At 63.3% G+C, this 57,053-nt stretch carries 51 protein-coding genes and 1 pseudogene (2 of these 52 cut by a window edge); 32 read left to right on the top strand and 20 right to left on the bottom strand.

All coding sequences use genetic code 11. The features are described from left to right. The 6 genes from glyA to GJV18_RS06600 all read left to right on the top strand — a co-directional run. Positions 1–383, top strand: partial view of a serine hydroxymethyltransferase gene (gene glyA / locus GJV18_RS06620; protein ID WP_160343910.1) — the final stretch only. It extends 871 nt beyond the left edge of the window; 383 of the gene's 1,254 nt are visible here — the last part of the coding sequence; the start codon falls outside the window, past its left edge; its stop codon occupies positions 381–383. 95 nt (positions 384–478) lie between these two features. After that, entirely contained in the window at positions 479–1,855 is a 1,377-nt protein-coding gene (locus tag GJV18_RS06615) for an L-serine ammonia-lyase (RefSeq protein ID WP_160343909.1), read from the top strand. 70 nt (positions 1,856–1,925) lie between these two features. Then, entirely contained in the window at positions 1,926–3,050 is a 1,125-nt protein-coding gene (gene gcvT / locus GJV18_RS06610) for a glycine cleavage system aminomethyltransferase GcvT (RefSeq protein ID WP_160343908.1), read from the top strand. 193 nt (positions 3,051–3,243) lie between these two features. Next, on the top strand, positions 3,244–3,630 hold the full coding sequence (locus GJV18_RS18625) for a transporter substrate-binding domain-containing protein (RefSeq protein ID WP_233280077.1): 387 nt from the start codon (positions 3,244–3,246) through the stop codon (positions 3,628–3,630). Continuing rightward, positions 3,615–4,001, top strand: a complete 387-nt coding sequence (locus GJV18_RS18620) for a type 2 periplasmic-binding domain-containing protein (protein WP_233280076.1) — start codon at positions 3,615–3,617, stop codon at positions 3,999–4,001. The genes GJV18_RS18625 and GJV18_RS18620 overlap by 16 nt, the downstream gene beginning before the upstream one ends. A 178-nt stretch (positions 4,002–4,179) precedes the next feature. Then, positions 4,180–4,386 (top strand): hypothetical protein, encoded by a 207-nt coding sequence (locus GJV18_RS06600; RefSeq protein WP_160343907.1) that lies wholly within the window; start codon positions 4,180–4,182, stop codon positions 4,384–4,386. An 18-nt stretch (positions 4,387–4,404) separates the two neighbouring features. Here the strand turns inward: GJV18_RS06600 and GJV18_RS06595 are convergent, their stop codons facing one another. Continuing rightward, a complete protein-coding gene (locus GJV18_RS06595) occupies positions 4,405–5,889 on the bottom strand; it encodes a helicase HerA-like domain-containing protein (protein ID WP_160343906.1) in 1,485 nt (494 codons plus the stop codon). 129 nt (positions 5,890–6,018) lie between these two features. On the opposite strand from GJV18_RS06595, the pseudogene GJV18_RS18855 reads away from it, so the two are divergent. Beyond that, positions 6,019–7,038 (top strand): annotated as a pseudogene (locus tag GJV18_RS18855) (HAMP domain-containing protein); the annotation flags it as partial. 93 nt (positions 7,039–7,131) lie between these two features. Further along, a complete protein-coding gene (locus GJV18_RS18850) occupies positions 7,132–7,896 on the top strand; it encodes a methyl-accepting chemotaxis protein (protein WP_407692352.1) in 765 nt (254 codons plus the stop codon). Between the two features lie 41 nt (positions 7,897–7,937). Here the strand turns inward: GJV18_RS18850 and GJV18_RS06585 are convergent, their stop codons facing one another. From GJV18_RS06585 to purU, 3 genes are read right to left on the bottom strand one after another with little or no spacing between them, the layout of a single operon-like run. Beyond that, the gene (locus tag GJV18_RS06585) at positions 7,938–8,144 is read right to left on the bottom strand and encodes a hypothetical protein (RefSeq protein ID WP_160343904.1); all 207 of its coding nucleotides are present in this window, start codon (positions 8,142–8,144) and stop codon (positions 7,938–7,940) included. A gap of 12 nt (positions 8,145–8,156) precedes the next feature. Then, positions 8,157–8,582: a CBS domain-containing protein gene (locus GJV18_RS06580; RefSeq protein WP_160343903.1), complete on the bottom strand. Its 426-nt coding sequence runs from the start codon at positions 8,580–8,582 to the stop codon at positions 8,157–8,159. A 46-nt stretch (positions 8,583–8,628) separates the two neighbouring features. Beyond that, positions 8,629–9,480, bottom strand: a complete 852-nt coding sequence (gene purU, locus GJV18_RS06575) for a formyltetrahydrofolate deformylase (protein WP_160343902.1) — start codon at positions 9,478–9,480, stop codon at positions 8,629–8,631. Positions 9,481–9,758: 278 nt separating this feature from the next. On the opposite strand from purU, the gene mvaT reads away from it, so the two are divergent. Then, entirely contained in the window at positions 9,759–10,136 is a 378-nt protein-coding gene (mvaT, locus tag GJV18_RS06570) for a histone-like nucleoid-structuring protein MvaT (protein ID WP_160343901.1), read from the top strand. Positions 10,137–10,287: 151 nt separating this feature from the next. On the opposite strand, the gene sbcB is transcribed toward mvaT, so the two are convergent. Further along, positions 10,288–11,718, bottom strand: a complete 1,431-nt coding sequence (sbcB, locus tag GJV18_RS06565; protein ID WP_160343900.1) for an exodeoxyribonuclease I — start codon at positions 11,716–11,718, stop codon at positions 10,288–10,290. Between the two features lie 146 nt (positions 11,719–11,864). Between sbcB and GJV18_RS06560 the strand changes: the two genes are divergently transcribed. From GJV18_RS06560 to GJV18_RS06530, 7 genes are all read left to right on the top strand, one after another. Beyond that, positions 11,865–12,623, top strand: a complete 759-nt coding sequence (locus tag GJV18_RS06560; protein ID WP_160343899.1) for a DUF975 family protein — start codon at positions 11,865–11,867, stop codon at positions 12,621–12,623. Between the two features lie 85 nt (positions 12,624–12,708). Further along, entirely contained in the window at positions 12,709–13,422 is a 714-nt protein-coding gene (locus GJV18_RS06555; RefSeq protein ID WP_160343898.1) for an RDD family protein, read from the top strand. After that, complete coding sequence (locus GJV18_RS06550; protein ID WP_160343897.1) at positions 13,419–14,399, top strand: stage II sporulation protein M; 981 nt, start codon at positions 13,419–13,421, stop codon at positions 14,397–14,399. The genes GJV18_RS06555 and GJV18_RS06550 overlap by 4 nt, the downstream gene beginning before the upstream one ends. After that, positions 14,386–15,960 carry a DUF4129 domain-containing protein gene (locus GJV18_RS06545; protein ID WP_160343896.1) on the top strand — a complete coding sequence of 525 codons (1,575 nt, stop codon included), beginning with the start codon at positions 14,386–14,388 and terminating at the stop codon, positions 15,958–15,960. The genes GJV18_RS06550 and GJV18_RS06545 overlap by 14 nt, the downstream gene beginning before the upstream one ends. Next, positions 15,957–17,168, top strand: coding sequence for a DUF4350 domain-containing protein (locus GJV18_RS06540; RefSeq protein WP_160343895.1), 1,212 nt, complete (start codon positions 15,957–15,959; stop codon positions 17,166–17,168). The genes GJV18_RS06545 and GJV18_RS06540 overlap by 4 nt, the downstream gene beginning before the upstream one ends. Further along, positions 17,165–18,292 (top strand): AAA family ATPase, encoded by a 1,128-nt coding sequence (locus GJV18_RS06535; RefSeq protein ID WP_160343894.1) that lies wholly within the window; start codon positions 17,165–17,167, stop codon positions 18,290–18,292. Before GJV18_RS06540 ends, GJV18_RS06535 begins: the two co-directional genes overlap by 4 nt. Before the next feature lie 25 nt (positions 18,293–18,317). Next, complete coding sequence (locus tag GJV18_RS06530) at positions 18,318–19,649, top strand: DUF58 domain-containing protein (protein ID WP_160343893.1); 1,332 nt, start codon at positions 18,318–18,320, stop codon at positions 19,647–19,649. Positions 19,650–19,846: 197 nt separating this feature from the next. Here GJV18_RS06530 and GJV18_RS06525 read toward each other — a convergent pair whose 3' ends face one another. From GJV18_RS06525 to GJV18_RS06515, 3 genes are all read right to left on the bottom strand, one after another. Continuing rightward, positions 19,847–20,584: a nitroreductase family protein gene (locus tag GJV18_RS06525; protein WP_160343892.1), complete on the bottom strand. Its 738-nt coding sequence runs from the start codon at positions 20,582–20,584 to the stop codon at positions 19,847–19,849. A 97-nt stretch (positions 20,585–20,681) separates the two neighbouring features. Continuing rightward, the gene (locus GJV18_RS06520) at positions 20,682–21,164 is read right to left on the bottom strand and encodes a glutathione peroxidase (protein WP_160343891.1); all 483 of its coding nucleotides are present in this window, start codon (positions 21,162–21,164) and stop codon (positions 20,682–20,684) included. Between the two features lie 142 nt (positions 21,165–21,306). Further along, positions 21,307–21,792: an FKBP-type peptidyl-prolyl cis-trans isomerase gene (locus tag GJV18_RS06515; protein WP_160343890.1), complete on the bottom strand. Its 486-nt coding sequence runs from the start codon at positions 21,790–21,792 to the stop codon at positions 21,307–21,309. On the opposite strand from GJV18_RS06515, the gene GJV18_RS06510 reads away from it, so the two are divergent. The 4 genes from GJV18_RS06510 (at position 21,761) to GJV18_RS06495 (ending at position 26,496) form a co-directional block, all read left to right on the top strand. Beyond that, positions 21,761–22,096 (top strand): DUF3565 domain-containing protein, encoded by a 336-nt coding sequence (locus tag GJV18_RS06510; RefSeq protein WP_160343889.1) that lies wholly within the window; start codon positions 21,761–21,763, stop codon positions 22,094–22,096. The genes GJV18_RS06515 and GJV18_RS06510 overlap by 32 nt on opposite strands. Further along, positions 22,097–23,284 carry an acetate kinase gene (locus GJV18_RS06505; protein WP_160343888.1) on the top strand — a complete coding sequence of 396 codons (1,188 nt, stop codon included), beginning with the start codon at positions 22,097–22,099 and terminating at the stop codon, positions 23,282–23,284. Positions 23,285–23,312: 28 nt separating this feature from the next. Next, a complete protein-coding gene (pta, locus tag GJV18_RS06500) occupies positions 23,313–25,406 on the top strand; it encodes a phosphate acetyltransferase (RefSeq protein ID WP_160343887.1) in 2,094 nt (697 codons plus the stop codon). Positions 25,407–25,596: 190 nt separating this feature from the next. Beyond that, the gene (locus GJV18_RS06495) at positions 25,597–26,496 is read left to right on the top strand and encodes an acyltransferase (RefSeq protein WP_160343886.1); all 900 of its coding nucleotides are present in this window, start codon (positions 25,597–25,599) and stop codon (positions 26,494–26,496) included. A gap of 51 nt (positions 26,497–26,547) precedes the next feature. Here GJV18_RS06495 and GJV18_RS06490 read toward each other — a convergent pair whose 3' ends face one another. The 6 genes from GJV18_RS06490 to GJV18_RS06465 form a co-directional block, all read right to left on the bottom strand. Continuing rightward, the gene (locus GJV18_RS06490) at positions 26,548–28,701 is read right to left on the bottom strand and encodes a putative bifunctional diguanylate cyclase/phosphodiesterase (protein WP_160343885.1); all 2,154 of its coding nucleotides are present in this window, start codon (positions 28,699–28,701) and stop codon (positions 26,548–26,550) included. 110 nt (positions 28,702–28,811) lie between these two features. After that, positions 28,812–32,528 (bottom strand): response regulator, encoded by a 3,717-nt coding sequence (locus GJV18_RS06485; protein WP_160343884.1) that lies wholly within the window; start codon positions 32,526–32,528, stop codon positions 28,812–28,814. Positions 32,529–32,669: 141 nt separating this feature from the next. Then, a complete protein-coding gene (locus tag GJV18_RS06480) occupies positions 32,670–33,332 on the bottom strand; it encodes an OmpA family protein (protein ID WP_160343883.1) in 663 nt (220 codons plus the stop codon). An 80-nt stretch (positions 33,333–33,412) separates the two neighbouring features. Next, complete coding sequence (locus tag GJV18_RS06475) at positions 33,413–34,057, bottom strand: MBL fold metallo-hydrolase (protein ID WP_160343882.1); 645 nt, start codon at positions 34,055–34,057, stop codon at positions 33,413–33,415. A 634-nt stretch (positions 34,058–34,691) separates the two neighbouring features. Further along, positions 34,692–35,060, bottom strand: a complete 369-nt coding sequence (locus tag GJV18_RS06470; protein WP_160343881.1) for a DUF5064 family protein — start codon at positions 35,058–35,060, stop codon at positions 34,692–34,694. A 64-nt stretch (positions 35,061–35,124) separates the two neighbouring features. Then, positions 35,125–35,442, bottom strand: a complete 318-nt coding sequence (locus GJV18_RS06465) for a DUF2288 domain-containing protein (protein ID WP_160343880.1) — start codon at positions 35,440–35,442, stop codon at positions 35,125–35,127. Between the two features lie 298 nt (positions 35,443–35,740). Here GJV18_RS06465 and GJV18_RS06460 point away from each other — a divergent pair, with 298 nt between their 5' ends. From GJV18_RS06460 to GJV18_RS06440, 5 genes are all read left to right on the top strand, one after another. Further along, positions 35,741–36,865, top strand: a complete 1,125-nt coding sequence (locus GJV18_RS06460; RefSeq protein ID WP_160343879.1) for a branched-chain amino acid ABC transporter substrate-binding protein — start codon at positions 35,741–35,743, stop codon at positions 36,863–36,865. 78 nt (positions 36,866–36,943) lie between these two features. Then, on the top strand, positions 36,944–37,870 hold the full coding sequence (gene livH / locus GJV18_RS06455) for a high-affinity branched-chain amino acid ABC transporter permease LivH (protein WP_160343878.1): 927 nt from the start codon (positions 36,944–36,946) through the stop codon (positions 37,868–37,870). After that, positions 37,867–39,126 (top strand): high-affinity branched-chain amino acid ABC transporter permease LivM, encoded by a 1,260-nt coding sequence (gene livM / locus GJV18_RS06450; protein WP_160343877.1) that lies wholly within the window; start codon positions 37,867–37,869, stop codon positions 39,124–39,126. The genes livH and livM overlap by 4 nt, the downstream gene beginning before the upstream one ends. Continuing rightward, positions 39,123–39,890, top strand: a complete 768-nt coding sequence (livG, locus tag GJV18_RS06445; protein WP_160343876.1) for a high-affinity branched-chain amino acid ABC transporter ATP-binding protein LivG — start codon at positions 39,123–39,125, stop codon at positions 39,888–39,890. Before livM ends, livG begins: the two co-directional genes overlap by 4 nt. A 3-nt stretch (positions 39,891–39,893) precedes the next feature. Then, a complete protein-coding gene (locus GJV18_RS06440) occupies positions 39,894–40,595 on the top strand; it encodes an ABC transporter ATP-binding protein (protein WP_160343875.1) in 702 nt (233 codons plus the stop codon). 253 nt (positions 40,596–40,848) lie between these two features. Here the strand turns inward: GJV18_RS06440 and GJV18_RS06435 are convergent, their stop codons facing one another. Continuing rightward, complete coding sequence (locus GJV18_RS06435) at positions 40,849–42,051, bottom strand: patatin-like phospholipase family protein (protein ID WP_160343874.1); 1,203 nt, start codon at positions 42,049–42,051, stop codon at positions 40,849–40,851. A 114-nt stretch (positions 42,052–42,165) separates the two neighbouring features. Then, entirely contained in the window at positions 42,166–43,089 is a 924-nt protein-coding gene (locus tag GJV18_RS06430) for a lipid A biosynthesis lauroyl acyltransferase (RefSeq protein ID WP_160343873.1), read from the bottom strand. A 143-nt stretch (positions 43,090–43,232) separates the two neighbouring features. Here GJV18_RS06430 and minC point away from each other — a divergent pair, with 143 nt between their 5' ends. The 4 genes from minC to GJV18_RS06410 all read left to right on the top strand — a co-directional run bounded on the left by minC (position 43,233) and on the right by GJV18_RS06410 (position 45,945). Then, the gene (gene minC / locus GJV18_RS06425) at positions 43,233–43,964 is read left to right on the top strand and encodes a septum site-determining protein MinC (RefSeq protein WP_160343872.1); all 732 of its coding nucleotides are present in this window, start codon (positions 43,233–43,235) and stop codon (positions 43,962–43,964) included. 100 nt (positions 43,965–44,064) lie between these two features. Further along, positions 44,065–44,877 carry a septum site-determining protein MinD gene (minD, locus tag GJV18_RS06420; protein WP_160343871.1) on the top strand — a complete coding sequence of 271 codons (813 nt, stop codon included), beginning with the start codon at positions 44,065–44,067 and terminating at the stop codon, positions 44,875–44,877. After that, the gene (gene minE, locus GJV18_RS06415; protein ID WP_160343870.1) at positions 44,877–45,131 is read left to right on the top strand and encodes a cell division topological specificity factor MinE; all 255 of its coding nucleotides are present in this window, start codon (positions 44,877–44,879) and stop codon (positions 45,129–45,131) included. Before minD ends, minE begins: the two co-directional genes overlap by 1 nt. Next, positions 45,064–45,945, top strand: a complete 882-nt coding sequence (locus GJV18_RS06410; protein WP_325065244.1) for an RluA family pseudouridine synthase — start codon at positions 45,064–45,066, stop codon at positions 45,943–45,945. Before minE ends, GJV18_RS06410 begins: the two co-directional genes overlap by 68 nt. A gap of 128 nt (positions 45,946–46,073) precedes the next feature. Here the strand turns inward: GJV18_RS06410 and GJV18_RS06405 are convergent, their stop codons facing one another. Beyond that, the gene (locus GJV18_RS06405) at positions 46,074–47,678 is read right to left on the bottom strand and encodes an ATP-binding protein (protein WP_160343868.1); all 1,605 of its coding nucleotides are present in this window, start codon (positions 47,676–47,678) and stop codon (positions 46,074–46,076) included. Then, positions 47,678–48,397, bottom strand: coding sequence for a winged helix-turn-helix domain-containing protein (locus GJV18_RS06400; RefSeq protein ID WP_160343867.1), 720 nt, complete (start codon positions 48,395–48,397; stop codon positions 47,678–47,680). Before GJV18_RS06400 ends, GJV18_RS06405 begins: the two co-directional genes overlap by 1 nt. A 715-nt stretch (positions 48,398–49,112) precedes the next feature. On the opposite strand from GJV18_RS06400, the gene GJV18_RS06395 reads away from it, so the two are divergent. Further along, on the top strand, positions 49,113–52,019 hold the full coding sequence (locus GJV18_RS06395; protein WP_160343866.1) for a ribonucleoside-diphosphate reductase subunit alpha: 2,907 nt from the start codon (positions 49,113–49,115) through the stop codon (positions 52,017–52,019). A 452-nt stretch (positions 52,020–52,471) separates the two neighbouring features. Next, positions 52,472–53,725 carry a ribonucleotide-diphosphate reductase subunit beta gene (locus GJV18_RS06390; RefSeq protein WP_160343865.1) on the top strand — a complete coding sequence of 418 codons (1,254 nt, stop codon included), beginning with the start codon at positions 52,472–52,474 and terminating at the stop codon, positions 53,723–53,725. Positions 53,726–54,032: 307 nt separating this feature from the next. Here GJV18_RS06390 and GJV18_RS06385 read toward each other — a convergent pair whose 3' ends face one another. Then, complete coding sequence (locus GJV18_RS06385) at positions 54,033–55,052, bottom strand: AraC family transcriptional regulator (protein WP_160343864.1); 1,020 nt, start codon at positions 55,050–55,052, stop codon at positions 54,033–54,035. A gap of 292 nt (positions 55,053–55,344) precedes the next feature. Here GJV18_RS06385 and GJV18_RS06380 point away from each other — a divergent pair, with 292 nt between their 5' ends. Then, positions 55,345–56,187 carry a metal-dependent hydrolase gene (locus GJV18_RS06380; protein ID WP_160343863.1) on the top strand — a complete coding sequence of 281 codons (843 nt, stop codon included), beginning with the start codon at positions 55,345–55,347 and terminating at the stop codon, positions 56,185–56,187. A 47-nt stretch (positions 56,188–56,234) separates the two neighbouring features. On the opposite strand, the gene GJV18_RS06375 is transcribed toward GJV18_RS06380, so the two are convergent. Further along, positions 56,235–57,053, bottom strand: the 3' portion of a protein-coding gene (locus GJV18_RS06375) for a cyanophycinase (protein WP_178113417.1). It continues 441 nt past the right edge of the window; the window shows 819 of its 1,260 coding nt (coding positions 442–1,260); the start codon falls outside the window, past its right edge — the gene reads right to left on this strand; the stop codon is at positions 56,235–56,237.

The following is a 57,053-nucleotide window of genomic DNA, read 5'->3' as shown; positions in this document are numbered from 1 at the left end:
TCGACAACGCCCGGGCCATGGCCGAGGTCTTTGTCGCTCGCGGCTATGACGTGGTCTCCGGCGGTACCGACAACCACCTGATGCTGATCAGCCTGGTCAAGCAGGGCCTGACCGGCAAGGCCGCCGACGCCGCCCTGGGCGCAGCGCATATCACGGTGAACAAGAACGCCGTGCCCAATGACCCGCAGTCGCCCTTTGTCACCTCCGGCATCCGTATCGGCACCCCGGCCGTCACCACCCGCGGCTTCAAGCAGGGCGAGTGCCGCACCCTGGCCGGCTGGATCTGCGACATCCTCGATGAGCTGAACAACCCGGCCGTGATCGAGCGTGTTCGCGGTCAGGTGGCCGATCTATGTGCCACCTTCCCGGTCTACGCTGTCTAAAACGGCTGCACATATTGCCCAGACCGGCACGGCTATCCGCCGTGCCGCACAGAGGCTGCCCCACAAGGGCGGCCGCACCAGACACCGGAGACAGCATGTCACTTAGCGTTTTTGATCTCTTCAAGATCGGTATCGGCCCCTCCAGCTCGCACACGGTGGGCCCCATGCTGGCCGCCCTGCGCTTTGCCGACGGCCTGCGCCGCGATGATCTACTGGCCGCCACCGATTCACTGAAGGTTGAGCTGTACGGCTCGCTCGGTGCCACCGGCAAGGGCCACGGCAGCGACACCGCCGTGCTGCTGGGCCTGGAGGGTGAACAGCCGGACCTGGTCGACACCACGTCGGTACCGGCGCGCCTGGAACAGATCCGCAGCAGCGGCCAGCTCAATCTGCTCGGCGAAAAGACCATCCGTTTCGTCGAGAAGCAGCATCTGGCCCTGATCCGCAAGCCCCTGACCTTTCACCCCAACGGCATGATCTTCCGCGCCTTCGACGCCGCCGGCTTGCAGATCCGTTCGCGCGAGTACTACTCAGTGGGTGGCGGCTTTGTGGTGGATGAACAGGCCGCAGGCGCCGACCGCATTGTAGAAGACCAGACCCCCCTGACCTACCCCTTCAAGACCGCCAAGCAGCTGCTGGCGCATTGCGCCGAGCACAAGCTGTCGATCAGCCAGCTGATGCTGAGCAACGAGGCCGCCTGGCGCCCAGAAGCCGAAACCCGCGCCGGCCTGCTGCGCATCTGGCAGGTGATGCAGGACTGCGTCGAAGCCGGCTGCCAGAATGAAGGCATCATGCCCGGCGGGCTCAAGGTCAAGCGCCGCGCCGCCAGCCTGCATCGCCAGCTCAGCCGCCACCCCGAAGCCAGCCTGCGCGACCCGCTGACGGTGATGGACTGGGTCAACCTCTATGCCCTGGCGGTCAACGAGGAAAATGCCAGCGGCGGCCGGGTGGTCACCGCACCCACCAACGGCGCGGCCGGTATCGTGCCGGCGGTACTGCACTACTACAGCCGCTTCGTCCCCGGTGCAACCGAGGATGGCGTGGTGCGTTTTCTGCTCACTGCCGCCGCCATCGGCATCCTGTACAAGGAAAACGCCTCTATCTCCGGCGCCGAAGTCGGCTGCCAGGGCGAGGTGGGCGTGGCCTGTTCCATGGCCGCCGGCGCCCTGTGCGAGGTCATGGGTGGCAGCGTGCAACAGGTGGAAAACGCCGCCGAAATCGGCATGGAACACAACCTTGGCCTGACCTGCGACCCCATCGGCGGCCTGGTGCAGGTGCCCTGCATCGAGCGCAATGCCATGGGCTCGGTCAAGGCCATCAACGCCGCACGCATGGCCCTGCGTGGCGACGGCCAGCACTTCGTATCCCTGGACAAGGTGATCCGCACCATGCGCCAGACCGGCGCCGATATGAACAACAAGTACAAGGAAACCGCTCGTGGCGGCCTGGCCGTCAATATCATCGAGTGCTGATTTGTAGGGTGCGCCATGCGCACCATCGCTTCTCAACCGGTGCGCACGGCGCACCCTACAGGAAACCGCAATGACCACTGAAACCCTGGCAAAAACCCCGCTGCATGCCCTGCATATCGAACTGGGCGCCCGTATGGTGCCGTTCGCCGGCTATGACATGCCGGTGCAGTATCCCCTGGGCGTGATGAAGGAGCATCTGCACACCCGCGACGCCGCCGGCCTGTTCGATGTCTCGCACATGGGCCAGATCGTCCTGCGTGGCGAACACGCCGCCCGCGCCCTGGAAACCCTGGTACCGGTGGACATCATCGACCTGCCGGTGGGCATGCAGCGCTACGCCATGTTCACCGATGACAACGGCGGCATTCTCGATGACCTGATGGTGGCCAACCTGGGCAACGACACCCTGTTCCTGGTGGTCAACGCCGCCTGCAAGGACCAGGACCTGGCCCACCTGCAAAAACATATTGGCAGCCAGTGCGAGATCGAAAGCCTGTTCGAAGCCCGCGCACTGTTGGCGTTGCAAGGCCCGAAAGCCGTCGACGTGCTGGCGCGCCTGGCCCCGGAAGTCGCCAAGATGACCTTTATGCAGTTCGCCCCCGTGCGTCTGCTGGGTGTGGACTGCTTCGTCAGCCGCTCCGGCTACACCGGCGAGGACGGCTTCGAGATCTCGGTGCCGGCCGAGCACGCCGAAACCCTGGCCCGCAGCCTGCTGGCCGAGCCGGAAGTCGAGGCCATTGGCCTGGGTGCCCGCGATTCCCTGCGCCTGGAGGCCGGCCTGTGCCTGTACGGCCATGACATGAGCACCGCCACCACACCGATCGAAGCCAGCCTGCTCTGGGCCATTTCCAAGGCCCGCCGCCTGGACGGCCTGCGCGCCGGCAACTTCCCCGGGGCCGGGCGCATCTTCGAACAGCAACGCGATGGCGTTGCCAGCAAGCGTGTCGGCCTGCTGCCCCAGGAGCGCGTGCCGGTACGTGAGGGTGCGGAAATCGTCGACGCCGACGGCACTGTGATCGGCACGGTGTGCAGCGGCGGCTTTGGCCCGACCCTGGGCGCGCCGGTGGCCATGGGTTATGTACAGAGCGCCTTCGTCGCAGTCGACACCCCGGTATGGGCCATGGTGCGCGGCAAGCGCGTGGCCATGAAAGTGGCCAAGACCCCCTTTGTGCCGCAGCGTTACTACCGCGGCTAAGCCCCGCAGCCGGAGCGCGTACAAGGCGCGCTCCGGCAATGCCACCAAGACCATCACAGCTGACAATTGCACCCGTGCCGTGGCACTTATGCCGCTGGCGCATTACTGATCGTCCTGTTACTAATAGCGGCAACTGGCCATAAGCTGACATCTAGGCCAGCTTCTTGCCGATAGCAGTCTTAGGGAATGAGTGATGCTGATCCGTAGTCTCTGGCTGGCCCTGTGCCTGTCGCTGGCATTGCCTGATGCGCGGGCCGAGACGCTGCACTTTGTCACCGAAGAATTCCCGCCTTTTACCTTCTCCCGCGGTGCCCATGTCGGCGGCGCCATCACCGAAGTGGCTCAGGCCGTCTGCGCCCACCTCAGTTACGACTGCAGCTTTGCAGTGTTTCCGTGGCGGCGTTCATTGCAACTGGCCGAAGACGGCTTGGTGGATGGCATTTTCACCGTTATCGACTCACCGGCCCGGCAGCAGGCTTTCCATATCACCCCCATGATCGTGACCTCGCGCTATGACGTGTACAGCCTGCGCGGCAATGAATTCGACTATCGCCAGCCCAGCGCATGCACGGCAAGGTGATTGGCGTGTATGGCCCCTCCGGCACCTCCTTCGTGCTCGGCGAACTGCTCAAGGGAGTGAAGGATGTGCAGATCCAGATGACCACCAACAATGAGCGCCTGATGCTGATGCTCAACGCTGGGCGCTTCGGTCGCGATGGCCTGGTGGTGCTCAACAGCGACGTGGCGCGCCACCTGACCACCCACAACGCCTCCTATCGGGTGCGCCGTGCGGGGCATCTGGCGGAGATTTCCTATGGCATCGGTTTCTCGCGCAAGAAGGTCAGCCAAGCGCAATTTGCAGCCTTCGCCCAGGGCCTGCGGCAACTGACCGAACAGGGCAGGATTGCCGCCATCCTGCAAACCCATGGCCTTAAACCGGCCGAGCACTAGCCCAGGCGCCGCAAAGCGAGACAGCACAGGCGCAAACGTTCTAGTATTGCCTCCGGCCGACCACGGCCCAGAAGAACAGGCGCCCCAGCGCCACACGGGATAGACCGGAACAGCGAGGCCAACGACGGTGTGCCTTGCGTTGTCACCCGACCACCATTGAAGACCCAAGGGTAACTCTGTGACGAAAGATGAACTGCGCGCCGAACTCGAGCGCCAGGCGCAACGTTACAAGGATGTATACGGCGGGGAAGTGATCACCTACGCCGCTCAACCGGACCCCGAGCGCAAGCCATGGCGCAAGAAAGCCAACCTGCTGGACCAGGCCTTTAGCCAGGAACTTGAGCGCATCGCCAAAGACCTGGGGAGCAAGGTCAGCCTGGACTGACCTCAGCCTGGCGCAGGATTAGCGCCCCTTGCCACCCAGCAACGAGCCGAGCAAGCCGCGCACCAGCTGCCGCCCCAACTGATTGGCAGCCTGGCGCACGGCACTCTTGATGACCTGCCCAGCCAGGCCGCCAAGCATATCGCCTGCGGCGCTGGCCATGCCCCCTGCCCCCTTGCTTGGCGGTTGTTGTGCCTGCTGCTGGGTAACGGCCTGTGCCGCCCGGGCATTGAGCAGCTCATAGGCTGATTCGCGATCGATGGCCTTGTCATAGCGACCGCGCAGTGGCGATTGTTGAATCAAGGCGACACGCTCGGCCTCACTCAGCGGGCCGATGCGCGACTGCGGCGGGGCAATGGCCACGCGCTGCACCATGGCCGGCGTGCCCTTGTCCTCCAGGGTTCCGACCAGCGCCTCGCCAATGCCCAGCTCGGTCAGGGTGGCCAGGCTGTCGATGGCCGGATTGGGCCGAAAGCCATCGGCGACCGCGCGCAGGGCCTTCTGCTCGCGCGCGGTAAAGGCGCGCAGGCCGTGCTGGATACGCAACCCCAACTGGGCCAGCACCGCATCCGGCAGGTCACTGGGCGACTGGGTGACGAAATACACCCCCACGCCTTTCGAGCGGATCAGCCTTACGACCTGTTCCAGTCGTTCCTGCAGAGCCTTGGGCGTGTCATTGAAGAGCAAATGCGCCTCATCGAAGAACAGCGCCAGGATCGGCTTGTCGGCATCGCCGCGCTCGGGCAACTGCTCGAACAGCTCGGCCAGCAGCCAGAGCAGGAAGGTGGCATAGACCTTGGGCGCCTCATGCACCAGGCGGGTGGCGTCGAGCAGATGGATACGCCCACGACCGTCGGCGGCCGGGTGCAGCAAGTCCTCCAGCTGCAAGGCCGGCTCGCCGAAGAAAGCCTCGATGCCTTGCTGCTCCAGCACCGCCAGCTTGCGCAGCAAGGCCTGGGACGACTGGCTGGTAAACAGCGCGCTGTCCTGGCCAAGCACCTCGGGATGACTCTTGAGGTGGGCCAGCAGGGCTTTCAGATCCTTCACATCGAGCAGCAACAGGCCTTCACGATCCGCCACCTTGAATGCGGCATAGAGCGCCGCCTGCTGGCTGTCGGTCAATTCCATTAGCGCCCCCAGCAACAGCGGCCCCATCTCGCTCAGGGTGGTGCGCAGCGGATGGCCGCTCTGCCCATGGATATCCCACAGCGTCAGTGGATAGGCCTGGGGCTGGTGCGCCAGCCAGGGCATGCTGGCAATACGCTCGGCCACCTTGCCCTGGGGCGTGCCGACCGCACCGAGGCCGCACAGATCACCCTTGACGTCGGCGGCGAATACCGCCACGCCGGCATCGCTGAAGCTCTCGATCAGGCGCTGCAGGGTCACCGTCTTGCCAGTGCCGGTCGCCCCCGCGATCAGGCCATGGCGATTGCCCAGACGCAGGGCCTGGGCCACGGCTGAACCCTGGGGATCGGCCCCAAGAATGAACTGCTGCGTTGCTAGCATCTTGCCTTCCCTCTGGTTAAAGCTTTACTGCAATTATGCCGACATACTCATCAAGCTCGACACACCGAGCGCCATGCCTGCCAACCCTGGCACAAGACTGGGGTCAGACCTTACCGGACGCAAGAAGCCATGCTCAATAATCTGAAGTTCAGCCACAAGATCCTCCTCGCCGCTTCTGCGGTGGTGGTCGCCGCCTTTGCCCTGTTCACCCTGTACAACGATTACCTGCAGCGCAATGCCATTCGCGCCGATCTGGAAAGCTATCTGCACGAAATGGGCGATGTCACCGCCAGCAACATCCAGAACTGGCTGTCGGGGCGCATCCTGCTGGTGGAAAGCGCGACCCAATCCATCACCCGCAACCCGGAAAGCGATCAGGTGGTGGGGCTGCTGGAACAGAAGGCCCTGCTCTCGACTTTCGATTACAGCTACCTGGGCAGCAGCGACGGCAGCTTCACCATGCGTCCGGCGGACGACATGCCGGAAGGCTACGACCCGCGTACACGCCCCTGGTACAAGGATGCCGTGGCCGCCGGCGGCACGACCCTGACCGAGCCCTATGTCGATGCGGCCACCGGTAACCTGATCATCACCATTGCCACCCCAGCCGGCAGCGCCGGTGTGGTAGGTGGCGACCTGAGCCTCAACACCCTGGTAGAGATCATCAACTCCCTGGATTTCGGCGGCATCGGCTATGCCTTTCTGGTTAGCGCCGACGGCAAGATCCTGGTGCACCCGGATCGCGAACTGGTGATGAAGAGCCTCGCCGAAGCCTTTCCGCAGAACACGCCGCGTATCGGCAGTGAGTTCAGTGAAGTCGACGTCGCCGGCGACACACGCATTTTCACCTTTGCTCCAGTCGAAGGCCTGCCCTCGGTCAACTGGCATGTGGGCCTGTCGGTGGACAAGGCCAAGGCATACAAAATGCTCAGCGACTTCCGTGCCTCGGCCCTGGTCGCCATCATCATCGCGGTGGTACTGATCGTCCTGCTGCTGAGCATGCTGATCGCCGTGCTGATGAAGCCGCTGCGGGTGATGGGCAAGGCCATGGAAGATATTGCCCAGGGTGAAGGGGACCTGACCAAGCGCCTGACCATCCAGTCCAACGACGAATTCGGCCAGCTGGCCAGTGCCTTCAACCGCTTCGTCGAGCGTATCCATGGCTCGATCCGCGAAGTGTCTTCAGCCACCAGCCAGGTCAACGAAGTGGCCAAGCTGGTTCTGGGGGCCTCCAACTCCTCCATGCTCAACTCCGACGAACAGGCCAGCCGCACCAACAGCGTGGCCGCCGCCATCAATCAGCTGGGCGCCGCCGCCCAGGAGATCGCCCGCAACGCCGCCGACGCCTCGACCCAGGCTTCCGATGCCCGCGGGCAGGCCGAGGATGGCCGCCAGGTGGTGGAAAAGACCATTGCCGCGATGAACGAGCTGTCCAGCAAGATCAGCGCCTCGTGCAGCAATATCGAGGTACTGAACAGCAAGACGGTGAACATCGGGCAGATCCTTGAGGTGATCAAGAGCATTTCCCAGCAGACCAACCTGCTGGCCCTCAACGCGGCCATCGAAGCCGCCCGCGCCGGTGAAGCCGGCCGGGGTTTCGCCGTGGTCGCCGACGAGGTGCGCAACCTGGCTCACCGCACCCAGGAGTCGGCTCAGGAAATCGAGAAGATGATCGAAGAGCTGCAGGTCGGCTCCAATGAAGCGGTCAGCACCATGACCGAAAGCCAGCGTTACAGCGAAGACAGTGTGGTGATCGCCAACCAGGCTGGCGAACGGCTCAGCAGTGTGACTCAGCGCATCGGCGAAATCGACGGCATGAACCAGTCGGTGGCCACTGCCACCGAAGAGCAGACCTCGGTGATCGAGGCGTTGAACATGGATATCACCGAGATCAACACCCTCAACCAGGAAGGTGTGGAAAACCTCAACGCCACCCTGCGCGCCTGCGCCGACCTGGAGGCCCAGGCCATGCGCCTCAAGCAGCTGGTAGACAGCTTCCGCATCTAAACGCGGATCAAGCAAAAGGGGCGCCGCGGCGCCCCTTTTGCTTATTGACCTTCGGTTTTATCGATGGGTGGCGATGCAGCTTCGATCGCTGCGTCTTGCTCAGCCTGCAAACGTTTCCACAGGGCCGCCGCATCGGCAAACTCAGTGCCATGCTCAGGCCCCATGGCCTCGGGGTCGAAGCGGCGGGTGCAGCCCTCTCCGAGCGTGGGCGTCGGCTTGGCTGCACCACGCGCCAGTGGGTCACTCATGGCAGTCAGCGCTCAACTCAGTACCAGCTGGCCTTCATCATGCTGGGCAAACTCCTTGACCGCACGCAGCACATCGCTGCGACTGATCTGCCCGACCAGACGACCATCCTCCACCACCGGCAGACGGCGACGGCGGCCACGCAGGAACTTCTCGGACACCTCGATGATATCGGCCTCAGGCGAAATCACTTCCACCTCGGTGGTCATATAGGCACTGACATCGCCCCCGGCGGACTCGTAGTAGGCTCCGGAAAGAATCCCGCGCAGGCAGTCGCCCTCCGACAGCAGCCCGACCAGATGACCCTGGGCATCGACCACCGGCGCACCGGAAATGCGATGTTCCAGCAAGCGGTTGATGGCGGTGAACAGATTCATTTCCGGCTTGAAGGTCACCAGATTGCGGGTCATGTAAGCACGCACTTTGATCGACTTGAGCATCAGCAGACTCCTTAAGTCTTGCACCAGATCGATGCACGCAAGCAGATCAGTCGAACACCACCGTCTTGTTATCGTGCACCAGTACCCTGTCTTCTAAGTGATAGCGTAATCCACGGGACAACACCATCTTTTCCACGTCTTTGCCCAGGCGCACCATTTCCTCGACACTGTCGCGGTGACTGACACGCACTACATCCTGTTCGATGATCGGCCCCGCATCCAGCTCCTGGGTCACATAGTGCGAGGTTGCGCCTATCAGTTTGACCCCGCGCAGGGAGGCCTGGTGATAAGGCTTGGCGCCGACGAAGGACGGCAGGAAGCTGTGATGGATATTGATCACCCGCTGGGCATATTCCTCACAGAGTGGTGCCGGGAGAATCTGCATATATCGCGCCAGCACTATGGCATCGGCCCGATGTTCACGTACCAGGCGCGCCACTTCATCGAAGGCAGCCTGTTTGTCCTGAGGGTTTACCGGCACATGGAAATAGGGGATGCCGTGCCACTCGACCATGCTGCGCAGGTCGTCATGGTTGGAGATGACGCAGGGAATGTCGCAATCCAGTTCGTCGCTGTGCCAGCGGTGCAGCAAGTCGGCCAGGCAGTGGGACTCGCGACTGGCCATCAGCACCACGCGTTTTTTCACCGCAGAATCGGTGACCCGCCACTCCATGGAAAACTCCCGGGCGATGGGCGCGAAGGCTTGGCGAAAACCTTCCAGATCAAACGGCAGGGAGTCGGCACGGATTTCATGGCGCATAAAGAACCAGCCACTCTGATTATCCGAGTGGTGACTCGCCTCGGTAATCCAGCCGTTGTAGGTGGCCAGAAAGTTACTGACCTTGGCCACGATACCGACCCGATCCGGGCAGGCAATAACCAGTCGAAACGTACGCATGCAAAACCCCGACGCTCATATAAAGCTGGGCATTCTAGCCATAGCGGGGGAAAACTTCAGCAGCTGTCTAGGGCACTCCCCGGGTATGGGCCAGATATGCATCCGGGCCATGTAATTAAACATTGGCGTGTCTGTGCAGCCTTTACATATTTATCGACCGACAACCTTATACATACTTCCGGGCAAAAACTTCTCATCGCAGGTTTACTTAGTATTAGTGCCTGACTATTATCAGCTCACTTAATCCGTACATTCACGCTTGATTCAAGGTAAACACCATGTCGCTGATCAACGAATACCGCGCCACCGAAGAAGCCATCAAGGAACTGCAAGAGCGCCTGAAAAATCTCTCGCAGGATGACAAGCTGAAGAAAGAACTGGAATTCGAAGGCAAACTGCGCGCCCTGATGGCGGAATATCAGAAGTCCCTGCGCGATATCATTGCCATGATTGACCCGGACGCCAAGAATGCCAAAGCCACTCGCGCCGCCGCCAAACCGGCCGGCAGCAAGCGTGCTCGCAAAGTTAAGCAGTACAAGAACCCCAATACCGGCGAAGTGATTGAAACCAAGGGCGGCAATCACAAGACCCTGAAAGAGTGGAAAGCCAAGTGGGGCGGCGACGTGGTAGAAGGTTGGGCAACCCTGCTGGGCTAATTATCCGCCTGCGCCAAGCCTGAATAAAAAAACGCCAGCCATGCTGGCGTTTTTTATGGCCATTGCACAGCAATCAGATGGGCTGGCGCTGCGCCCCACATAGGCAGGCCATCACAACAGCCCATGGCCCACTCTAGTTGCGCCGCGGATATCAAAGCCCATAACGCAGACGCAATTGCCCCGCATGCTCGCGCCAGGCCTGCAGCAGGGTCTGTTGCGTCGGCGCCAACCCGGGCAACACGTCAGCCATGGACTGGTCAAACTGTGCCAGGGTCAGCGGGGCGCCCCACTCGGACTCAGTCAGGCGCTGCTTGCAGAACAATTGCCAGCGCAGCTGCTCTTCAGCATTTAACGACTGAGGATAATTACGCGCCCGATAACGGAACAACAGTTCCGGCAAACGCTGATCATCGAATGGCCAACTGCCTTGGGCCAGCTCCGTTATCTCGGCACGCCGCACTTGTTCGCACAGACGGCGATCACGATCGCCAATAAATCCGTCATACAACTGCTGCTCAGGATCGACACCGGGCGCAAAACTTTCCTCGGCGTACAGCTGCTGCAGTTTGTCCTGCCACTGATTTTGCGCCAGACGCAACTGATTGGCGCGAGATTGATACAGCGGCATATCCAAGTTCAGCCGCTGATTATCGGCCTCGCGCAATACACTCAACGGCGCCACTACCGGACAGCGATTGATATGCAGCAATTTCAGCGGCACAGGCAGTTCGCCCTGGGTCAATTGCTCGCGGCGCGTGTATAAACGTCGCTGCAAGGTCGCGGCATCTTCCTCAAGCAGAGACGTTATATCGCTGTGCAGATCGCAGACAATCAGGGCATTGCGATTACGCGGATGCCAGGCCAGGGGCAGCACCACACCCAGATAATGCCGCACGCCGGCAAAACGCCCGGATATATGTACCAGCGGCTGTAATAAACGAACCTGATCCAATACCCGTTGCTTACTGCGCAGCTGATAGAGGTAGTCATAGAGTTTCGGCTGTTTGCTGCGCAGCAGCCGCGCCAGGGCGATGGTGGCGCGCACGTCGGAGAGGGCGTCGTGGGCCTGGCCATGCTCGATGTCATTGGCCTGGGTCAGGCGCTCCAGCTTGAGACTGACGCGGCCATCTTCCTCGGGCCAGTTGATGCCCTCCGGACGCAGGGCATAGGCGGTGCGAAGCAGATCAATCAGATCCCAGCGACTGTTGCCGCCCTGCCACTCCCGGGCATAGGGATCGAAGAAGTTGCGATACAGGCTGTAGCGCGTCACCTCGTCATCGAAACGCAGGCTGTTGTAGCCCACCGTGCAGGTCCCCGGCAGCGCCAGCTGGGCATGCACCCGGGCCATGAATTCGGCCTCATCCAGACCTTTTTCGGCCAGTATCTGCGGGGTGATCCCGGTAACCAGACAGGCCGCCGGATGGGGCAGGATGTCATCGCTGGGACGGCAATAGATATTCAGTGGTTCGCCGATTTCGTTGAGCTGCTCGTCGGTACGAATACCGGCCACCTGCAACGGGCGATCGCGACGCGGGTCAATGCCGGTGGTTTCGTAGTCATACCAGAATAGGCTGGAGGTCACTTCTTCATCCTGTGATTGGGCCCCGGGCAGTCTAAGCGCTCAGGCAGAATATGCGCCAGCGCACGCTCTGCACGGCGCAGCTTGTCGCCTGCGGCAGCTGGCACTAGAGTGATAGCCCGTTCCCACTCTCGAACAAGGATGCCGCCATGAGTGACGCCAGCACCAACCCCTACGCTGCCCCGACCAGTACCCTGCAGATCGATCACGATCACAGCCAGGCTCCCAGCATCGAGGAGGCCCTGAGTCGTGGTTACGATTTCCGCATCGGCGACTTGCTCAATGAGTCCTGGCAGCGGGTCAAGGGCACCAAGGGCATCGTCATCGGCGGCTTTCTGGTGTTCTACGTGGTGATGATGGCCGCCTCCTTTGCCTTGGGTGGCGTTTTCGGTTTGCTCGGCCTGGCCGGCGGCGACTCAATACTCAGCGTGATCACCGAACTGGTGGTCGGCATGGTCGCATCGGCCCTGGCCTACCCCTTTATGGCCGGGCTGAACATGATCGGCATCCGCCGCGCCGCCGACCAGCCCATCAGTTTCAATGAGGTGTTCGCCCACTTTGGTCGCACCGTGCCGATCCTGATCACGGCGCTGCTCAGCACCCTGCTGGTCTATATCGGCTTCCTGCTGCTGGTCATCCCCGGTCTGTACCTGGCCATCGCCTATATGCTGGCCATTCCCCTGGTGGTGGAGCGCGGGCTGTCCCCATGGGAGGCCATGGAGGCCTCGCGCAAGGCCATTACCCAGCACTGGTTCAAGGTGTTCGGCCTGTTCCTGCTGCTGGCCCTGATCGGCGTGCTGAGCATGATCCCCCTGGGCATCGGCCTGGTCTGGACCCTGCCGCTGTTCGTCATTGCCATCGGCGTACTCTATCGCACCATCTTCGGTGTATTGCCCGCACCGCAGTAATACTCCGCTACGGGGCACTCGGTGCCCCGGTTGCTTCCCCGCCTGATGCTGGCTAGCATCGGGCTTTCCTCGATGCAGTGCGCCGATGTTCTCCAGCCCTCCCCGCCATGCCTGCCCGCCCCTGGATACCCGCTATCAGGTGGAGACACCTGAAGGTATCGATCTACAGCTGCGCCCGGCCGGCCTGATTCCCAGGGCGCTGGCCTTTGCCATCGACCTGGCCATACGCGGCTTGCTGCTGGGCCTGGGCTATCTGTTGCTGGCCCTGCTCGGTCAATTCGGCATGGGCCTGGCGAGCATTCTCACGTTTCTGCTGACCTGGTGGTATATGGTGCTGTTCGAGGTGCTTAACCAGGGCCGCTCCCCGGGCAAGCAGATGATGGGGCTGCGGGTGATCCACGATGACGGTACGCCGATCGGTTGGGCCGCTTCGCTGACCCGTAACCTGCTGCGCTTTGTCGATATCCTGCCGTTTGCCTATGCCCTGGGCATCCTCAGCTGCCTGTGCCATTCCAGCTTCAAGCGCCTGGGCGATATCGCCGCCGGCACCCTGGTGGTCTACCGCGACCAGCCCCCCGCCGCGCCGCAACTGGCCGATGCCGCGCCACTACGCGCCCCCTTCGCCATGAGCCTGAACGAACAGCGCGCCCTGCTCGGTTTTGCCGAGCGGGCAGGACAACTGTCCGCGCCGCGGCGCCAGGAACTGGCGGCCATCCTGGCCGAACCTCTGCAGGTGCCGGCGGCCGAGGCCGAGCAGCGGATCAACGGCATTGCCCGCGGCTTGTTGGGGCCCACATGAAGCAGAGCCAGTTCGAACAACAGCATCAGGCGCAATGGCAGGCCTTCTCCGCCCAGCTCGCGGCCCTGCACAGCGGCAAGGCCAGTGCCGAGCAGGCCCGCAGTTTTGCTGCCGACTACCGGCGCCTGTGCCAGCAGCTGGCGCTGGCCGAGAGCCGTGGCTACAGCAGCCACCTGATCGAGCAGCTGCAACAACTGGCCATGGCCGGGCATCAGCAGTTCTATCGCCATCGCAGCCCTATCGGCGGCCAGTTGCTGGGCTTTGTCCTGGCCGGTTTTCCGCGTCTGGTGCGCGCCGAGTGGCGTTTTGTCCTGGCCGGCATGCTGTTGTTCTTTGGCAGCCTGCTGGGCACGGGCCTGCTGGTCTACCTCAATCCGGAGCTGATCTACAGCATCATGGCCAGCGACCAGGTGGCGCAGATGGAGCAGATGTACGATCCCGATGCCCGTCGCCTGGGCCGTTTCGGCGAACGCGACTCGGGGGACGACTGGCTGATGTTCGGTTTCTACATCATGAACAATATCGGTATCGCCTTTCAGACCTTTGCCAGCGGCCTGCTGCTGGGCCTGGGCAGCCTGTTCTTCCTGCTGTTCAACGGCCTGACCATTGGTGCGGTGGCCGGCCACCTGACCCGCATCGGCCATGGCGAGCCGTTCTGGTCGTTCGTCATCGGCCATGGCTCCTTCGAACTGACGGCCATCGCCCTGGCCGGTGCCGCTGGCCTCAAGCTGGGCTGGGCGCTGCTGGTGCCTGGCCGCCTGCGCCGCGGCGAAGCCCTGCGCCTGGCGGCCGCAAAAGCAGTGCGCCTGATCGGCGGGGTGGTGGTGTTCCTTCTGCTGGCGGCCTTTGTCGAAGCCTACTGGTCGTCCATGACCCTGGTCGGCCCCCAGGTCAAATACCTGGTGGGCGCGGCCTTGTGGCTGCTGGTGCTGGCCTACCTGCTGCTGGCCGGACGAGGTGCCCATGCGCCTGACTGATGCCAGCGTGGCGATTCGCCCGCGCAGCGCCTGGGAGGCGATGGACCTGGGTGTACTGCTGGCGCGCCGCCACGCCGGCCTGCTGATGGCCAGCTGGGCGCTGCTGACCCTGCCGCTGTTCGGCCTGCTGTGCCTGCTGCTGTGGCAGTACCCGGGCTGGGCGATCCTGCTGTTCTGGTGGCTCAAGCCACTCTACGAAAGGCTGCCGCTGTATATCCTCTCCCATGCCCTGTTCGGCGCCACCCCCAGTCTCAAACAGGCATTCAAGGCCTTGCCCGGCCTGCTCAAGCCGCAGCTGCTGGCCAGCCTGACCTGGCGCCGCCTGAGCCCCACGCGCAGCTTCGACTTGCCGGTGCTGCAGCTCGAAGGCTTGGCCGGCAAGGCGCGCAACCAGCGGCTGACCGTGCTTGGCCAGCGCGATGCCGGCGGTGCCAGCTGGCTGACCCTGGTCGGCGTGCACCTGGAGATGGCGCTGTGGATCGGCCTGGCCGCCCTGCTCTACCTGTTGCTGCCGCAGCAGATCGAACTGGACTGGAGCTGGGCCAGCCTGGTGGATGCCGCATCCGGCAAGTGGCTGTGGCTGGAACACCTGTCCAACCTGCTGTATGTGCTGATCCTGATCATCTGGGAGCCGATCTACGTCGCCTGCGGCTTTACCCTCTATCTGAACCGGCGCACCGCTCTGGAAGCCTGGGATATCGAGCTGGTATTTCGCCAGTTGCGCCAACGCCTCACCGGGGTGGCCTATGCAATGCTGCTGGGCCTGGGCCTGTTGTTTGCCCAGCTGCCGAACAGCGTCATGGCCGCCGAGGCCACCGGCAGCAGCTGCCCGCTGCCAGATCCCTTCGGCCCCCAGGCCGAACGTCTGCTCAACCAGCCCCTGAACAGCCAGGCGGCGCAGGAGCAGATCAGCCTGCTGCTCGACCAACCGCCCTTTGAGCACAAGGAAAGCGTGACCCGCTGGCGCTTCGCCGAGGAGGCCGAGGAACCCAGCGAGGAAGATATCCAGGCCTGGACGGAGCTGATCGAGAAACTGCTCAAGCTGGCCGAGGGCTGGTCGTCGGCCAGCACCCTGGCGCTGATCTTTGAAGCCTTGCTCTGGGCCGCCCTGCTGGGCTTGATCGCCTGGCTGCTATGGCGCTATCGCGAGTGGCTGGCCACCTTCGCCGGCCGCCTGCAACTGCCCCAGCGCCGACCACCGCCCGCGCCCACCCAGCTGTTCGGCCTGGAAGTCAGCCCCGAAAGTCTGCCGGACGATATCCCCAGCGCAGTGCAGCAACTCTGGGATGAGCAGCCACGGGCCGCCCTCGGCCTGCTCTACCGCGCCCTGCTCAGCCATCTGCTGCACCAGTGCCGCCTGGCCCTGAAAAGCGCCCACACCGAGGCCGAAGTCCTGAGCCTGATCGAGCCGTTGCAGCACGTCGAACTGAGCCGCTACAGCGCCGAGCTGACCCGGCACTGGCAGAACCTCGCCTACGGTCACCGCCTGCCGCCAGCGGCGCTCAAGGATCAGCTGTGCAGCCAGTGGCGTCAGCTGTTCGGCCAGGAGGCGCACCCATGAGTCGCCGGACCCGTGTCCTGCTCGGTGTGCTGCTGGCCCTGGCCCTGATCGCCCTCGGCCTGCACCTGCTCAATCGTCTGGAGCCCTACGAAGAGACCCTCAAGCATGGCCCCAGCCCCGAAGCCCGGGCCAACCCCTACCTGGCTGCCGAACACTTTCTACGCCAGCAGGGCCTGAATGTGCAGCGCAGCGACGGCCTGCAGGTGCTGCGCGAACTGCCCAGCCCGGGCCAGACCCTGCTGCTGCTCGGCAGTCGCCGGCAAATGACCCCGCGCCAGGCCGAACGCCTGATGCAATGGACCGCCGCCGGCGGTCATCTGCTGTTCGTCGCCGAGCGCCTATGGGATGAAGAGGAAGGCAAGAGCGGCGATCTGCTGCTGGATCTGCTGAATATCCAGCAGTACCGCAGCGAGGATCTGGCGGATTTTCTTGAAGAAGACGAAGAGGCTGAGGCTGAGGCTGAGGCTGAACCAGATTCGCCCGCCCCCCTGGCGCAGCGCTACCCCAATCTCACTCAGCTCTATCTGGAGAACGAAGAAGCGCCGGCCTATATCCGCTTCGACACCGACTACCACCTCTATGATGCCGACAACCGCGCTCACGCCTGGGCCAACAGCGGCGAAGCCACCCACCTGCTGCAGCTCTACCATGGCGACGGCCTGATCAGCGTGCTCAGCGACAGCGAGATCTGGCAGAACAACCGCATTGGCAAGTTCGACCATGCCTGGCTGCTCTGGTACATGACCCAGGACAGCGACGTGACCCTGGTTCACCGCGCCGATAATGACAGCCTGCTCAGCCTGCTGCTGCGTCATTTCCCCGAAGCCCTGACGGCACTGGCCCTGCTTCTGCTAGCCGGCCTGTGGCACCTGGGCCAGCGTCAGGGGCCGTTGCAGCAGCCGGCCAGTCGCCAGCGCCGCTCTCTGCAGGAACACCTGCGCGCCAGCGCCGACTTTCTCCTCCGTCACGCCGGCCAACCCAGCCTGTTGATCAGGCTGCAGCAGGATATCCAGCGCCGCGCCCGCCATCGTCACCCCGGCTTCGAACGCCTCGGCGTGGCCGAACAATGGCAGGTGCTCAGCCGTTTGAGCCGCCAGCCCAGCAGCTTTATCAGCCAGGCCATGCGCCCACCGACCCGACAACGCCTGCGCAGCGCCGACTTCACCCGCCAGGTCGCCAACCTGCAAACCATCAGGAATGCCCTATGAGCGAACAGATCCCCGAACAAGCGGACAACAACGCCAGCGACAGCCCGGCGCACAGCCCGGCCAACAGCACTACACAAGCACCGCTCGCCAGCGAAGCCACACCCGCACCCGAAGCCGCGCCGACCAGCGAGGCTCCGGCCGTAGCCGCACCTAATGCCGCCAATACCCAGCGCCAGCGCGCCAGCCAGCTGGCCCAGGCCCTGCGCGGCGAACTGCAGAAGGCCCTGATCGGGCAGAACGCGGTAATCGACGACGTGCTCTGCGCCCTGATCGCCGGTGGCCATGTGCTGGTCGAAGGGGTGCCCGGCCTGGGCAAGACCCTGCTGGTACGCGCCCTGGCCCGCTGTTTCGGCGGTGAATTCGCGCGCATCCAGTTCACCCCGGACCTGATGCCCAGCGATGTCACCGGTCATGCCGTGTACGACATGCAGAGCGAGCAGTTCAAGCTGCGCAAGGGCCCGGTGTTTACCAACCTGCTGCTGGCCGACGAAATCAACCGCGCCCCGGCCAAGACCCAGGCCGCCCTGCTGGAAGTGATGCAGGAGCGCCAGGTGACCCTGGAAGGCCGCGCCCTCAACGTACCGCAGCCCTTTATGGTGTTGGCCACCCAGAACCCCATCGAGCAGGAAGGCACCTACCCGCTGCCCGAGGCCGAGCTGGATCGCTTTATGCTCAAGCTGCGCATGGATTACCCGGAGCAGGACGAGGAGCTGCTGATGGTGCGCCAGGTGGCACGCTCCAGCCGCGCCGACATGCTCGACGTCACTCCACTGCGCACCCTGCTGCAGGCCCGCGACGTGTTGGCCCTGCAAAAAATTGCCAGCGACCTGCCGATTGATGAGCAGGTGCTCGACTACGCCGTGCGCATCGCCCGTGCCACCCGCAGCTGGCCGGGCCTGGCCATGGGCGCCGGCCCCCGCGCCTCGATCGCCCTGGTGCGCTGTGGCCGCGCCCGCGCCCTGCTGCGTGGCGGCGACTTCGTCCTGCCCGACGATATCAAGGGCTGCGCCCTGGCCGTACTGCGCCATCGCGTGCGCCTGGCCCCGGAGCTGGATATCGAGGGGCTGGACGCCGATCAGGTGCTGCAACAGCTGCTCGACCAGGTTCCGGCACCGCGCCTATGAGCCCAATCTGTTCAGGATTTGCCCGATGAAGCCTGCGCGTCTGCTGCTGGCTCTGCTCGCCGCATTGCTGGCCCTGGGCCTGCTGCTCGGCGTCTGCAGCGCCCTGGGCCTGAACCTGCCGGCCAGCCTCAAACCGCTCTACTGGGGCCTGCTGCTGTGCCTGCTGGGCGTGGCCCTGGTCGACGCCCTGCGTCTGCGCCAGCAGCCTTCACCGCGTCTGGAACGCCAGCTGCCGGGCAACCTGCCCCTGGGCCGCTGGAGCGAGGTGCAGCTATGCCTGCACCATGACTACCGCCAGGCCTTGCAGGTTCAGCTATTCGAGCATCTGCCGAGCGAGCTGGCCTGCGAGCAGATGCCGCTGCGCATCGACCTGCATCCGGGGGAGATGACCCGCATCGACTATCGGGTGCGCCCGCTCAAGCGCGGCCATCTGCATATTCCCGGCGGCGAACTGCGGCTGCCCAGCCCAATGGGCCTGTGGCACGCCCGACGTTTTCTCCCAGTGGCCGGGGAAACCCGCGTCTACCCCGACTTTGCTCGCCTTTATGGCGCCCAGCTGATGGCGGTGGACGACTGGATCAGCCAGCTTGGCGTGCGCCAGCGCCCGCGCCGTGGCCTGGGTCTGGAGTTTCATCAGCTGCGCGAATTTCGTGACGGCGACACCCTGCGCCAGATCGACTGGAAAGCCACCGCGCGCAAGCGCACGCCCATTGCCCGGGAATACCAGGACGAACGCGACCAGCAGATCGTCTTCCTGCTCGACTGTGGCCGGCGCATGCGCAGCCAGGACGGCGAGCTGTCGCACTTCGACCACGCCCTCAATGCCTGCCTGCTGCTCAGCTACGTGGCCCTGCGCCAGGGCGATGCGGTGGGCCTGGCCACCTTTGCCAGTGAACAGCCGCGTTTCCTCGCCCCGGTCAAGGGCCAGGATCAGCTCAAGGTGCTGCTCAATGCCGTCTATGACCTGGACAGTAGCCAACAGCCGGCGGACTTCGCGGCCGCCGCCGAGCGCCTGCTCGCCCGCCAGCAGCGCCGCGCCCTGGTGGTACTGGTCAGCAACCTGCGCGACGAAGATGATCAGGCCTTGCTCGCAGCCGTCAAACGTCTCGGCCGCCAGCACCGCGTGCTGGTTGCCAGCCTGCGCGAGGAGGTGCTCGACCAGTTGCGTCAACAGCCGGTGGAGGACTTCGAGGGGGCTTTGGACTACTGCGGCACCCTGGATTACCTGGGCGCCCGCGCCGACCTGCACGAACGCCTGGCCGCCCACGGCATGCCGGTACTGGATGCCCGCCCCAGCGAGCTGGGGCCACAGCTGGTCAGCCGTTATCTGGCCTGGAAAAAGGCCGGGGCACTCTAAGCACCGCCCCCTTATGGGTAGGCTATACAGCCAATACCTGTTGATGGCCCGCTCCAGCTCTTGTAGGAACGGCTTCAGCCGCGAACTTCGCGGATAAACCCGCTGCTACAGGGGCGCAAGTAACGGTGACATAACCTACCGGGTGCGCCATGCACACCACCTGCCATGGCTGATACGCCTGGCGCGGCTCAGCCGGCTTAGAGCCAGCTGACCTGCTGTTCCAGCGGGAAACGCAAGCGCGGGTTATACACGCCCTTGTCATCCTGTCTGCCCACGGCCAGCAACATGATGGGAATGGCCCGCCGCGGAATATCCAGCACCTTGCGCAGACGCACCTCATCGAAGCCTTCCATGGGGCAGGTGGCGTAGCCGTGACTCTGCAACGCCAGCATCAGGTTCTGCGCCGCCAGGGCGGTGGACTTGACCGCCCAGACGCGCATCTGGGCATGGCTGTTGGGCGTGCGCATCAGGGCCTTGCGCAGGGCCAACAGGCGTACCAACTGACGTTTGAACAAACCGCGCAGGCCCAGCAGGCCCTGGTTGTACTGAAAGGGGGCGGTCTTGCTGTAGAAATGGCGGATGCGCGCCGGCACCTCGGGCTCCGGCCACTGCTCGATGATCTGCTGGCAGGCCTGACGCCAGGTGTCCGGACGGGCCAGCACGGCAATGATCAGCGGCGCCCGGGCCGCATTCTGGCCCATGCACACCGGATGCAACTGCGCCAGCAGGGCTGGGTCGCGAATCACCTGAAAGCTCCAGGACTGCAGATTGCAGGAACTGGGCGCAAGCATCGCCAGCTCCAGGCAGTCGCGGATCACCGCATCCGGCACAGGCTCCGGCTTGAAACGGCGCACCGCGCGGCGACTCTCGATCAGTGCGCGCAAGGCCGCAGGGCTGGCCTGCAGCGGCGCGGATTCGGAAGGAAACAGGCTCATGGGCAACTCCAGGCGAGGAGTCACGATTAAGCCGGCAGCACGGCCCGGGAACAAGTGCGCCGCACAGAGCAGCCGCAGTCTTGGCGCAAATGCCCTGTCAGCCCAGGGCCTTCTCGATGGCCTGGATCAGGGCCGGATCATCCGGCGCGGTGCGCGGCGAGAAGCGCGCCAGCACGCGGCCGTCATGGCCCACCAGAAATTTCTCGAAATTCCAGGTGATATCCCCGGGAAACTCGGCACCCTCACCCGCCAGCAGACGATACAGCGGATGACGATCCGGACCGTTGACCTCCAGCTTGCTGCCCAGTGGAAAGGTCACCCCGTAGTTGAGGCTGCAGAACTCGCGAATCGCCTCCTCGCTGTCCGGCTCCTGCCCGGCGAACTGGTTGCACGGCAGGCCGAGCACGCTAAAGCCTTGGGCTTTGTATTGCTGATAGAGCTTCTCAAGCCCCGCATACTGCGGCGTCAGTCCACACTTGGAGGCAACATTGACGACCAGCACCACCTGCCCTTTGAAGGGTGCCAGGGGTAGATCATGGCCATCCAGCGCACGCAGATTCAGGTCGTGAAATGCACTCATGGCTAACTCCTTGAGAACACTGAAATTACCCGTGGAGGACAAAAAAGGCGCCTATGCAAAGGCGCCTTTCTTATGGTTCAGCTTAGCAGCGGCTGGCTTCTGCGATACGACCGTAAGTCGTTTTCAGGCCAGGCCGACACCATCAATGATGGTGGCCGCCTTCGCCATGGATATGCCCATGGGCCACTTCTTCTTCGCTGGCCTCACGCACATTGACCACCTTGACCTTGAAGTTCAGGCGCTGGCCGGCCAGCGGGTGGTTGCCGTCGACGATCACGTCGTCGCCGTCCAGTTCACGAATGGTCACAATTTGCATGCCGCCGTCCGGGCCGGATGCATGAAACTGCATGCCAACTTCCAGTTCATCGACACCTTCGAACATGGAGCGATTCAGGGTAGCCACCAGTTCGGCGCTGTATTCGCCATAGGCTTCGGCCGGCTCGATGGAAACATCCAGCTCGTCACCGACCTGCTTGCCCAGCAGGGCCTTTTCCAGGCCGCCGATGATGTTGCCGGCACCGTGCAGATAGACCAGCGGCGCGCCGCCTGCGGAGCTGTCGATCACCTCACCGGCATCGTTAGTCAGGGTATAGTCGATGGATACGGCCTTATTGGCGGCGATCTGCATGGGGGAGACCTTTTTGCTGGGAAATAAAGAACGGACAAGTCTACCCAAGGGGCCGTGCGAAAGCGAACCGCCGCTGGACGGACGGCCAGTCCAGGCCGCGGCCAGAGTGCTTGACTTCCATCAGGATGAAGACGGCCACTGGGTGGCAGACTTGTCCTGCGGCCATACCCAGCACCTGCGCCACCAGCCGCCCTGGCAGAACCGTGCCTGGGTGCTGGATAGCGAGCAGCGCCACCGGCAACTGGGCCAAGCCTTCACCTGTGGCTGGTGTCAGACGAATCAGCTTGAGCATAAGGAGCGGTAGATGCCCGCACGCAATATTCTGGTAATCAACTGCGGCAGTTCATCGATCAAATTCGCCCTGGTCAATGAGGACCAGCCGCAGTTCGTCCTGAGTGGCCTGGCCGAACGCCTGGGCAGCCCGGAAGCCGAACTGCACTGGCAACGCGGTGCGGACAAGGACAGCCTGATGATCCCCGGGGCCGACCATCGCCTGGCCCTGGCCCAGCTGTTGCCGCTGGTACAGAGCGCCGCGGGCGGGCAGCTGCATGGTATCGGCCATCGCGTGGTGCATGGCGGCGAGCACTTCACCACGGCCTGCCGGCTGGATGAGCTGACCCTCACCGCCATTCGCGCCACCGCGCCCCTGGCACCGCTGCACAACCCGGCCAACCTGCAGGGCATCGAGGCAGCCATGCGCCTGTTCCCGGAGCTGACCCATGTGGCGGTGTTCGACACGGCCTTCCATCAGAGCATGCCCGAATACGCCTTCCGCTATGCCCTGCCCGAGGTGCTATACCGCGAGCATGGCGTACGCCGCTATGGCTTCCACGGCACCAGCCACCGCTATGTCAGCCAGCGCGCCGCCGAACTCAGCGACCTGGACTATGGCCACAGCAGCTGGCTGGTGGCCCACCTGGGCAATGGCTGCTCCACCTGCGCCGTGGTCGATGGCCACAGCCGCGACACCAGCATGGGCCTGACCCCGCTGGAAGGCCTGGTGATGGGCACCCGCAGCGGCGATGTCGACCCCAACCTGCACAGCCATCTGGCCCGCACCCTGGGCTGGAGCCTGGAGCGTATCGATGCCCTGCTCAACAAGGAGAGCGGCCTGCTCGGCCTGTCCGGGCTGTCCAACGATATGCGCAGCCTGGAGCAGGCGCGGGAGCAGGGCCATGCCGGTGCCACCCTGGCCATCGAGGTGTTCTGCTACCGCCTGGCCAAGTCCCTGGCGGCCATGGCCTGCGCCCTGAATCAGCTGGACGGACTCATCTTCACCGGCGGCATCGGCGAGAACTCGGCGCTGATCCGCAGCCAGACCGTGGCCCATCTGAAACTCCTGGGGCTGGCCCTGGACCCGCAGGCCAATGCCAAGACGGTACGCGGCGCCGCCGGCCCCATCCAGGCAGCCGGCCACCCACGGGTACTGGTGGTGCCGACCAATGAAGAGCGGCAGATTGCCCTGGACACCCTGGAATTGCTCGATCACTAAAAGCGCCTGCGCGGCACAAGGATCCTCCATGCATACCTTTTTTATCGCCCCCACCGGTTTTGGTGTCGGTCTTACCTCCATCAGCCTGGGCCTGGTCGGCGCCCTGCAGCGGGCCGGGCTCAAGGTCGGCTTCTTCAAGCCCATCGCCCAACCACACCAGGGTGACCTGGGACCGGAGCGATCCAGCGAGCTGATCGCCCGCACCCATGACCTCCATTCGCCCAAGCCCCTGGCCCTGGCCCATGTCGAGCGCATGCTCGGTGACGGTCAGCTGGACGAGTTGCTGGAGGAGATCATCAGCCTCTATCAGCAGGCCGCCGCCGGCAAGGATGTGGTCATAGTCGAGGGCATGGTACCGACCCGCCAGGCCAGCTACGCGGCCCGGGTCAACTTCCACCTGGCCAAGAGCCTGGACGCCGAGATCGTCCTGATCTCGGCGCCGGAGCAGGAAAGCCTGAGCGAGTTGAGTGACCGGATCGAAATCCAGGCCCAGCTGTTTGGTGGCCCGAAAGACCCCAAGGTGCTCGGCCTGATTCTCAACAAGGTGCGCAGCGAGGATGGCCTGGAGGCCTATGCCGAGCGCCTCAAGGAGCTCTCGCCGCTGCTCAAGACCGAGGATTTCCGCCTGCTTGGCTGCATCCCCTGGCAGGATGAACTGAATGCCCCGCGCACCCGCGACATTGCCGACCTGCTTGGCGCCCGGGTGCTCAACGCCGGCGACTTCGAACAGCGGCGCATGCTCAAGATCGTGCTCTGCGCCCGCGCAGTGGCCAACACCGTGCAGCTGCTCAAGCCCGGCACCCTGGTGGTGACTCCGGGCGATCGCGACGACATCATCCTCGCCGCCAGCCTGGCCGCGATGAACGGCACACCTCTGGCCGGCCTGCTGCTGTGCAGCGATTTTGCCCCCGACCCACGGATCATGGAGCTGTGCCGTGGCGCCCTGGCCAGCGGCCTGCCGGTGATGACGGTGAACACCGGTTCCTACGACACCGCCACCAACCTCAACCGCCTGAACAAGGAAATTCCGGTGGATGACAAGGAACGGGCGGAAAAGGTCGCCGACTTTGTCGCCAGCCATATCGACCATGAGTGGCTGTTCACCCGTTGCGCCGCGCCACGGGAACTGAACATGTCGCCGCCGGCCTTCCGCTACCAGCTGGTGCAGCGGGCCAAGGCGGCGAACAAGCGCATCGTCCTGCCCGAAGGCAGCGAACCGCGCACCGTGCAGGCCGCCGCCATCTGCCAGGCCCGTGGCATCGCCCGCTGCGTGCTGCTGGCCAAGCCGGAAGAGGTCAAGGCCGTGGCCCGTGCCCAGGGCATCGAGCTGCCCGAAGGCCTGGAGATTCTCGACCCGGATCTGATCCGCGAACGCTATATCGAGCCCATGGTCGAGCTGCGCAAGGGCAAGGGCCTGAACGCCCCCATGGCCGCCGCCCAGCTGGAAGACACCGTGGTCCTGGGCACCATGATGCTGGCCCTGGACGAGGTGGACGGCCTGGTGTCCGGGGCCATCAACACCACCGCCAACACCATCCGCCCGGCCCTGCAGCTGATCAAGACTGCCCCTGGTTATCAGCTGGTGTCGTCGATCTTCTTTATGCTGCTGCCCGATCAGGTGCTGGTCTATGGCGATTGCGCGGTGAACCCAGACCCCACGGCGGCGGAGCTGGCGGAAATCGCCCTGCAGAGCGCCGCCTCGGCCCAGGCGTTCGGCATCCCGCCGCGGGTGGCCATGCTCAGCTACTCTACCGGCGAGTCCGGCAGTGGCGAGGAAGTGGAAAAGGTGCGCGAGGCCACCCGCCTGGCCAAGGCGCGTCAGCCCGAATTGCCGCTCGACGGCCCGTTGCAGTACGACGCCGCGGCGATTGCCAGTGTCGGCCGGCAGAAGGCGCCGAACAGCCCGGTGGCCGGCCGTGCCACGGTGTTTATCTTCCCTGACCTGAACACCGGCAACACCACCTACAAGGCGGTGCAGCGCAGCGCCGACTGCGTCAGTGTCGGCCCCATGCTGCAGGGCCTGCGCAAGCCGGTGAACGACCTTTCGCGCGGTGCTCTGGTCGACGATATCGTCTTCACCATTGCCCTGACGGCGATTCAGGCAGCCAATCTGCCGGCATAACGTGGATGGCGGACAAGCCTTCGGCATGTCCGCCCTACCCCGCAGACCTGCGAAAGCAACACCAGCTGGTCAAGGCTGGATCTTGCAGGTCAGTGCACAATCGTTAACCTTGGCAGCGGCTGGCTACCACCGCTCGCCATACGCTGACCCACGGGCTCGAAGAAGCCCCCTTGAGGAGGCCTGCGCCCCCATGCTGCACTTTCTGCCCGCGCCGCTTCGCGGCTGCCTTGCCAGCCTGCTGCTGGCGCTCAATACCCTGTTCTGGTGCTGGCCGCTGTTCATCCTGGCGCTGGTCAAGCTGCTGCTGCCCTTTGCCCCGGCCCAGCGTTTTCTGCGCTTTCTGATGCACGGCATCGCCGAGGCCTGGATCGGCTTCAACAAGTTCTGGATGGACCTGGTGGGCAGTACCCGCTGGGACGTGCAGGGCCTGCAGGGCTTCGACAAGCAGCATTCCTATCTGGTGACCAGCAACCACCAGAGCTGGGTGGATATCCTGGTGCTGCAGTACCAGCTCAACCGGCGTCTGCCGCTGCTCAAGTTCTTCCTCAAGCAGGAGCTGATCTGGGTGCCGGTGATCGGCCTGTGCTGGTGGGCCCTGGAATTCCCCTTTATGAAGCGTTTCAGCAAGGAATACCTGGCCAAGCACCCGGAAAAGCGCGGTCAGGATCTGGCCACCACCCGCCGCGCCTGTGCCCGCTACAAGAGCAACCCGGTGGCGGTGTTCAACTTTCTCGAAGGCACCCGCCTGACCCCGGCCAAGCATGCCCAGCAGCAGTCACCCTTCCGCCACCTGCTCAAGCCCAAGGCCGGCGGCATCGCCTTTGTGCTCGATGCCATGGGCGAGCAGTTGCACAGCATCGTCAACGTCACCATCCACTACCCACAGGGCAACCCGGGCTTCTGGGATCTGCTGTGCGGGCGGGTCGAGCAGGTGGTGGTGCGTTTCGACCAGTTGCAGATCCCCGAAGAATTTCTCGGCCGCAACTACGACCAGGACGAGGCCTACCGCCTGCAGTTCCAGCAGTGGGTCAATCAGCTCTGGCTGGACAAGGATGCCGAGCTGGACAAGCTGATCGCCGCCAGCCGGTAACAGGCTTAGGCAGGGCCATGCAGCCGTGTGCGAGGCACACGGCAGCGCCGCTTATCCTTCGCTGGATGGGCCATCCAGGCATGGCAGCTGGTTCCAGTCCAGCTGCAGGGGAAACTGCTCCAGCTGCTCGGCAGACAACCCCGGCGCCACCAGAAAGCCCTGCATGATGGCGCAGCCGTGCTCCACCAGCCACTGGCGCTGGGCCTCGGTTTCCACCCCTTCGGCAATCACTTCCAGATTGAGGTTGCGCCCCAGGTCGAGGATGGTGCTGACCACCGCAGCGTCGCGCGGCGATTCCAGCATATTGGCAATAAACAGACGGTCGATCTTCAGGGTGTCCAGCTCGAAATGGCGCAGATAGGCCAGGGACGAATAACCGGTGCCGAAGTCGTCGATGGCGATCTTCACCCCCAGGGCGCGCAGCTGGCGCAGCTGCTCCTGGGTGGTCTGCAGATCCTGCATCAGGGCACTCTCGGTGACTTCCACTTCCAGCTGCGCGGGGTTGAGCTGATAGGCGTCCAGTAGTCGGCGCAAATCCTCCACCAGCTGCGGCATGCCGAACTGCACCGGACTGACGTTCAGGCTCAGCACCAGTTGCTGGCCATGCAGATCGGCCAGATGCCGGGCCTGGCTGATACCGGCGCGAAAGATCCACTCGCCCAAGTGGTTGATCAGCCGGGTTTCCTCCAGCAACGGGATAAACACCCCCGGGGCCACGGTACCGGCCACCCGATGCTGCCAGCGCAGCAGCGCCTCGACCCCACGCAGGCGGCCGCTGTCCAGATAGACCTGGGGCTGGTAGACCAGGCGAAAATCGTCCTGCTCGATGGCGCTGCGCAGGCTCTCTTCCAGCATCAACCGGGAACGGGCGCGGCCATTCATTTCCGGGGAGAAGAAGCGGTACTGCTGACGGCCGGCGCCCTTGGCCTCGTACATGGCCATGTCGGCGGCGCGCAGCAGGCCTTCGGCGGTCTGCCCGCACTCGGGAAAGCTGGCGATGCCGACGCTGGCGCCCAGGGTAAAGTCCACACCATCCAGTCGATGGCGCACCGAGACCTGTTCGATCAGCTTTTCCGCCACCTTGGCGGCATCCTCGGGGTGCTCCAGATTTTCCAGCAGGGCGGCGAACTCATCACCGCCGATACGTGCCAGGCTGTCATAGGGGCGCAGGCAGCTCTTGAGCTGCTCGCCCACATGCTGCAGCAGCAGGTCGCCGGCGTCGTGGCCGATGGAGTCGTTGATACGCTTGAAGCCATCCAGATCCAGGTAGAGCACGGCCAGCCGCTCGCCACTGCGTTCGATACGGGCTAGGGCACGGCCCAGGGCCTGCTGGAAGCCATGGCGATTGAGCAGGCCGGTCAACGCATCGGTGACTGCCTGGGATTGCAGCTGGGCGCGCAGGTGACGCTCGGCGGACTGATCCAGGGCGATCACCACCATGGCGTGCTGCAGGCTGGGCAAGGGCGAGCAAGACAGCGCCACCGGTACGCTGCCACCGCCCTCGATATGCAGGCTGGCATCATGCAGGCGGTAGGTTTCGCTGCGCCGCCAGTGGCGGTAGAACTCCGACAGGCGCCAGTCGCAGTCGATCTGCGGGCTGTGCAGCAGACCAAGCAATTCGCGCCCCTGCAACTCGGCCACGGCACAGCCGAGCATCTGCGCCATGGCCGGGTTGGCAAACTGGATATGGCCGTCTTCGCCCACCACCATGATGCCTTCGGCGGCGTTGTCCAGCACCGAGGCATTGAAGGCCCGGGCCTTGTCCAGTTGCTGGGTCAGTTGCAGCAGTTCACTGCGGTTGCGTTCGAACTCCAGCAGGGAGTTGATCTTGTGCCGCAGCACGCTGGGGTCGAAGGGTTTGAGCACGAAGTCCACTGCGCCGGTGGAGTAGCCCTGGAGCACCGCATCCTGGGTCTGGGCGATGGCGGAGACGAAGATAATCGGCACAAAGCGGGTGCGCGGGTTGCCACGCATCAGCCGGGCGACTTCGAAACCATCCATATGCGGCATCTGCACGTCCAGCAGGACCAGGCCGACATCCTCTTCCAGCAGGCAACGCAGGGCCGCCTCACCCGATTCCACACAACGAAGCTGCCAGTCGCCATCCTCGAACAAGGCTTGCATGGCCTCAAGGTTTTCCGGTCGATCATCCACCACCAGCAGAATCTGGGTCTTGCGGGACGAATGGGCCTGGACCTGCCCCATAGCACTCTCCTTTTCCCTGGCTGCAGCCCCATACTCCTGTGGGCTGCCGGCACTGCACCGACGGTGCAAAGTGCCACGAAACTCAAGCATCAGGTTAGATCATTGTCCACCTATCTGCCCTGGCCGAACGTCGACTTGTGCAGCCAGCGGCGCAACATCGCCAGCAGCTGCTCGCTGGCCACCGGTTTGGCCAGGTAGTCATCGGCGCCGGCGGCCAGGCATTTCTCCCGATCGCCTTTCATGGCATGGGCGGTCAGGGCAATGATCGGGGTCTTGCAGCCATGCTCGCCCTTCAGTGCCCGGGTAGCGCTGTAGCCGTCCAGAATCGGCATGGCCATGTCCATCAGGATCAGATCAAAGTGCCCGCGCAGGCAGCGATCGATGGCTTCCTGGCCATCGCTGGCGGTACTGACGCGGATCCCGACCTCATCCAGCAGGGCGGTCAGGGCATAGAGATTGCGCACGTCATCGTCGACCAGCAGCACATGGCTGCCATGCAGCAACTCGGCGGCCTGGGGAGCGGCCATATCGCCGAGAAAGCCCTGCAGGGCCTCGACCAGCAGGTCGGTATTCTCGCCCTGTTTGCGCACCACCTGGGCCGAATAGTGATGCAGGCGCTGCAATGTCTGCTGATTGACATCCAGTCCGGTATTGACCACCACCTGCAGGCTGTCCAGGGCGCGAATGGCATGCAGTTGCTGGAGCAGCTGAAAGCCGTCCAGGTCGGGCAGATCGAGGTCCACCACCAGGGCATTGAAGGCTTCGTCGGCATACAGGCTGCGCGCCTCCTCGGCACTGGCGCAGGCGCGCACACTGAAGCCCTGGGCCTGCAACTGCTGGCGATAGTGCTCGCGCTCCAGTTCCACATCCTCCACCAGTAACAGCTTGCGCTGCCCACCCGGGCCCTGCTGCAGGTCGACAAACACCTGCTCCAGACTCTCGCGGCTGATGGGTTTGACCAGATAGCGGGCGTCCTGGTCCTGCCAGTCGTCCGGCTGTGGCACGCAGGAAATGATATGCACCGGGATATCACGCCATTTGCTGTGGCTGCGCAGGCTGCGAAACAGCTGCCAGCCACTGATATCGGGCAGCAGAATATCCAGAATCACCGCACTGAACGCCTCCTGCGCCAGCACCTGCTGGGCCTGCTGACCGCTGCGACAATGCACGCAGGAAAAGCCATGGGCGTGGGCCTGCTCGATGATCACGCTGGCGAAATTGATATCGTCCTCGACGATCAGCAGCGCCGGCCCCCGGCCACTGCGTGCTGGCTCCGGTAATACCTCATGGGGAGTTCGCTGCGGAGCCGGGAGCAATTGCACCGGCAGACGTACGGTAAAACAGGAGCCCTGCCCGGGTGCGCTCTGCAGACTGATCTCGCCGCCCATGGCCTGTACCAGCTGGCGGGTAATGGCCAGGCCCAGACCGGTGCCACCAAAACGCCGACTGGTGGAACCGTCAATCTGCTGGAAAGCCTGGAAGATCTGCTCATGCTGCTCTGCGGCGATGCCGATACCGCTGTCGCGCACCTCGAACACCATCAGCTCGCTGCCCTCCTCGGCCCCCAGCGGGTCACAGGCCACGGTCAGGCTGACCTCGCCCTGCTCGGTGAATTTCAGGGCATTGGACAACAGGTTGCGCAGCACCTGCTGCAAACGCCCGCGGTCCGCCTGAACCATCCGTGGCACCCCGTCCTCCAGTCGCGTCTGCAGGCGCAGACCCTTGAGTTCGGCCATGGGCCGCAGGCCGGCATCCAACTCCACCAGCAGCTCCTGCACATTCAGGGCTTCCAGCTTGAGCTGCAGACGCCCGGACTCGACCTTGGCCAGATCCAGCACGTCATTGATCAGTTGCAGCAGATCACTGCCGGCGCGGTGGACGATATCGGCGTGCTTGCTCTGCTTCTCCGTCAGGTTGCCGGCCACGTTGCGGCGCAGCTGGTCACTGAGAATCAGGATGGAATTGAGCGGCGTGCGTAGCTCATGGGACATATTGGCGAGAAATTCGGACTTGTAGCGGTTGGCCAGCATCAGCTGCTCGGTCTGCTCGCGCAGGCGCTGTTCGGCGGCCTTGCGCTCGCTGATATCGATGATCACCGCCTGCACCAGATTGTCGGTACTGGTGCGAATCGGCGACAGCCCCACCTCCAGCGGCAATGGCCGACCATCGCGATGCTGACCGAACAGTTCGCGGTTGCTGCCCATGCGCCGCGGTTGCGGGTCTTGCTGATAGCCCTGGCGCAGCGGTACATGAGTGTGGCGCAGGCTCTCCGGCAGCAGCATTTCCACCGCCTGGCCGAGCAGTTCATGGCGGGCATAGCCGAACAGCTGCTCGGTCTGCTTGTTGACCATGGCGATGCGCCCCTGGCTGTCAACCAGCACGATGGCATTTGGCGACGCCTCGACCACCAGGCGGAAACGTTCTTCGGCGCCCTTGCGTGCCCGCAGGTCGACCAGGTTGAGCAGATAGTCCGGCGCCGCGCTCCCGCTCAGTACGCTCAGACTAAGGCCCACGGCGATACTTTCGGCCTGCTCGTTGCGCGCCTCGAACTCCTCGTCCAGGCCATTGCGCCCGGCCCGCTCGGCCAATGCGGCCAGATCGCCTTCCATCGACAGATAACGACTGACCCGCTCCCCCTGCAATTGCTCGGCCGCACAGCCAAGCAGTTCGGCGGCACTGCGGTTGGCCATTTCGATGCGGCCCTGGGCATTGCACAGCAGGGTCGCCACCGGTAAGCGCTCGATCAGCAGGCGAAAGCGCTCTTCACGTTCGCGCAGCTGCCCGGTCATGCGCTGGCTGGCCTGCAGCTGGCGTTCACGCTGGTGCAGGTAGCCGCCGATCAGCAAGGCCAGAAATGCGGCTGCCAGCAGGCCGCTCAATAGATTGAGGCCCTCCTCGCCAGGGCTCAGGCCACTTTCGTATTCGGGCGTACTGCTTACGGTCAGCAGCCAGGTGCGGCCAAACAGCGACAACTGCAGCTGCTCCTCAAAGGCCGCCGTCCAGCCATTGCTGCGTGGCGGCGCGCGTACCAGCCAGGTGTCACGCGTCTGCTGGTCACGGATGGCAATATCGAAGCGGTCGGCCTTGGCCCCCAAAACCCCCTTGATCAGGTTTTCTCCGCGAAAGGCGCCATGCACGGTGCCGAGCAGCGCTGCCCGACGCGCTTCGGCGCTATTCAGCGCCTGCTCCGCCTGGTACACGGGAAGGTAGAACAGCACCCCGGCTTGCACGTCCACATCGGTTTCCTGCAGCAGGATAACCGGAGGGCTGAGGGTCGCCTCACCCGTGATGATCGCCTGCTCGACAGCCGCCCGCCGGATCGGCTCACTGAGCATATCGAAGCCCAGGGCGCGACGATTGCGCCAGTCCAGCGGGCTCAGGTAGTCGATCAGCAGGTATTGCTCACGGGTTTCGGGGGGGAAGGCCTGGTAATCCTTGCGTCCCTGCTGGCGGATTTCTTCGAGAAAGCCTGGCAGCTGCGCCTGGCGCAGATAACGCGACCAGCCCAGGGCCTGGATGCCCGGGTAGCGCTCCTGCAACTGCAGCTGTTCTAGGGCGCGGTCCCACTCCTGGGGATCGACATGTTCGCTGCCACTCATCAGGCCGGCCACGCCACGCAGCACCATCTCGTAGGTCTGCATGCGAGACAGGACACGCTGGCCGATATCCTCCACCTCCAGCTGGAAACGCTCCTGCTGCTGCGCCTGCGCACGCTGCTGACCCTGCTGCCACTGCCACAGCACCAGACTGCCGAGTACCAGCAACAGGCCCAGCGTCACTGCCCCAGCCAGCCAGGAGCGCCCACCCCACGCCTCACGCCTTTCCATGTCGACTCCCTATCAACCTGCGATAAAGGCCGCCGAATCCCTGGCTGACGGTCTACCTTGAGGCTAGACGAGCACTCGCCCGGCGTAAAACGACAAAGCCCTCACGTGGAGGGCTTTGTCGGGAAGTATGCCGTTACAGCATCAGAGCGGTCGCAGGTTGATCTCCACGCGGCGATTCTGCGCCCGACCCGACTCGCTGGCATTGCTCGCTACCGGCTGGTCCGGGCCCATGCCGCGGGTGCTGATGCGCATGCCGTTGACGCCCTGGGCGGTCAGGTAGTTGGCTACGCTCTGGGCCCGGCGCTGGGACAGAGTCATGTTGTACTGGTAGGCACCGACATTGTCGGTATGGCCGACGATTTCGATGCTGTTCTGGTCGTACTGCTTGAAGGAGTTGGCCAGGTTGTTCAGCGGCGCATAGAAGTTGCCGGCAATATCCGCCGAGTTGGTGGCGAAGGTGATATTACCCGGCATGATCAGCTTGAGATCATCGCCATTGCGCTGCACTTCGACACCGGTGCCCTGCATGCTACGGCGCAGCTCGGCTTCCTGCTGGTCGACGTAATAACCATAACCGCCCCCGGCCGCGCCCCCCACTGCAGCACCGATCAACGCGCCCTTGGTGCGATCCTTCTTGCTGGAAGTCGCCGCGCCGATGGCTGCGCCCGCCACTGCACCGATGGTGCCGTAGGTGGTCGACTTGCGCATCTCGCCATCATCACGCACATAGGGGTTCTGCACGGCACAGCCGGCCCCCAGGGCCACGGCAGCGGCCAGCAGTATCATTCGTGAAGGTTTGAACATGGTGAGTACTCCAGCAATTGATCGGATGGACACAAAGCCCTGTGTGGATTGGAGCCTGAAAGCACTGAAAGATTCCCTGCTCAGGCTCGCACAAAGGGGTTCTCGCGCATTTCGTCGCCCAGACGGGTGTCGTCGCCGTGACCGGTGACCACGGTTGCGTCCTCATCCAGGCGGTACAGGCGCTGCTTGATCGAACGCTCGATGGTCGAATAATCCCCACCCCACAGATCCGTACGGCCGATGCCACGCTTGAACAGGGTATCGCCGGCAATCAGCAGCTTGTCTTGGGGGAACCAGAAACTCATGGACCCCGGCGTATGCCCCGGCGTATGCAAGGCCACGCCACAGCCACAAGCCAGTTCCTCATCATCACTGAGCCACTGATCCGGCGCCGGTACTGGAGTATAGGGCACGCCGAACATGCGGCACTGCATCTCCAGATTGTCCCAGAGGAACTGATCCTCCTTGTGCAGATGCAGGGTCGCGCCGGTCTTCTCCTTCATCTGCCCGGAGGCGAGGAAGTGATCCAGGTGCGCGTGGGTGTGAATGATGCTGACCACCTTCAGACCATGGGCGTCCAGGCGCGCCATGATCTGCTCGGGATTGCCGCCCGGATCGACCACTATGGCCTTCTTGGTCACAGGGTCACCGATGATGGTGCAGTTGCACTGCAAAGGCCCGACAGGGAGGGTTTCGCGTATTAGCTGGGGTTTTGCGGCTTCCATGGGTGTTCCTATAGGATTAATGGCACAGTGAGCTTGAAGATGACGACGTTCAGGAAGAAACGCGCATACCAGTGGCACGCCCCAATCAGACGTAACGGGCGCCCCCAATAGACCCGCCGACCCTGCAGGCACGATCACGCTTGTCGATATAGCCCCTGCCTTGGCCTATTGGTGACCCCCTTTGGGGTTCGTCACGTAGATTCCTCCATAGATGCTTGTGATTTTAGCGGCTAAAGCTCGTGTGGCCCGCTGATCAATTCACTCGACAACCTCGATGCAAGCCAAAAGGGTCAGACGCTGCCTGGGTTCACCCTTTCCGACCAGACAACGTTACTGCGCGATCATCTTTACCTCGGGCGGGTCGAGGGTCTGCCGGCTGGGGTGCATGTCCATCTTTTCAGGGATGGCAGCCGCACGCTGGCCTATGCCTGGCTCGACCACGGGGCCCCCGCCCTGAAGCTCCCCGATAGCCCGACTGACGAGTCACCGGGATCGGTTCATGTGCTGTCGGGCGATGTCTACACTTGGGCGGCCTTGCAACCCGGAGATGGCGTCGTGCAGATAGACTGTATTGCCGACGCCTGGCAATGACTCTGAACGGCAGGACAGTGCAACCGCCTGTGCCGTGCCTTTGCTAGAGCCGGTCCTGCTCCAGGTGATCGAGGTTGACCGCTTCGCCAGGCTTGACCGCCAGCTGCTGGCGAATGTCAGCAAACATGGCATCGTATTCGTCGTGATGAGCCATGATCGGCCCATGCCCGGCTGGCAGGCCCTGACGCTGGGCGATCTTGCCCAGCAGGCTGGCGAAGTTGTAGGCGGTGTCACGGTGCATGGCGAAGCTTTCAGTGAACTCACGCCCTGCGACATGACCACACATGCGAAAGTGCATCATCGCGCCCTGATCCGGGTCATGACGCACCTCGTAATAGACGTCAACGCAGTAGGCTGAGATGCCCTCGCTGGCCAGGAGGCGCTCACGATGCAGATGGCCGGGTACAAACATGTCAGATCCTCTCGGTAGACGTAGCGCGCCACCTCGGCTCTGCGTAGGCCTTGGCTGCTCGCTTTCAGTGCAGCGCAGGGGCAGTTGTGCGTTCCTGCACCAGTACCCAGGGAGCCACGACCACGGCCCAGAGTTGTGGATCGCGCGCTAGCAGGTCTTCGGCACGCGTATCGTCGAGCCTGCCCAGCAGCCCGCCTTGCAACCACTGACTGACCCGGGCCTGATCATTTTCGGCCACGGCTTCGGCCATGGCCACCAGATCCTGGCTACCTTCTACCCAGAGTAGCGCACCGCGGGCAAAGAACGGCTGCAGCTCCTGCCAGGTGATGGGCGCGGTTTCGCCGAGCAGCTTGGCATAAAGGGTGCTAGCTTGATCTGTCATGCTGTGTTCCTGTGCAAAAGGTCAGTATCGATGCGGCGCTCATGATAGCGTCAGGTGTCACTCAGGCAAGCCTGATGAGCCGTAGAGAAATGACCGCACAGCCACGGCGTTTTTCTGTACGTTTGTGTCACCCATGCGACACTCAGGGCAATTGCTTCCGACAACCGGCTTTTCAAGCCGCGAAGCCGCACTCTACACTGCAGCGGTCAAGTTGCCGGGGGTATGGCCGGGGTTCGCACCCGGTTCTGCAGCCTTGGCGCCAGAACTACAACAAACAAAAAATAACGAGTGGAGCATTATGAATAAGGCTACTAAGCAGATTTCTAAACTGTTTGCCGCCATGGCCATGGCCGGCGTCGCCAGCTATTCGATGGCTGCCGATACCATCAAGATCGGCCTGGCCGGCCCGGTGACCGGTCCGGTGGCTCAGTACGGCGACATGCAGTTTATCGGCGCCAAAATGGCCATCGAGCAGATCAACAAGGCCGGCGGCGTCAATGGTGCCCAGCTCGAAGGCGTGGTCTATGACGATGCCTGTGACCCCAAGCAGGCCGTTGCGGTCGCCAACAAGATCGTCAACGACGGTGTGCAGTTCGTGGTGGGTCACCTGTGCTCCAGCTCCACTCAGCCGGCGTCCGACATCTATGAAGACGAAGGCGTACTGATGATCACCGCCGCGTCCACCAACCCGGACATCACCACCCGTGGCTACCAGTTGGTGTTCCGCACCATCGGTCTGGACAGCCTGCAGGGCCCGACCGCCGGCAAGTTCATCGTCGACAGCATCAAGCCCAAGCGCGTTGCCGTGATCCACGACAAGCAGCAGTACGGTGAAGGCATTGCCACTGCGGTCAAGCTGGAAGTGGAAAAGGCCGGCATTCCGGTTGCCGCCTTCGAAGGCATTACCGCTGGCGACAAGGATTTCTCCGCCCTGATCGGCAAGCTCAAGCGCGAGAACGTCGACTTCGTCTACTACGGTGGCTACCACCCGGAGCTGGGCCTGATTCTGCGTCAATCCAAGGAGCAGGGTCTGAATGCCAAGTTCATGGGTCCGGAAGGTGTGGGTAACGCCGACATCTCCGCCATCGCCGGCGAGGCCTCCGAAGGCATGCTGGTGACCCTGCCCAAGGCCTTCGACGAAGACCCGAAGAACGCACCGCTGGTTGCCGCCTTCAAGGCCAAGAACGAAGACCCGAGCGGTCCGTTCGTGTTCCCGGCCTACGCGGCTGTTCAGGTGATTGCCGAGGGTATCGCCAAGGCCGGTGACACCGACACCGCCAAGGTGGCTGATGCTATCCGCGCCAACAGCTTCGACACCCCCACCGGCGAGCTGGCCTTCGACGAGAAAGGCGACCTGAAAGACTTCAGCTTCGTAGTCTACGAATGGCATGCCGACGGCACCAAGACTGCACTGAGCGAGTAATCCTTCCCGTCTAAGCCGAAGCCCACTGCAGTTTTCTGCAGTGGGCTTTGTCTATCCGTATCCGCAGGTTACGCAGTTATGACCGAACCTCTGCTCTACTTTATTCAGCAGCTGCTCAACGGGCTCACCGTGGGCAGCACCTATGCCTTGATCGCCATCGGCTACACCATGGTTTACGGCATCATCGGCATGATCAACTTCGCCCACGGCGAGGTGTATATGATCGGCAGCTATGTGGCCTTTATCGTGCTGGCCGCCATGGCCCTGATGGGCCTGGATTATCTGCCCCTGATGATCGTCGGCGCCTTTGTCATCAGCATGATCGTCACCAGCGCCTATGGTTTCAGTATCGAACGGGTGGCCTATCGTCCCCTGCGCGGCGGCAATCGCCTGATCCCGCTGATCTCCGCCATCGGCATGTCCATCTTGCTGCAGAACGTGGTGCGCCTGGCCCAGGGCTCGCGCGATATCGCCATGCCGAGCATGATCAGCGGCGGCTGGAACTTCGGCCCGGGTGACGGCTTTCAGGCTTCGCTGTCCTATATGCAGCTGGTGATCTTCGCCGTCACCTTTATCACCATGACCCTGCTGACCCTGTTCATCTCCCGTTCGCGCACCGGCCGCGCCTGCCGCGCCTGCGCCGAAGACCTGAAGATGACCAACCTGCTGGGCATCAACACCAACGCCATCATCGCCATGACCTTTATCATTGGCGCTGCTTTGGCCGCGGTCGCCGGCGTGCTGCTGAGCATGTACTACGGTGTGATCAACCCCTATATCGGCTTTATGGCCGGCCTCAAGGCCTTTACCGCGGCGGTACTCGGCGGCATCGGCAGCATCCCCGGCGCCGTACTCGGTGGCCTGCTGCTGGGCGTGACCGAAGCCATCACCGCAGGTTATTTCAGCAGCGAATACAAGGATGTGGTGGCCTTCAGCCTGCTGATCCTGATCCTGCTGTTCCGCCCCACCGGCATCCTCGGTCGTCCGGAGGTCGAGAAGGTATGAAGCAACTGCATTTCAAACCCGCCCTGCTGTCGCTGGTGGTGGTCACCATCCTCACCGGCCTGCTCCTCGGTGTTCGCCTGACCCAGGCCGGCACCGGCCTGACCATCACCGGCGCGAGCCCCGATGTGCTGTGGAAGATTGCCGGCGCTGCGCTGTTTATCTTCCTCTACAACCTGCTGCGCGATTACATCGAAGCGGTGCGTGGCAAGCTGCCGGCCAAACCGAGCATGCCGCTGAGCCTGAGCAAACTCAGCGATATCGTGGCGCTACGCCGGCTGTTCTGGTGTTTCATCATCGCTGCCGCCATCGTCTTCCCGTTCTTCGCCAACCGTGGCGCCATCGACCTGGCGACCCTAGTGCTGATCTACGTGATGCTGGGCCTGGGCCTGAACATCGTGGTCGGGCTGGCCGGCCTGCTGGACCTGGGTTACGTCGGTTTCTACGCCGTCGGCGCCTACAGCACCGCCCTGCTCGGCATGTACTTCCAGATCGGCTTCTGGCCGGGCCTGGTGGCAGCTGGCGCCCTGGCGGCGCTGTTCGGCTTCCTGCTGGGCTTTCCGGTACTGCGCCTGCGCGGCGACTACCTGGCGATCGTCACCCTGGGTTTCGGCGAGATCATCCGCATCCTGCTGAACAACATGACCTGGTTGACCAACGGCCCCAACGGCATCGGCAATATCGAGAAGCCGACCCTGTTCGGTCTGGAGTTCAGCCGCCGGGCCAGCGAGGGCGCGCAGACATTCCACGAGTTCTTCGGCATCGCCTTCAACACCAACCACCGGGTCATGTTCCTCTACCTGCTGGCCCTGTTGCTGGTATTGGCCACCCTGTTCGTGATCAACCGCCTGCTGCGCATGCCGCTGGGCCGTGCCTGGGAAGCCATGCGTGAAGACGAGATCGCCTGCCGCGCCCTGGGCCTGAACCCCACCGCGATCAAGCTGACCGCCTTCACCATCGGCGCCACCTTCGCCGGTTTCGCCGGCAGCTTCTTCGCCGCGCGCCAGGGCTTTATCAGCCCTGAATCCTTCACCTTTATCGAGTCGGCGATCATCCTCGCCATCGTCGTGCTGGGTGGCATGGGCTCGCAGCTCGGGGTGATCCTGGCGGCCATCGTGATGACCGTGCTGCCGGAGCTGGCCCGCGAGTTCAACGAGTACCGCATGCTGCTGTTCGGCCTGCTGATGGTGCTGATGATGATCTGGCGCCCACAGGGGCTGCTGCCGATGAAACGCCCGCATCTGGAGCTGCGCACATGAGCCAACCGCTGCTTGAAGTCTCCGGTCTGACCATGCGCTTTGGCGGCCTGCTGGCCGTCAACGGAGTCAACCTGACCGTCAACAAAGGACAGGTGGTGTCCATGATCGGCCCCAACGGCGCCGGCAAGACCACCGTATTCAACTGCCTGACCGGGTTCTATGCCCCCACCGACGGCAAGATCCTCTTCCATGGTGAGGAGATCCAGGGCCTGCCCGGCTTCAAGATCTCGCGCAAGGGGATGATCCGCACCTTCCAGCACGTGCGCCTGTTCAAGGAAATGACCGTGGTGGAGAACCTGCTGGTGGCCCAGCACCGTCACCTCAACACCAACTTCGTCGCCGGCCTGCTGAAGACCCCGGCCTACCGCCGTGCCGAGAAGGAGGCCCTGGAGCGGGCCGCCTACTGGCTGGAGAAGGTCGACCTGCTACCGTTCGCCAACCGTACCGCCAGCACCCTGGCCTACGGTCAGCAGCGCCGTCTGGAAATCGCCCGCTGCATGGTGACCCAGCCGACCCTGCTGATGCTGGACGAACCGGCGGCGGGCCTGAACCCCAAGGAAACCGATGATCTCAAGGCGCTGATCAGTGATCTGCGCGACAACCATGAGATCACCGTGCTGCTGATCGAGCATGACATGAAGCTGGTGATGAGCATTTCCGACCATATCGTGGTGATCAACCAGGGCTGCCCGCTGGCTGCCGGGACACCGGACGAGATCCGCCAGAATCCGGCGGTGATCAAGGCCTACCTGGGTGAGGAGTAAACCATGCTGTCGATGAACAATATCTCCACCTTCTACGGCAAGATCCAGGCCCTGCATGATGTCAGCGTGCAGGTGAACAAGGGCGAGATCGTCACCCTGATCGGCGCCAACGGTGCCGGCAAGACCACCCTGCTGATGACCCTGTGTGGCGACCCGCGTGCCGCCAGCGGGCAGATCCTCTATGAAGGCCAGGATATCAGCGGCCTGAGCACTGCCGAGATCATGCGCCTGGGCCTGGCCGTGGTGCCGGAAGGCCGCCGCGTGTTCTCCCGCCTGACCGTGGAAGAGAACCTGGCCATGGGTGGCTTCTTCGCCAGCAAGGCCGACAATGCGGCGCAGATGGAACATGTGCTGCAGCTCTTCCCGCGTCTCAAGGAGCGCTTCGACCAGCGCGCCGGCACCATGTCCGGTGGCGAACAGCAGATGCTCGCCATCGGCCGTGCGCTGATGAGCCGGCCCAAGCTGCTGCTGCTGGACGAGCCGTCCCTGGGTCTGGCGCCGATCATCATCCAGCAGATCTTCGAGATCATTCAGCAACTGCGCAGCGAAGGCGTGACCATCTTCCTGGTCGAGCAGAATGCCAACCAGGCGCTGAAGCTGGCCGATCGCGGCTATGTGATGGAACACGGCCATATCGTTCTGGAAGACACAGGCGCCAGCCTGCTGGCCAACGAGGATGTTCGCCGCGCCTACCTAGGCGGTTAACGGCCTACTCGGCAATAAAAAGCCGCTCCCCTGGGAGCGGCTTTTTTATATGCAATGCCCCGTAGCCTGAGCATTCGGTCAGCGCCACCGAACATAGGCTGGGCAGGATCTGTAGGGTGCGCCGTGCGCACCGGCATTGCGTTACCAGACTTGGTGCGCACAGCGCACCCTACTCTAGCCGCCTCTGCAAGGCCGGCCTGAGCCTACCCTTGTGCGATGGGTACAGAGTCTTTTTATGTACGCCAATTAGAGTCTAAGCCGGTACCGGCACGACAGTCGGCACCGGCGGACTGCTCAGGCAGAGAAACTCGATCAACCGCTCCTTCTGCGCCATGGCGTCCTGATAGCCCAGCTCGATCAGCTCATTGCAATAACCCGGCTCGAACAGCAGGTAGCTGAGCACCCCGGCGCCACTGGAACGGGTCGCGCCCGGGCCGCGCAGGAACAGACGCAGGGTACGCGGCAGCTCATGCCGATGGCGCGCGGCAATGGCGTCCAGCGGCTGGCTGGGGGCAATCACCAGCACATCCACCGGATTCAGGCCCAGGCCCTTGGGCCGCTGTTCCGGGGCCAGCAGCCGGCTCATCTGGTTGAGGCGTTCGAGCAGTTCGATATCGCTTTCCAGGCTGTCGATAAAGGTACTGTTGAGCATATGCCCACTGATCTGCGCCAGGGTCGGCGGCCGCACCTGCTGTGGACGCTGCTCGCTCGCCGAGCGGGTTTCACTGTTGGGATTGCCGCTAACCCCCACCACCAGCACCCGATTGGCACCCAGATGCAGGGCCGGGCTGATCGGTGCCGGTTGACGCACGGCGCCGTCACCGAAGTATTCGCGATTGATCTTCACCGGCGGGAATACCAGCGGAATCGAGGCGCTGGCCAGCAAATGCTGCAGCCCCAGACGGGTAGGCACCCCCACACGGCGATGGCGGAACCAGGGGTCGATGGTGGCGCGGCCCTGGTAGAAGGTCACCGCCTGGCCCGTTTCGTAGCCGAAGGCCGTGACCGCCACCGCCCGCAACTGCCGGTGGCGCACTGCAGCGGCAATACCGGAAAAGTCCAGTTCGCGGGCCAACAACTCGGCCAGGGGTGAACTGTCCAGCAGCGCCACCGGAATATCGCCGCCCAGGCCCAGCAGGCTGTGGCCGATAAAGCGCGTGGCCTGGCGCAACACCCCCAGCCAGTCGCTGCGATACACCTGATCGGTATGAAAGCCCTGCCAAACCGTGGTCAGGCGGCGCACCGACTCGGTGAAATGCATGGCCCCGCAAGCCAGACCCACGGCATTGATGGCCCCGGCCGAGGTGCCGACGATAACTGGAAAGGGGTTGTGCGCCGCATCGGGCAACAGATCGGCGATCGCCGCCAGTACCCCGACCTGATAGGCCGCCCTCGCACCACCACCAGAGAGAATCAGCCCGGTCAGGGGCTGAGCGGAAGAAGCCAGTTGCGCCATAAGATCCGCCTAGTGTTTTCCCGCAGTATAGGAGGCCCGTCACTGGGCACGGAACCGCTTACGTCAATAAAACAGAGTGATGGGCCGTACTCGCCAATCGCCTGGCGCCCCACCTCAACCCTTGCGGTAGAGCTTGGCCTCACCCGCCGGGCGGGTCTTGAAGCGGCGGTGGGCCCACAGGTACTGCTCGGGACAAACGCGGATGGCCTGTTCGATCCACTGGTTGATACGCAGGCAATCGGCCTCTTCACTGTCGCCGGGGAAGTCGGCCAGGGGCGGATGGATCACCAGGCGGTAGCCCTGCCCATTGGGCAACCGCTGTTGGGTAAAGGGAATTACCTTGGCCCGGCCCATACGGGCGAACTTGCTGGTGGCCGTGACCGTGGCCGCCGGCACACCGAACAACGGCACGAAGACACTGCGCTGGGCGCCGTAGTCCTGGTCCGGCGCATACCAGACCACGCCACCTGCGCGCAGCAGCTTGAGCATGCCGCGTACATCGTCGCGGCCGATCACCCCGAGCAGGCGCTGTTCACGGCCGCGGCGCTGCATGTAATCGAACAGCGGATTCTTGTGCGGGCGGTACATGCCGTACATATCCTGGGCCATGCCGAGCAGCCCCCCACCCATCTCCAGAGTGGTGAAATGCAGCGCCATGAGGATCACGCCCTGACCGTCGGCCTCGGCCTGACGCAGATGCTCCAGCCCCTCAATCGTACCCAGGCGACGCAGACGGGCAGCCGGCCACCACCAGGCAATGGCCATCTCGAAAAAGGTGATGCCGGTGGAGGCGAAGTTCTCCTTGAGCAGGGCTTCACGCTCGGCGGCGGGCATCTGCGGGAAACACAGCTCCAGGTTGCGTGCGGCAATGCGCCGGCGCGAACCGGCCAGACGGTACATCCCCCCCCCCAGGGCGCGCCCCAGCAGCAACAGCACCCGATACGGCAGCTGGGCAATCAGCCACAGCAGTCCCAGCCCCAGCCACAACAGCCAGAAACGCGGATGAAGAAAGGCAGCACGGAAAACCGGACGATCCATAAACAGGCCTGAACATTTAACAAAGCGCGGCATTCTAACAGGCTGCATCCACCCCTGCCCGCCCGACAACTTGCGGGGCGGCGACGTTCTCGCTATAAGTCCCGGTCACTTCCCCAGCTGCTATAAGGCCGCCCAGGCAGACCATGAGCCAAGCCGATCTCCTCGACCAAGACCCCGTATTCCAACTCAAGGGCAGCATGCTGGCCATCACCGTGATGGAGCTGGCGCACAACGACCTCGCCCGCCTCGACCAACAGCTCGGCGAAAAGGTGGCCCAGGCCCCCGCCTTTTTCAGCAACACCCCCCTGGTGCTGGCCCTGGACAAGTTGCCGGAAGGCGAAGGTACGCTCGATCTCGATGCCCTGATGAGCCTGTGCCGCCAGCATGGTCTGCGCACCCTGGCCGTGCGTGCCAGTCGTGAAGACGACATCAAGGCCGCCGAAGCCCTGGACCTGCCCGTACTGCCCCCTTCCGGCGCCCGCGAACGGCCCATCGACCCTGCGCCAGCCCCGGTGGCGCCGAGCAAACCGGCCGAACCGGAACTGCGTCCGAGCAAGATCATCAGCAGCCCGGTACGCGGCGGCCAGCAGGTCTATGCCCAGGGCGCCGACCTGATCGTGCTGGCCCCGGTCAGCGCCGGCGCGGAACTTCTCGCCGACGGCAATATCCATGTGTATGCGCCGATGCGCGGCCGCGCCCTGGCCGGGGTCAAGGGCAACACCGGCGCGCGGATTTTCTGTCAGCAGATGGGCGCGGAGCTGCTGTCCATCGCCGGGCACTACAAGGTCGCCGAAGACCTGCGCCGCGACCCGCTGTGGGGCGAAGCGGTGCATGTCAGCCTGTCGGGTGATGTGTTGAACATCAAACGCCTTTAACGGATACTGCCGGCACTTTTTCAGGGACATCAAAAGGCATCTGGAAGCCTTCTCTGGCTGCCGGATTCCCGTCTTTCTTTACATTTTGGGGTGAATCACCTTGGCCAAGATCCTCGTAGTCACTTCCGGCAAGGGTGGCGTCGGTAAAACCACCACCAGCGCCGCCATCGGTACCGGCCTCGCCCTGCGCGGGCACAAGACAGTCATCGTCGACTTCGACGTCGGTCTGCGTAACCTCGACCTGATCATGGGTTGCGAACGCCGCGTGGTGTACGACTTCGTCAACGTGGTCAACGGCGAAGCCACCCTGAGCCAAGCCCTGATCAAGGACAAGCGCCTGGAAAACCTCTATGTGCTGGCCGCCAGCCAGACCCGTGACAAGGATGCCCTGACCCAGGAAGGCGTCGAGAAGATCATCAACGAGCTGCGCGAAAACTTCGAATACGTGGTCTGCGACTCGCCGGCCGGCATCGAGAAGGGTGCCCACCTGGCCATGTACTTCGCCGACGAAGCGATTGTCGTGACCAATCCGGAAGTGTCCTCGGTCCGCGACTCCGACCGCATGCTCGGCCTGCTGGCCAGCAAGTCGCGCCGCGCCGAGAAAGGAGAGGAGCCGATCAAGGAACACCTACTGCTGACCCGCTACAACCCCGAGCGCGTGACCAAGGGCGAGATGCTTGGCGTGGAAGATGTCGAGGAAATCCTCGCCATTCGCCTGCTCGGCGTGATTCCGGAATCGCAAGCGGTGCTCAAGGCCTCCAACCAGGGCGTGCCGGTGATTCTCGATGACCAGAGCGACGCGGGCCAGGCCTACAGCGACGCCGTCGACCGCCTGCTCGGCAAGGAAGTGCCGCATCGCTTCCTTGACGTGCAGAAGAAAGGACTCATGCACCGCCTGTTTGGAGCACGCTAATGAACATTTTTGACTTCTTTCGTGAACGCAAAAAGGAAACCCCTGCGTCCATCGCGAAAGAGCGTCTGCAGATCATCGTCGCCCACGAGCGCGGCCAACGCAGCCAGCCGGACTACCTGCCGGCCCTGCAGAAGGAACTGGTCGAAGTGATCCGCAAGTACGTCAATATCGACCAGGATCAGGTGCATGTGGCGCTGGAAAACCAGGGCAGCTGCTCCATTCTGGAACTCAATATCACCCTGCCGGATCGTTAATCCGTATCCGCAGGCGCAACCTGATCAGATGGCGGCCTTAAGGGCCGCCATTTTATTTCAGCCTTACACAGAACCTGTAGGAACGGACTTGTCCGCGAAGCTTTTAACCAGCAACGATAAAGTCATCGCGGGCAAGCCCGCTCTTACACCAGCAGACCGACGCGCACTCAAGAAGCCCATGCCGCTAAGCCAAGTAGAAATCCTCCATCAGGACCCTGCCCTGCTGGTGATCAACAAGCCCACCCTGCTGCTCTCGGTGCCGGGCCGCGCCGAGGACAACCGCGACTGCCTGGTGACCCGCCTGCAGGAGAACGGCTACCCGGAGGCGCGTATCGTCCATCGCCTGGACTGGGAAACCTCGGGGATCATCGTGCTGGCCCGCGACGCCGACAGCCACCGCGAGCTGTCGCGGCAGTTCCACGACCGCGAAACCGAGAAGGCCTACACCGCCCTGTGCTGGGGCCAGCCCGAGGGCGAAAGCGGCAGCATCGACCTGCCGCTGCGCTACGACCCGCCAACCAAGCCGCGCCATGTGGTCGACCATGAACTGGGCAAGCATGCCCTGACCTACTGGAAAGTCCTGGAGCGTCACGCCGACCATTGCCGCGTGGAGCTGACGCCCATCACCGGGCGCTCCCATCAGCTGCGCGTGCATATGCTGTCCATCGGCCACCCGCTGCTGGGCGACGGTCTGTACGCCCACCCCGAGGCACTGGCCGCCTACCCGCGCCTGTGCCTGCATGCCAGCATGCTCAGCCTGACTCACCCACAGACGGGTGAGCGTATGCGATTCGAGTGCCCGGCACCGTTCTAAAGCTGCCCCAAGCTGTAGGGTGGATGACGCTGTTTTCATCCACCATTGCCGCTGGTGGATGGGTAAAGCGCCATCCACCCTACAAGGCAGTCAGAAACAATGGCTGCGTCGGATGTGTCGTGCGCACCCTAGCCCTGCTTACGCGGCCAGATCAGGCTAAAGCGCGCGCCACCCAGACTCTCGCTGCGGCTGATCTGCGCCCGCCCGCCGTGCCAGTAGATGATCCGCCGCACGATGGACAATCCCAGACCATGGCCGCCGGAGGCGCGGGCGCGGCTGTCATCCAGGCGTAGAAAGGGGCTGAAGATGCGCTCCCAGGCCTCCTCGGGCACCCCCGGGCCGTCATCCTCCACATCCACCCGGCAACGCAGATGGCCGATCTGGTAGCTGACCCGCACCCGCGACTCGGCATGGCGCAGGGCATTGCTGACCAGATTCTGCAAGGCGCGGTGCAGATAGCGCAGCTCGGCCTCGACCACTGCACCGCTGCCATCCTGCGCATCCAGTGTCCGGCCCAGCTCCAGACGCACCCCGGCGCGCAGCGGCGCCAGCTCCTCGATCACCTGACCAACCAGCTGCCGCAGATCCACCCCCTGAAAACTCAGGGCCGGCGCGCCCTGCTCCAGGCGCGCGTAGGTGAGCATCTCGTCGACCAGCTTGTCGAGGTCCTGGATATCGCTGTCCATGCCTTCCATGTATTTACGCCGCGCCGCCTCGGTTTCGGCATCACCGATCATTTCCAGACCAAAGCGCAGGCGCGCCACCGGCGTGCGCAACTCATGGGACACCGCGCGCACCAGCTCACGCTGCATGCTCAGGGAACTCTGCAAATGCTCGGCCATGGCATTGAAGGCCGCCGCCAGACGCCCCACCGAGTCACTGCCACGGGCTGGCACCCGGGCATCCAGGCGGCCACTGGCGATGCGCGTGGCCGCCCCCTCGACGTCACGCAGGCGCTGTTCCAGAGGACGCACCAGCAGGTAGACCATCAGGCCAATCAGGCTCAGGCCCAGCGCGGTGATCAGCAACAGCAAATGCGTCGGATAGGGGTTCATCTGATACAACGGGCCGATTTCCAGCACCCAGGGCGTATCGACGATGCCGGAGAACACGTGGATGCTGTCACCGCCGCGGCCCAGCGCCATCACCGTGTCGCCTTCATCCACCCGGCGGCGCTGATCCGGATCCAGATAGGCCTGATCCAGACGCTGCAGGCGCAGGTCGAAGCCGAACTGCTTGCTCACCTGCAATTCACGCAGGCGCCGCGGCTGCTCGTCCCAGGGGTGACGCACCAGCTCATCGATCAGCAGGAACATCGTGGCCCTGGCCAGCTGCTCGCTGACCTGCTGCACCTCGGCCACCAGCAACAGCGGCGAGTTCTGCGCAAACTGGCTGTACACCGTCGCCCCATGCTCGCCGCTCTGGCGCACCAGCACCTGGCCACGCTTGAGGCGGTTGCGCTCGCCGCCATCGAGCGTCACCTCGGCCAGCGGCTGAATCTGCAGCTGCACCCCCAGCAACCGCCCCCACAGGGCCAGGGCGCGGCGCCGCTCGACATCCTCCAGGGGCAGCAGATTGTCCGCCATCAGGCGAAAAGTCCCCTGGGCCAGGCGCTCGCGGTACTGATCGGCACGCACCTCGTTCAACAGCTGCAGGCCCCCGGTGCCCAGCAGGGCCACCAGTACCAGCACCGCCAGCATGCCTCCATAGATGCGCAGAAAGATGGAATTCATCAGGCCTCGATGGCCGCTTCGGCGACGAACAGGTAGCCCTTGCTGCGCACGGTCTTGATCAGCCGCGGGTGCATGGGATCGTCACCGATTTTCGGACGGATGCGCGAGATGCGCACATCGATGGAGCGATCCTGACCGTCGTATTCGATACCACGCAGGGCGTTGAAGATTTCCTCACGCGAGAGGATGCGCCCGGCGTTGGCTGCCAGCAGCCAGAGCAGGTCAAACTCGGCACTGGTCAGCTCGATGCCCTGCTCACCCAGCCAGGCTTCACGCATGGCGTTGTCGATCACCAGGGGGCCGAACTGCAGGCGCCGGCGCTCCTGCGCCTCGCCCAGTTCCGGGCCTTCACGGCGACGCAGCAAGGCGCGAATACGCGCCAGCAACACCCGCGGGCGCACCGGCTTGCAGACATAGTCATCGGCGCCCATTTCCAGGCCCAGCACCTGGTCCATATCATCGGTGCGCGCGGTCAGCATCAGGATCGGCCCCTCATACTGACCGCGCACCTTGCGGCAAATACTCAGGCCATCCTCGCCCGGCAGCATCAGGTCGAGAATCACCAGATCCGGCTGCTCGGCCAGGATGCGCGCCGCCGCCCGGCCACCATCGCCTTCCACCGAGACATTCAAGCCATTGCCCTGCAGGTACTCACGGGTCAGCTCGGCCAGACGCTGATCATCTTCGACAATAAGGATGTGCCACGCCTGCTGATCCACAAACCACTCCCGAGGGCTGCATAAAGGTGGGCATTGTAACAATGGCACCGGCGCTGCATAGCGCATGCCAGCTCGTCGGTAAAACACTACATATAGTGCGACAATGTGCACCACACCACGCACTGCAAAACCCCACAGCGCCCCTTGTCGGCACCGACGAACGGTATAAGCCAGCAACCATGGGGCCTGCCCGTTGATCGGCGCAACTCACCCACAATCCACCCACACCTTATCCACAGCTTGTTCAGCGCCGGCCACCTTGCAATACCCCACATAGCGCATTATCTTGTATCCCCATCGCGCAACACCCACCACATGTTGGGTTTAGCCTGAGCACCGGACACTATTGACAAAGGCCCTGGCAAGCACTGTCCACGGCTGTCACCGGCAGGCTGAAACGCTCTTTGCAACAAGCCCGCCCCCGTATGGCGGCTGATATTCAGCTCCGCGCCTGGCGCGTCTGAAACCCTTTTCGGCAGCAGTGGCTCCGGCCACTGCACCACAAGATGTAGTAGTCGAGGCGCCTGGCGCCTCGATGTGTGACTTTTGAGCCAGGAAGGCGCTTTAGTCGTCCTTCCCAGCCCAATTTGCAAGTCCCATGCGCCCGGCGTTTCCCGCTGCGCGCGTGGCGTTGTGGAAATGGAATGAATGGCCTCGGCCGCAAGGAAGACGAATAAAAGCGTCCTACCAATAAATAAAGAACATGGAGACTTTCATGCATACCGACACCACCCGCGAGAACCCGCAAGGCACTGCGCCGCAGGCGGCCGATGCCAGTCAGAACCTGGCCGCCACCGCCCCCGGCCAGCTGCGCGTGATCAAGCGCAACGGCACTGTCGTCCCCTACACCGACGACAAGATCACCGTGGCCATCACCAAGGCGTTTCTCGCTGTTGAGGGCGGCACAGCCGCTGCCTCGTCGCGTATCCATGACACCGTTGCCCGCCTGACCGAGCAGGTCACCGCCACCTTCAAGCGTCGCATGCCCTCCGGCGGCACCATCCATATCGAAGAAATCCAGGACCAGGTCGAGCTGGCCCTGATGCGTGCCGGCGAGCAGAAGGTCGCCCGCGACTACGTGATCTACCGTGAAGCCCAGGCCGTCAAGCGCAAGAGCGCCAGTGCCGGCGAAGTGGCCCAGCCACACCCAAGCATCCGCGTCACCCTCGCCGACGGCAGCGTGCAGCCGCTGGACATGGGCCGTCTGCACACCATCGTCAGCGAGGCCTGCGAAGGCCTGGCCGAAGTGGATGGCGAGCTGATCCAGAAGGAAACCCTGAAGAACCTGTACGACGGCGTGGCCCAGAGCGACGTCAACACCGCCCTGGTGATGACCGCCCGCACCCTGGTCGAGCGTGAGCCCAACTACAGCTACGTCACCGCCCGCCTGCTGATGGACAACATCCGCGCCGAAGGCCTGAAGTTCCTCGGCGTGGCCGACAGCGCCACCCACCACGAAATGGCCGAGCTGTACGCCAAGGCCCTGCCCGCCTACGTGGAAAAGGGCGTGGAATTCGAGCTGCTCGATCCCAAGCTCAAGGACTACGACCTGGCCAAGCTGGGCGCCGCCCTCGACCATGAGCGCGACCAGCAGTTCACCTACCTGGGCCTGCAGACCCTGTACGACCGCTACTTTATCCACAAGGATGGCACCCGTTTCGAACTGCCCCAGGTGTTCTTTATGCGCGTGGCCATGGGCCTGGCGATCGAAGAGCCGCAGAAGGAAGAGCGCGCCATCGAGTTCTACAACCTGCTCTCCAGCTTCGACTACATGGCGTCGACCCCGACCCTGTTCAACGCCGGCACCCTGCGCCCGCAGCTGTCTTCCTGCTACCTGACCACCGTGCCGGATGACCTGTCGGGCATCTACGGCGCCATCCATGACAACGCCATGCTCTCCAAGTTTGCCGGCGGCCTGGGCAACGACTGGACCCCGGTGCGCGCGCTGGGCTCCTATATCAAGGGCACCAACGGCAAGAGCCAGGGCGTCGTGCCCTTCCTCAAGGTGGTCAACGACACCGCCGTGGCCGTAAACCAGGGTGGCAAGCGCAAGGGCGCCGTGTGCGCGTACCTGGAAACCTGGCACATGGACATCGAGGAATTCCTCGAACTGCGCAAGAACACCGGTGACGACCGCCGCCGCACCCACGACATGAACACCGCGAACTGGATTCCGGACCTGTTCATGAAGCGCGTGTTCGACGACGGCAAGTGGACCCTGTTCAGCCCCTCCGAAGTGCCGGACCTGCACGACCTGACCGGCAAGGCCTTCGAAGAGCGCTACGAGTACTACGAAGCCCTGATCGAGTACGGCAAGATCAAGCTGTACAAGACCATCCAGGCCAAAGACCTGTGGCGCAAGATGCTGTCGATGCTGTTTGAAACCGGCCACCCCTGGCTGACCTTCAAGGACCCGTGCAACCTGCGCAGCCCGCAGCAGCACGTGGGCGTGGTGCACAGCTCCAACCTGTGCACCGAAATCACCCTGAACACCAACAAGGACGAGATCGCCGTCTGCAACCTGGGCTCGATCAACCTGGTCAACCACATCGTCGACGGCAAGCTGGACACCGCCAAACTCGGCCGCACCGTGAAGACCGCCGTGCGCATGCTCGATAACGTCATCGACATCAACTACTACAGCGTGCCGCAGGCGAAGAACTCCAACCTCAAGCACCGTCCGGTGGGCCTGGGCATCATGGGCTTCCAGGACGCCCTGTACCTGCAGCACATCGCCTACGGCTCCGACGCAGCGGTGGAGTTCGCCGACAAGTCCATGGAAGCGGTCAGCTACTACGCCATCCAGGCCTCCTGTGAACTGGCCGACGAGCGCGGCAGCTACAGCACCTTCGACGGCTCGCTGTGGTCCAAGGGCATCCTGCCGCTGGACTCGCAGCAGATCCTGATCGAGGCCCGTGGCCAGAAGTACATCGATGTCGACCTGTCCGAGTCCCTGGACTGGGCGCCGTTGCGCGAGCGCGTGAAGAAAGGCATCCGCAACTCCAACATCATGGCCATCGCCCCGACCGCGACCATCTCCAACATCATTGGCGTGTCGCAGTCCATTGAGCCGACCTACCAGAACCTCTATGTGAAGTCGAACCTGTCCGGCGAATTCACCGTGATCAACCCCTACCTGGTGCGCGACCTCAAGGCCCGCGGCCTGTGGGACTCGGTGATGGTCAACGACCTCAAGTACTACGACGGCTCCGTGCAGCAGATCGAGCGCATCCCGCAGGATCTGAAAGACCTGTACGCCACCGCCTTCGAAGTGGAGACCAAGTGGATCGTCGACGCCGCCAGCCGTCGCCAGAAGTGGATCGACCAGGCCCAGTCGCTGAACCTGTATATCGCTGGCGCCAGCGGCAAGAAGCTGGACGTGACCTACCGCATGGCCTGGTACCGTGGCCTGAAAACCACCTACTACCTCCGTGCCCTGGCCGCGACCAGCACCGAGAAGTCCACCATCAACACCGGCAAGCTCAACGCCGTGTCCAGTGGTGGCGGCGATAGCCTCAGCGCAGCACCGGCCAAGGCTCCGGAAGTGGAAATGAGCGCCGGCCCGGCTCCCGTACCGAAAGCCTGTGCCATCGACGAACCGGATTGTGAGGCTTGTCAGTAAGCGCGCGTATCTGAGCGGCGCGCGCGTTGTTGCCTGGCAGGTCGGCCCCCATCACATACAGTCGTATGCTCAGGGGTTCCAACCTGCCAGGCGCCTAGCGCTCACTCGCTCAGCTACACGCTCGAAGGTCGAGCAAAGAGCAAAAGCAACACACGGTTTTATCCCCTCGCCCCTTCGGGGAGACGACTGCAAGGATGCAGGAGGTAGGGCGACGCAGGATGCCAAAGCCGAGGGCTAGGGAGAGGGGCAAAGGCAACACCGCCCTCCCCACTTATTACCACCCCCCGCCCCAACCGGCGAGGGCCTCGGGGCAACGGCCAGCCACTAGAGCCAGCCCCGACCAGCGGTACCCGTTTTACCCTTGCGCGCACTACGCAACGGAACATAATCAGAACCATCTGTATATCCATACAGGCCGGCTATCTCGCCGGCCCGCAAGCAGGAGCCAAGCCATGCTGAGCTGGGATGAATTCGACAAGGAAGACGGCACTGAAGCCGTTACAGCCAACACTGCCGCCAATGCGCAACTGGCTGATATGAACCTCGACAAGCTCGACCAGGCCGGCGGTGCCGCCGCCGTCGAAGCCCGCGCCGTAGCCGCCGACGACAGCGCCGCCGTGGCCCGCGCCAAGGCCGCCCTGGACCAGCTGGACATCCAGGAAGGCCTGGACGAACTGGAAGGCTCCGCCGCCCGCGTGCAGGTTGACCAGAAGCGCATGATCAACGCCCGCGCCGACCTCAACCAGCTCGTACCCTTCAAATACGACTGGGCCTGGCAGAAGTACCTGGATGGCTGCGCCAACCACTGGATGCCCCAGGAAGTGAACATGAACGCGGATATCGCGTTGTGGAAAAGCACCGACGGCCTGACCGACGACGAGCGCCGCATCGTCATGCGCAACCTCGGCTTCTTCTCCACCGCCGACAGCCTGGTGGCCAACAACCTGGCCCTGGCCGTGTACCGCCTGATCACCAACCCCGAGTGCCGCCAGTACATCCTGCGCCAGGCCTTCGAAGAGGCGATCCACACCCACGCCTACCAGTACTGCATCGAATCGCTGGGCATGGATGAAGGCGAGATCTTCAACATGTACCACGAGATCCCATCGGTCGCGAAAAAGGCCAGCTGGGGCCTCAAATATACCCGCGCCATCTCCGACCCGCAGTTCAACACCGGCACCGTGGAAACCGACAAGGAACTGCTGCGCAACCTGATCGCCTACTACTGCGTGCTGGAAGGCATCTTCTTCTACTGCGGCTTTACCCAGATCCTCTCCATGGGCCGCCGCAACAAGATGACCGGCGTCGCCGAGCAGTTCCAGTACATCCTGCGCGACGAGTCCATGCACCTGAACTTCGGCATCGACGTGATCAACCAGATCAAGATCGAAAACCCACACCTGTGGGACGCCCAGATGAAGGACGAAGCGACCCAGATGATCCTCCAGGGCACCCAGCTGGAAATCGAATACGCCCGCGACACCATGCCCCGCGGCGTACTGGGCATGAACGCGGCGATGATGGAGGACTACCTGAAATTTATCGCCAACCGTCGTCTGACTCAGATTGGTTTGAAGGAAGAGTACCCAGGTACCACTAACCCGTTCCCATGGATGAGCGAGATTATGGATCTGAAGAAGGAGAAGAACTTCTTCGAGACGCGAGTGATTGAGTATCAGACTGGTGGGGCGTTGAGCTGGGATTGATTTCAGCTGCCGCTCAAAAGCACTAAAGCGTGAAAGTTTTTCACTAAGCGCGAAATTGATGCTCCAAAGAAGTGCTGCCCAGCGGCAGCCTTTTTTATCCTGAAAGGATTCATGATCATTGCTGACATAAATGATGAGTGCGGGGCGGCTTCGCCCCGCACTCATCTATAAAACTTCATAGTTGCATGAGAAACAGGGGCAAAGTTCGCGTTTTAACGAAAAGAAATTTCGCATACGCGAAAAGCCGAATTCAGCCCTTTGTTTTTCTTGATAGAACAATTCACGCCTTAGCTAGGATGAGCGATAGTCAGCCCTCACAGCGGTAATCGCTGGGCAGTTTACCCGTCCATTTCTTGAACGCACGGCGGAAATTGCTGGGGTCGTTAAAGCCCAGCAGGTAGGCGATTTCATAGAGCGGCAGGTGGGTGGTGGTGAGGTATTGCAGGGCCAGGCTTTTACGCACCTCATCAAGCACCTGCTGGTAGCTGGTGCCCATGCTGGCCAGATGGCGGCGCAGGCTGCGGCCACTGGTGTGCAGGGCTTCGGCGGCGCTGGCCAGATCGGGGAAGTCGCCGGGGCGGGCCAGCAGCAGGCGGCGCACTCGGGTGAGCAGACCATCCTGTACGTCCATGCTGGCCAGCAGGGCTTCGCACTGCTGTTCGCACATCTGCACCGTGGCCGGATTGGCCAGGGCCATGGGACGCTCCAGATAGGCCACCGGCATGCTCATCCAGTGGCAGGGCTGGTCGAACATGACCGAGCCGCCGAACAGACGCTCGTAACGCGATGCGTAGTGGGGCGCGGCATGGGCGAAGCCGACCTGAATATCCTGCAGGCGCTCGCCCACCAGAAAGCGGGCGATGGTGTACAGGCTGCTCAGCAGGCCCTCGGCGGCGAAGCGGCTGAGCGGGCCCATGGGGATGGATTCGCGGGCGCGCAGCTCGACCCGACCATCCTGCTCGTGCTGCTCCAGCTCATAGGTCAGACCGAGGATGCGGTAATACCTGAGGGCGAACTGCATGGCCTTGCCCAGGTTGGCGCTGGACAGCACCGCATAGCCGAGGATGCCATGGGTGGACACATTCAGCCGCTGCCCCAGGAGCAGGCCCAGGGCCGGTTCGTCACAACGCTGCAGGGCGCTGGTGGCCAGTTGGGTGAAGTCGATAAAGGACAGCCGGCCCTGGGGATTGCCGAGCACCTCGGGGCGTACCCGGGCGGCTTCGAACAGCTCGCTGCGCGGTACACCCAGCTCTTCGACCAGGTCCAGCAAGGCCGCGGCGTAGGCCACCGGCACCAGTTCGGCAGTGAAATTGAGGGTCGCTTTCATGGGTTTTTATCGTTATCTGGCCGTATTTAACCTGCCGTGACCATAAACTCGGCCCCTATCAGGCAGCAAGAACCGGATGGACTAAAGTACCAACTGACATCATCAGCGGATGGCACTCTGCCCCACCAAAGACCTGTAAGCCGCTCTAGCCTGGCTCCTGCACCTCACGGCAAGGGTAACGCCTGACACACATGGCCATAAATGACCGAAAGATTGGCTGTTATCAACCTGTGCCAGCCGCGCCGACGGTTTCATAGTGAGGGCGTATTCGATAGCCAATCATGGAGTCAGCATGGCCAGCACCACCCCGGAAGGTTTGCAGATTCGTCCACGGCATATGGATTTCGCCTTTCCCGATCCCCTGCCCCGCCACTGGCACAGCGGCGACGCCTTCAAGACCCACCTGTTCGATGCCATGTCGGTGTTGTTTCCCGACGGTGAACGCTTCTTTATCGACTCGGTGCGGCACTTCCGCGACAGGATCGAAGACCCGGTGCTGCGCGAACAGATCCGTGGCTTTATTGGCCAGGAGGGGCATCACAGCCGCGAGCACCTGGAATACAGCCAACGCCTGAAGGATCTGGGTTACAACATCACCCGCATCGAGAAACGCGCCCAGGCGCGTATCCGCTTCACCCAGAAGAAATTCTCCCCACAGCGCCAGCTGGCGGCCACCGCAGCCCTGGAACATATCACCGCGATCATGGCCGACGGCCTGCTGCGCGACCCGCGCCATATGCAGGGCGCGCACCCGGTGATGGCCCGCCTATGGCGCTGGCACGCCCTGGAGGAAACCGAGCACAAGGCCGTGGCCTTCGATGTCTACAACCAGGTCTGTGGCAGTCGCAAGCTGCTGCGCCGGGCCATGCTCATGGGCACCTTTTTCTTTGTCCTGGATACCACCCGCGGCCTGGCCCATATGCTCAAGGAAGACGGTTTGCTGTGGAACTGGCGGGTATGGCGCGACGGCCTGAGCTGGATGTGGGGCAAGCAGGGCATCTTCCGCCCGCTGCTGCGTCCCTATCGGGACTTCTTCAAGGCCGGTTTCCACCCCTGGCAGCATGACAACCTGGATCTGCTGCATGCCACCCGGGTGGAGTTCGATCCGCAACCGGCCCAGGCCAGCGCGGCCTGAGGCCACTGCCGAGGCGGGCCGCAGCCCCAGGCAGCGGCCCGCACGGATCAGTTGGGGCGCATGTCCATCAGCATGCGCACATAGGAGGTGACGCGCTTGCCGCCGATCACCCCCTGATAACCGTGGCTGTCGAACTGGCTGCTCTTGAACAGATCGACACGAAAGCGCGGGTTGCGCTCATAGGTACGGCCCAGGGTGCTGGTGGACTGGCTGTCGAACAGGTCGACGCTGACGGTGACAAACTCGCGCGGATTACGCCGGCCGTTGGCACCGCTGTTGTTCGGGCTGCTGAAGATGTCGCCGGTGGCGGTCATGGCCGAGCTGTAGTACTCGCGGCCCCGCAGGCTGGTCTTGCCAGTGCCAATAACGAACTGCTGGGTGGCCGGACGGTAGCGATCACCGGCGGTCAGATAACTGGCCAACACGTCATACAGGGCATAGCTGCTGCCGGTGCCGCGCTCCTTGTTGCGCAGGTCGAAGACAAACACGCCATTGCTGCCGATCACTTCCATCTCGACCTGCCCCAGGCTGGGGTTGTCCTGCACCAGCAGGGCGGTGTCCTCGTCCACACCGAAGGCGAATGGCACATTGGTATGGTCGGCCAGGCGCAGGATCCGGCCCTGGCGACCGCGCTCGCTGAAGTGAGTATCAAGCAGGCCATGGTTGAAGAAACCGAAGCCGCCCTGCATGTCGTAGGACAGATCATCGCCGCCAGGGCTGGTGTAGACGCCATAGCGCAGAGCGTCATAACTCTCGCCGCCGGTGATCATTGGCCCCTGCACCATGATCGCGGTGCCGGCGCTGGTGCCGGCCAGCACGGCGCCCTGAGCATGGCGGGCACGGATGGCGGCCAAGGCCGGGGTATC

It is taken from the genome of Pseudomonas xionganensis (assembly GCF_009763245.1).
Taxonomy (GTDB): Bacteria; Pseudomonadota; Gammaproteobacteria; order Pseudomonadales; family Pseudomonadaceae; genus Aquipseudomonas; species Aquipseudomonas xionganensis.
This window is presented reverse-complemented; position numbering and strand designations above follow the sequence as displayed.

Bases quoted from the DNA above. Each gene is read 5' to 3' on its own strand.
- GJV18_RS06615 (WP_160343909.1), top strand. From the start codon at position 479: ATGTCACTTAGCGTTTTTGATCTCTTCAAGATCGGTATCGGCCCCTCC.
- gcvT (WP_160343908.1), top strand. From the start codon at position 1,926: ATGACCACTGAAACCCTGGCAAAAACCCCGCTGCATGCCCTGCATATC.
- GJV18_RS18625 (WP_233280077.1), top strand. From the start codon at position 3,244: ATGCTGATCCGTAGTCTCTGGCTGGCCCTGTGCCTGTCGCTGGCATTG.
- GJV18_RS18620 (WP_233280076.1), top strand. From the start codon at position 3,615: ATGCACGGCAAGGTGATTGGCGTGTATGGCCCCTCCGGCACCTCCTTC.
- GJV18_RS06595 (WP_160343906.1), bottom strand. From the start codon at position 5,889: ATGCTAGCAACGCAGCAGTTCATTCTTGGGGCCGATCCCCAGGGTTCA.
- GJV18_RS18850 (WP_407692352.1), top strand. From the start codon at position 7,132: ATGCTCAACTCCGACGAACAGGCCAGCCGCACCAACAGCGTGGCCGCC.
- GJV18_RS06585 (WP_160343904.1), bottom strand. From the start codon at position 8,144: ATGAGTGACCCACTGGCGCGTGGTGCAGCCAAGCCGACGCCCACGCTC.
- GJV18_RS06580 (WP_160343903.1), bottom strand. From the start codon at position 8,582: ATGCTCAAGTCGATCAAAGTGCGTGCTTACATGACCCGCAATCTGGTG.
- purU (WP_160343902.1), bottom strand. From the start codon at position 9,480: ATGCGTACGTTTCGACTGGTTATTGCCTGCCCGGATCGGGTCGGTATC.
- mvaT (WP_160343901.1), top strand. From the start codon at position 9,759: ATGTCGCTGATCAACGAATACCGCGCCACCGAAGAAGCCATCAAGGAA.
- GJV18_RS06560 (WP_160343899.1), top strand. From the start codon at position 11,865: ATGAGTGACGCCAGCACCAACCCCTACGCTGCCCCGACCAGTACCCTG.
- GJV18_RS06555 (WP_160343898.1), top strand. From the start codon at position 12,709: ATGTTCTCCAGCCCTCCCCGCCATGCCTGCCCGCCCCTGGATACCCGC.
- GJV18_RS06550 (WP_160343897.1), top strand. From the start codon at position 13,419: ATGAAGCAGAGCCAGTTCGAACAACAGCATCAGGCGCAATGGCAGGCC.
- GJV18_RS06545 (WP_160343896.1), top strand. From the start codon at position 14,386: ATGCGCCTGACTGATGCCAGCGTGGCGATTCGCCCGCGCAGCGCCTGG.
- GJV18_RS06540 (WP_160343895.1), top strand. From the start codon at position 15,957: ATGAGTCGCCGGACCCGTGTCCTGCTCGGTGTGCTGCTGGCCCTGGCC.
- GJV18_RS06535 (WP_160343894.1), top strand. From the start codon at position 17,165: ATGAGCGAACAGATCCCCGAACAAGCGGACAACAACGCCAGCGACAGC.
- GJV18_RS06530 (WP_160343893.1), top strand. From the start codon at position 18,318: ATGAAGCCTGCGCGTCTGCTGCTGGCTCTGCTCGCCGCATTGCTGGCC.
- GJV18_RS06525 (WP_160343892.1), bottom strand. From the start codon at position 20,584: ATGAGCCTGTTTCCTTCCGAATCCGCGCCGCTGCAGGCCAGCCCTGCG.
- GJV18_RS06520 (WP_160343891.1), bottom strand. From the start codon at position 21,164: ATGAGTGCATTTCACGACCTGAATCTGCGTGCGCTGGATGGCCATGAT.
- GJV18_RS06510 (WP_160343889.1), top strand. From the start codon at position 21,761: ATGGATACGGCCTTATTGGCGGCGATCTGCATGGGGGAGACCTTTTTG.
- GJV18_RS06515 (WP_160343890.1), bottom strand. From the start codon at position 21,792: ATGCAGATCGCCGCCAATAAGGCCGTATCCATCGACTATACCCTGACT.
- GJV18_RS06505 (WP_160343888.1), top strand. From the start codon at position 22,097: ATGCCCGCACGCAATATTCTGGTAATCAACTGCGGCAGTTCATCGATC.
- pta (WP_160343887.1), top strand. From the start codon at position 23,313: ATGCATACCTTTTTTATCGCCCCCACCGGTTTTGGTGTCGGTCTTACC.
- GJV18_RS06495 (WP_160343886.1), top strand. From the start codon at position 25,597: ATGCTGCACTTTCTGCCCGCGCCGCTTCGCGGCTGCCTTGCCAGCCTG.
- GJV18_RS06490 (WP_160343885.1), bottom strand. From the start codon at position 28,701: ATGGGGCAGGTCCAGGCCCATTCGTCCCGCAAGACCCAGATTCTGCTG.
- GJV18_RS06485 (WP_160343884.1), bottom strand. From the start codon at position 32,528: ATGGAAAGGCGTGAGGCGTGGGGTGGGCGCTCCTGGCTGGCTGGGGCA.
- GJV18_RS06480 (WP_160343883.1), bottom strand. From the start codon at position 33,332: ATGTTCAAACCTTCACGAATGATACTGCTGGCCGCTGCCGTGGCCCTG.
- GJV18_RS06475 (WP_160343882.1), bottom strand. From the start codon at position 34,057: ATGGAAGCCGCAAAACCCCAGCTAATACGCGAAACCCTCCCTGTCGGG.
- GJV18_RS06470 (WP_160343881.1), bottom strand. From the start codon at position 35,060: ATGTTTGTACCCGGCCATCTGCATCGTGAGCGCCTCCTGGCCAGCGAG.
- GJV18_RS06465 (WP_160343880.1), bottom strand. From the start codon at position 35,442: ATGACAGATCAAGCTAGCACCCTTTATGCCAAGCTGCTCGGCGAAACC.
- GJV18_RS06460 (WP_160343879.1), top strand. From the start codon at position 35,741: ATGAATAAGGCTACTAAGCAGATTTCTAAACTGTTTGCCGCCATGGCC.
- livH (WP_160343878.1), top strand. From the start codon at position 36,944: ATGACCGAACCTCTGCTCTACTTTATTCAGCAGCTGCTCAACGGGCTC.
- livM (WP_160343877.1), top strand. From the start codon at position 37,867: ATGAAGCAACTGCATTTCAAACCCGCCCTGCTGTCGCTGGTGGTGGTC.
- livG (WP_160343876.1), top strand. From the start codon at position 39,123: ATGAGCCAACCGCTGCTTGAAGTCTCCGGTCTGACCATGCGCTTTGGC.
- GJV18_RS06440 (WP_160343875.1), top strand. From the start codon at position 39,894: ATGCTGTCGATGAACAATATCTCCACCTTCTACGGCAAGATCCAGGCC.
- GJV18_RS06435 (WP_160343874.1), bottom strand. From the start codon at position 42,051: ATGGCGCAACTGGCTTCTTCCGCTCAGCCCCTGACCGGGCTGATTCTC.
- GJV18_RS06430 (WP_160343873.1), bottom strand. From the start codon at position 43,089: ATGGATCGTCCGGTTTTCCGTGCTGCCTTTCTTCATCCGCGTTTCTGG.
- minC (WP_160343872.1), top strand. From the start codon at position 43,233: ATGAGCCAAGCCGATCTCCTCGACCAAGACCCCGTATTCCAACTCAAG.
- minE (WP_160343870.1), top strand. From the start codon at position 44,877: ATGAACATTTTTGACTTCTTTCGTGAACGCAAAAAGGAAACCCCTGCG.
- GJV18_RS06410 (WP_325065244.1), top strand. From the start codon at position 45,064: ATGTGGCGCTGGAAAACCAGGGCAGCTGCTCCATTCTGGAACTCAATA.
- GJV18_RS06405 (WP_160343868.1), bottom strand. From the start codon at position 47,678: ATGAATTCCATCTTTCTGCGCATCTATGGAGGCATGCTGGCGGTGCTG.
- GJV18_RS06395 (WP_160343866.1), top strand. From the start codon at position 49,113: ATGCATACCGACACCACCCGCGAGAACCCGCAAGGCACTGCGCCGCAG.
- GJV18_RS06390 (WP_160343865.1), top strand. From the start codon at position 52,472: ATGCTGAGCTGGGATGAATTCGACAAGGAAGACGGCACTGAAGCCGTT.
- GJV18_RS06385 (WP_160343864.1), bottom strand. From the start codon at position 55,052: ATGAAAGCGACCCTCAATTTCACTGCCGAACTGGTGCCGGTGGCCTAC.
- GJV18_RS06380 (WP_160343863.1), top strand. From the start codon at position 55,345: ATGGCCAGCACCACCCCGGAAGGTTTGCAGATTCGTCCACGGCATATG.